The organism is Vibrio sp. 2092 (assembly GCF_033339635.1).
Lineage (GTDB): Bacteria > Pseudomonadota > Gammaproteobacteria > Enterobacterales > Vibrionaceae > Vibrio > Vibrio alginolyticus.
The window spans coordinates 54,696-105,438 of sequence record NZ_JAWOUY010000001.1; the positions used below are offsets into that span (position 1 = coordinate 54,696).

Annotated in this window: 80 protein-coding genes (1 of these 80 running past the window's edge); 36 read left to right on the forward strand and 44 right to left on the reverse strand. The window is 39.0% G+C overall.

All coding sequences use genetic code 11. The features are described 5' to 3' along the window. Positions 1–114: 114 nt before the first annotated feature. The 4 genes from R7P80_RS00355 to R7P80_RS00370 are packed head-to-tail and all read left to right on the forward strand — an operon-like array spanning position 115 to position 1,553. The gene (locus R7P80_RS00355; RefSeq protein WP_020330776.1) at positions 115–474 is read left to right on the forward strand and encodes a hypothetical protein; all 360 of its coding nucleotides are present in this window, start codon (positions 115–117) and stop codon (positions 472–474) included. 49 nt (positions 475–523) lie between these two features. After that, positions 524–817 carry a hypothetical protein gene (locus R7P80_RS00360; RefSeq protein ID WP_020330775.1) on the forward strand — a complete coding sequence of 98 codons (294 nt, stop codon included), beginning with the start codon at positions 524–526 and terminating at the stop codon, positions 815–817. 36 nt (positions 818–853) lie between these two features. Beyond that, the gene (locus R7P80_RS00365; protein ID WP_241619388.1) at positions 854–1,177 is read left to right on the forward strand and encodes a HigA family addiction module antitoxin; all 324 of its coding nucleotides are present in this window, start codon (positions 854–856) and stop codon (positions 1,175–1,177) included. Further along, a complete protein-coding gene (locus R7P80_RS00370; RefSeq protein ID WP_318096340.1) occupies positions 1,164–1,553 on the forward strand; it encodes a hypothetical protein in 390 nt (129 codons plus the stop codon). Before R7P80_RS00365 ends, R7P80_RS00370 begins: the two co-directional genes overlap by 14 nt. Positions 1,554–1,593: 40 nt before the next feature. On the opposite strand, the gene R7P80_RS00375 is transcribed toward R7P80_RS00370, so the two are convergent. From R7P80_RS00375 to R7P80_RS00405, 7 genes are all read right to left on the reverse strand, one after another. Next, positions 1,594–1,992 (reverse strand): hypothetical protein, encoded by a 399-nt coding sequence (locus tag R7P80_RS00375; protein ID WP_318096341.1) that lies wholly within the window; start codon positions 1,990–1,992, stop codon positions 1,594–1,596. A 117-nt stretch (positions 1,993–2,109) separates the two neighbouring features. After that, positions 2,110–3,237, reverse strand: coding sequence for an RNA-guided endonuclease TnpB family protein (locus R7P80_RS00380; protein ID WP_318096343.1), 1,128 nt, complete (start codon positions 3,235–3,237; stop codon positions 2,110–2,112). 193 nt (positions 3,238–3,430) lie between these two features. Beyond that, complete coding sequence (locus R7P80_RS00385) at positions 3,431–3,748, reverse strand: hypothetical protein (protein ID WP_020330773.1); 318 nt, start codon at positions 3,746–3,748, stop codon at positions 3,431–3,433. Further along, positions 3,739–3,981 carry a hypothetical protein gene (locus R7P80_RS00390; RefSeq protein ID WP_318096346.1) on the reverse strand — a complete coding sequence of 81 codons (243 nt, stop codon included), beginning with the start codon at positions 3,979–3,981 and terminating at the stop codon, positions 3,739–3,741. The genes R7P80_RS00385 and R7P80_RS00390 overlap by 10 nt, the downstream gene beginning before the upstream one ends. Positions 3,982–4,006: 25 nt before the next feature. Next, complete coding sequence (locus tag R7P80_RS00395; RefSeq protein WP_020330772.1) at positions 4,007–4,204, reverse strand: hypothetical protein; 198 nt, start codon at positions 4,202–4,204, stop codon at positions 4,007–4,009. A 45-nt stretch (positions 4,205–4,249) separates the two neighbouring features. Continuing rightward, entirely contained in the window at positions 4,250–6,289 is a 2,040-nt protein-coding gene (dinG, locus tag R7P80_RS00400) for an ATP-dependent DNA helicase DinG (RefSeq protein ID WP_318096348.1), read from the reverse strand. Positions 6,290–6,429: 140 nt separating this feature from the next. Beyond that, a complete protein-coding gene (locus R7P80_RS00405; RefSeq protein WP_045592302.1) occupies positions 6,430–6,759 on the reverse strand; it encodes a hypothetical protein in 330 nt (109 codons plus the stop codon). 166 nt (positions 6,760–6,925) lie between these two features. Between R7P80_RS00405 and R7P80_RS00410 the strand changes: the two genes are divergently transcribed. The 11 genes from R7P80_RS00410 to R7P80_RS00460 all read left to right on the forward strand — a co-directional run bounded on the left by R7P80_RS00410 (position 6,926) and on the right by R7P80_RS00460 (position 12,542). Continuing rightward, positions 6,926–7,222 carry a hypothetical protein gene (locus tag R7P80_RS00410; RefSeq protein ID WP_020330769.1) on the forward strand — a complete coding sequence of 99 codons (297 nt, stop codon included), beginning with the start codon at positions 6,926–6,928 and terminating at the stop codon, positions 7,220–7,222. Between the two features lie 150 nt (positions 7,223–7,372). Then, entirely contained in the window at positions 7,373–7,531 is a 159-nt protein-coding gene (locus R7P80_RS00415; RefSeq protein ID WP_155399605.1) for a hypothetical protein, read from the forward strand. Positions 7,532–7,615: 84 nt separating this feature from the next. Beyond that, a complete protein-coding gene (locus tag R7P80_RS00420) occupies positions 7,616–8,137 on the forward strand; it encodes a hypothetical protein (protein ID WP_053317366.1) in 522 nt (173 codons plus the stop codon). 25 nt (positions 8,138–8,162) lie between these two features. Continuing rightward, the gene (locus R7P80_RS00425) at positions 8,163–8,759 is read left to right on the forward strand and encodes a hypothetical protein (RefSeq protein ID WP_318096352.1); all 597 of its coding nucleotides are present in this window, start codon (positions 8,163–8,165) and stop codon (positions 8,757–8,759) included. Between the two features lie 29 nt (positions 8,760–8,788). Beyond that, on the forward strand, positions 8,789–9,016 hold the full coding sequence (locus R7P80_RS00430) for a hypothetical protein (RefSeq protein ID WP_318096354.1): 228 nt from the start codon (positions 8,789–8,791) through the stop codon (positions 9,014–9,016). 131 nt (positions 9,017–9,147) lie between these two features. Then, on the forward strand, positions 9,148–9,963 hold the full coding sequence (locus R7P80_RS00435) for a hypothetical protein (RefSeq protein WP_118895496.1): 816 nt from the start codon (positions 9,148–9,150) through the stop codon (positions 9,961–9,963). A gap of 94 nt (positions 9,964–10,057) precedes the next feature. Beyond that, the gene (locus tag R7P80_RS00440) at positions 10,058–10,402 is read left to right on the forward strand and encodes a hypothetical protein (RefSeq protein WP_256430190.1); all 345 of its coding nucleotides are present in this window, start codon (positions 10,058–10,060) and stop codon (positions 10,400–10,402) included. Between the two features lie 177 nt (positions 10,403–10,579). Next, positions 10,580–11,353, forward strand: a complete 774-nt coding sequence (locus R7P80_RS00445) for a hypothetical protein (RefSeq protein ID WP_318096358.1) — start codon at positions 10,580–10,582, stop codon at positions 11,351–11,353. A gap of 145 nt (positions 11,354–11,498) precedes the next feature. Then, a complete protein-coding gene (locus tag R7P80_RS00450) occupies positions 11,499–11,831 on the forward strand; it encodes a hypothetical protein (RefSeq protein WP_021485883.1) in 333 nt (110 codons plus the stop codon). A 150-nt stretch (positions 11,832–11,981) separates the two neighbouring features. Next, the gene (locus R7P80_RS00455) at positions 11,982–12,221 is read left to right on the forward strand and encodes an acyl carrier protein (RefSeq protein WP_021485435.1); all 240 of its coding nucleotides are present in this window, start codon (positions 11,982–11,984) and stop codon (positions 12,219–12,221) included. Between the two features lie 75 nt (positions 12,222–12,296). Next, a complete protein-coding gene (locus tag R7P80_RS00460) occupies positions 12,297–12,542 on the forward strand; it encodes a hypothetical protein (RefSeq protein WP_021486259.1) in 246 nt (81 codons plus the stop codon). 151 nt (positions 12,543–12,693) lie between these two features. On the opposite strand, the gene R7P80_RS29400 is transcribed toward R7P80_RS00460, so the two are convergent. After that, positions 12,694–12,948 carry a hypothetical protein gene (locus R7P80_RS29400; protein ID WP_155399608.1) on the reverse strand — a complete coding sequence of 85 codons (255 nt, stop codon included), beginning with the start codon at positions 12,946–12,948 and terminating at the stop codon, positions 12,694–12,696. 102 nt (positions 12,949–13,050) lie between these two features. On the opposite strand from R7P80_RS29400, the gene R7P80_RS00470 reads away from it, so the two are divergent. Beyond that, positions 13,051–13,644 carry a hypothetical protein gene (locus R7P80_RS00470; protein WP_118895493.1) on the forward strand — a complete coding sequence of 198 codons (594 nt, stop codon included), beginning with the start codon at positions 13,051–13,053 and terminating at the stop codon, positions 13,642–13,644. A gap of 252 nt (positions 13,645–13,896) precedes the next feature. Here the strand turns inward: R7P80_RS00470 and R7P80_RS00475 are convergent, their stop codons facing one another. From R7P80_RS00475 to R7P80_RS00495, 5 genes are read right to left on the reverse strand one after another with little or no spacing between them, the layout of a single operon-like run. Next, positions 13,897–14,304 (reverse strand): hypothetical protein, encoded by a 408-nt coding sequence (locus tag R7P80_RS00475; RefSeq protein WP_318096361.1) that lies wholly within the window; start codon positions 14,302–14,304, stop codon positions 13,897–13,899. A gap of 19 nt (positions 14,305–14,323) precedes the next feature. Continuing rightward, complete coding sequence (locus R7P80_RS00480; protein WP_038128483.1) at positions 14,324–14,656, reverse strand: hypothetical protein; 333 nt, start codon at positions 14,654–14,656, stop codon at positions 14,324–14,326. 35 nt (positions 14,657–14,691) lie between these two features. Next, entirely contained in the window at positions 14,692–14,973 is a 282-nt protein-coding gene (locus R7P80_RS00485; protein WP_318096363.1) for a hypothetical protein, read from the reverse strand. Between the two features lie 55 nt (positions 14,974–15,028). Continuing rightward, complete coding sequence (locus R7P80_RS00490; RefSeq protein WP_020330754.1) at positions 15,029–15,403, reverse strand: hypothetical protein; 375 nt, start codon at positions 15,401–15,403, stop codon at positions 15,029–15,031. A 22-nt stretch (positions 15,404–15,425) separates the two neighbouring features. After that, a complete protein-coding gene (locus tag R7P80_RS00495; protein ID WP_318096366.1) occupies positions 15,426–15,833 on the reverse strand; it encodes a hypothetical protein in 408 nt (135 codons plus the stop codon). Between the two features lie 154 nt (positions 15,834–15,987). Between R7P80_RS00495 and R7P80_RS00500 the strand changes: the two genes are divergently transcribed. Both R7P80_RS00500 and R7P80_RS00505 read left to right on the forward strand, forming a co-directional pair. Continuing rightward, positions 15,988–16,293, forward strand: coding sequence for a hypothetical protein (locus tag R7P80_RS00500; RefSeq protein WP_020330752.1), 306 nt, complete (start codon positions 15,988–15,990; stop codon positions 16,291–16,293). Between the two features lie 5 nt (positions 16,294–16,298). Further along, complete coding sequence (locus R7P80_RS00505) at positions 16,299–16,571, forward strand: hypothetical protein (protein WP_045592315.1); 273 nt, start codon at positions 16,299–16,301, stop codon at positions 16,569–16,571. Between the two features lie 86 nt (positions 16,572–16,657). Here R7P80_RS00505 and R7P80_RS00510 read toward each other — a convergent pair whose 3' ends face one another. From R7P80_RS00510 to R7P80_RS00545, 8 genes are all read right to left on the reverse strand, one after another. Next, positions 16,658–17,107, reverse strand: a complete 450-nt coding sequence (locus tag R7P80_RS00510) for a hypothetical protein (protein ID WP_045592316.1) — start codon at positions 17,105–17,107, stop codon at positions 16,658–16,660. A gap of 36 nt (positions 17,108–17,143) precedes the next feature. Beyond that, on the reverse strand, positions 17,144–17,350 hold the full coding sequence (locus R7P80_RS00515; RefSeq protein WP_020330748.1) for a hypothetical protein: 207 nt from the start codon (positions 17,348–17,350) through the stop codon (positions 17,144–17,146). 257 nt (positions 17,351–17,607) lie between these two features. Then, on the reverse strand, positions 17,608–18,213 hold the full coding sequence (locus R7P80_RS00520) for a hypothetical protein (protein WP_038128477.1): 606 nt from the start codon (positions 18,211–18,213) through the stop codon (positions 17,608–17,610). An 81-nt stretch (positions 18,214–18,294) separates the two neighbouring features. Next, a complete protein-coding gene (locus tag R7P80_RS00525) occupies positions 18,295–19,209 on the reverse strand; it encodes a hypothetical protein (RefSeq protein WP_318096370.1) in 915 nt (304 codons plus the stop codon). Between the two features lie 420 nt (positions 19,210–19,629). Continuing rightward, positions 19,630–21,186 carry a PAS domain-containing methyl-accepting chemotaxis protein gene (locus R7P80_RS00530; protein WP_318096372.1) on the reverse strand — a complete coding sequence of 519 codons (1,557 nt, stop codon included), beginning with the start codon at positions 21,184–21,186 and terminating at the stop codon, positions 19,630–19,632. A 121-nt stretch (positions 21,187–21,307) separates the two neighbouring features. After that, positions 21,308–21,637, reverse strand: a complete 330-nt coding sequence (locus tag R7P80_RS00535; RefSeq protein WP_048516485.1) for a hypothetical protein — start codon at positions 21,635–21,637, stop codon at positions 21,308–21,310. Between the two features lie 44 nt (positions 21,638–21,681). Further along, complete coding sequence (locus tag R7P80_RS00540; RefSeq protein WP_020330742.1) at positions 21,682–21,966, reverse strand: hypothetical protein; 285 nt, start codon at positions 21,964–21,966, stop codon at positions 21,682–21,684. Positions 21,967–22,016: 50 nt separating this feature from the next. Then, the gene (locus R7P80_RS00545; RefSeq protein WP_020330741.1) at positions 22,017–22,340 is read right to left on the reverse strand and encodes a hypothetical protein; all 324 of its coding nucleotides are present in this window, start codon (positions 22,338–22,340) and stop codon (positions 22,017–22,019) included. Between the two features lie 197 nt (positions 22,341–22,537). Between R7P80_RS00545 and R7P80_RS00550 the strand changes: the two genes are divergently transcribed. The 3 genes from R7P80_RS00550 to R7P80_RS00560 all read left to right on the forward strand — a co-directional run bounded on the left by R7P80_RS00550 (position 22,538) and on the right by R7P80_RS00560 (position 24,467). Then, on the forward strand, positions 22,538–22,831 hold the full coding sequence (locus tag R7P80_RS00550) for a hypothetical protein (RefSeq protein ID WP_318096376.1): 294 nt from the start codon (positions 22,538–22,540) through the stop codon (positions 22,829–22,831). Between the two features lie 158 nt (positions 22,832–22,989). Further along, the gene (locus R7P80_RS00555; RefSeq protein ID WP_318096378.1) at positions 22,990–23,556 is read left to right on the forward strand and encodes a hypothetical protein; all 567 of its coding nucleotides are present in this window, start codon (positions 22,990–22,992) and stop codon (positions 23,554–23,556) included. Positions 23,557–23,615: 59 nt separating this feature from the next. Then, positions 23,616–24,467, forward strand: a complete 852-nt coding sequence (locus tag R7P80_RS00560) for a hypothetical protein (RefSeq protein ID WP_318096379.1) — start codon at positions 23,616–23,618, stop codon at positions 24,465–24,467. 73 nt (positions 24,468–24,540) lie between these two features. Here the strand turns inward: R7P80_RS00560 and R7P80_RS00565 are convergent, their stop codons facing one another. The 4 genes from R7P80_RS00565 to R7P80_RS00580 all read right to left on the reverse strand — a co-directional run bounded on the left by R7P80_RS00565 (position 24,541) and on the right by R7P80_RS00580 (position 26,075). Further along, positions 24,541–24,966 (reverse strand): hypothetical protein, encoded by a 426-nt coding sequence (locus R7P80_RS00565; RefSeq protein WP_229623917.1) that lies wholly within the window; start codon positions 24,964–24,966, stop codon positions 24,541–24,543. A 23-nt stretch (positions 24,967–24,989) separates the two neighbouring features. After that, the gene (locus R7P80_RS00570) at positions 24,990–25,571 is read right to left on the reverse strand and encodes a nucleoside triphosphate pyrophosphohydrolase family protein (RefSeq protein ID WP_053318614.1); all 582 of its coding nucleotides are present in this window, start codon (positions 25,569–25,571) and stop codon (positions 24,990–24,992) included. Positions 25,572–25,644: 73 nt separating this feature from the next. Then, the gene (locus tag R7P80_RS00575; protein ID WP_038128473.1) at positions 25,645–25,857 is read right to left on the reverse strand and encodes a hypothetical protein; all 213 of its coding nucleotides are present in this window, start codon (positions 25,855–25,857) and stop codon (positions 25,645–25,647) included. Between the two features lie 14 nt (positions 25,858–25,871). After that, the gene (locus R7P80_RS00580; RefSeq protein ID WP_118895481.1) at positions 25,872–26,075 is read right to left on the reverse strand and encodes a hypothetical protein; all 204 of its coding nucleotides are present in this window, start codon (positions 26,073–26,075) and stop codon (positions 25,872–25,874) included. 126 nt (positions 26,076–26,201) lie between these two features. Between R7P80_RS00580 and R7P80_RS00585 the strand changes: the two genes are divergently transcribed. Beyond that, positions 26,202–26,990 carry a hypothetical protein gene (locus tag R7P80_RS00585; RefSeq protein WP_318096384.1) on the forward strand — a complete coding sequence of 263 codons (789 nt, stop codon included), beginning with the start codon at positions 26,202–26,204 and terminating at the stop codon, positions 26,988–26,990. A gap of 140 nt (positions 26,991–27,130) precedes the next feature. Here R7P80_RS00585 and R7P80_RS00590 read toward each other — a convergent pair whose 3' ends face one another. Next, on the reverse strand, positions 27,131–27,586 hold the full coding sequence (locus tag R7P80_RS00590) for a hypothetical protein (RefSeq protein WP_038128469.1): 456 nt from the start codon (positions 27,584–27,586) through the stop codon (positions 27,131–27,133). A gap of 125 nt (positions 27,587–27,711) precedes the next feature. Between R7P80_RS00590 and R7P80_RS00595 the strand changes: the two genes are divergently transcribed. Continuing rightward, positions 27,712–28,947, forward strand: a complete 1,236-nt coding sequence (locus R7P80_RS00595; protein WP_318096386.1) for a hypothetical protein — start codon at positions 27,712–27,714, stop codon at positions 28,945–28,947. A gap of 50 nt (positions 28,948–28,997) precedes the next feature. Here R7P80_RS00595 and R7P80_RS00600 read toward each other — a convergent pair whose 3' ends face one another. Further along, a complete protein-coding gene (locus R7P80_RS00600; RefSeq protein WP_241619422.1) occupies positions 28,998–29,630 on the reverse strand; it encodes a hypothetical protein in 633 nt (210 codons plus the stop codon). Positions 29,631–29,923: 293 nt separating this feature from the next. On the opposite strand from R7P80_RS00600, the gene R7P80_RS00605 reads away from it, so the two are divergent. After that, complete coding sequence (locus R7P80_RS00605) at positions 29,924–30,442, forward strand: hypothetical protein (RefSeq protein ID WP_318096389.1); 519 nt, start codon at positions 29,924–29,926, stop codon at positions 30,440–30,442. 102 nt (positions 30,443–30,544) lie between these two features. Then, a complete protein-coding gene (locus tag R7P80_RS00610; protein WP_045592332.1) occupies positions 30,545–30,811 on the forward strand; it encodes a hypothetical protein in 267 nt (88 codons plus the stop codon). 53 nt (positions 30,812–30,864) lie between these two features. On the opposite strand, the gene R7P80_RS00615 is transcribed toward R7P80_RS00610, so the two are convergent. From R7P80_RS00615 to R7P80_RS00625, 3 genes are read right to left on the reverse strand one after another with little or no spacing between them, the layout of a single operon-like run. Continuing rightward, complete coding sequence (locus tag R7P80_RS00615; RefSeq protein WP_229623910.1) at positions 30,865–31,260, reverse strand: hypothetical protein; 396 nt, start codon at positions 31,258–31,260, stop codon at positions 30,865–30,867. A gap of 3 nt (positions 31,261–31,263) precedes the next feature. Continuing rightward, a complete protein-coding gene (locus R7P80_RS00620) occupies positions 31,264–31,572 on the reverse strand; it encodes a hypothetical protein (protein ID WP_198434351.1) in 309 nt (102 codons plus the stop codon). 7 nt (positions 31,573–31,579) lie between these two features. Beyond that, positions 31,580–31,804 carry a hypothetical protein gene (locus tag R7P80_RS00625; protein WP_021485441.1) on the reverse strand — a complete coding sequence of 75 codons (225 nt, stop codon included), beginning with the start codon at positions 31,802–31,804 and terminating at the stop codon, positions 31,580–31,582. A 201-nt stretch (positions 31,805–32,005) separates the two neighbouring features. Here R7P80_RS00625 and R7P80_RS00630 point away from each other — a divergent pair, with 201 nt between their 5' ends. The 6 genes from R7P80_RS00630 to R7P80_RS00655 all read left to right on the forward strand — a co-directional run bounded on the left by R7P80_RS00630 (position 32,006) and on the right by R7P80_RS00655 (position 35,920). Next, the gene (locus tag R7P80_RS00630; RefSeq protein WP_318096393.1) at positions 32,006–32,602 is read left to right on the forward strand and encodes a hypothetical protein; all 597 of its coding nucleotides are present in this window, start codon (positions 32,006–32,008) and stop codon (positions 32,600–32,602) included. 99 nt (positions 32,603–32,701) lie between these two features. Beyond that, positions 32,702–32,986 carry a hypothetical protein gene (locus tag R7P80_RS00635; RefSeq protein ID WP_229623909.1) on the forward strand — a complete coding sequence of 95 codons (285 nt, stop codon included), beginning with the start codon at positions 32,702–32,704 and terminating at the stop codon, positions 32,984–32,986. 54 nt (positions 32,987–33,040) lie between these two features. Then, entirely contained in the window at positions 33,041–33,703 is a 663-nt protein-coding gene (locus tag R7P80_RS00640) for a DUF262 domain-containing protein (protein WP_318096395.1), read from the forward strand. Positions 33,704–33,802: 99 nt separating this feature from the next. Next, positions 33,803–34,207, forward strand: coding sequence for a hypothetical protein (locus tag R7P80_RS00645; RefSeq protein ID WP_020330727.1), 405 nt, complete (start codon positions 33,803–33,805; stop codon positions 34,205–34,207). A gap of 469 nt (positions 34,208–34,676) precedes the next feature. Further along, a complete protein-coding gene (locus R7P80_RS00650) occupies positions 34,677–35,120 on the forward strand; it encodes an EF-hand domain-containing protein (RefSeq protein ID WP_229623908.1) in 444 nt (147 codons plus the stop codon). 113 nt (positions 35,121–35,233) lie between these two features. Beyond that, on the forward strand, positions 35,234–35,920 hold the full coding sequence (locus tag R7P80_RS00655; protein ID WP_229623907.1) for a hypothetical protein: 687 nt from the start codon (positions 35,234–35,236) through the stop codon (positions 35,918–35,920). A gap of 35 nt (positions 35,921–35,955) precedes the next feature. Here the strand turns inward: R7P80_RS00655 and R7P80_RS00660 are convergent, their stop codons facing one another. From R7P80_RS00660 to R7P80_RS00670, 3 genes are all read right to left on the reverse strand, one after another. Further along, positions 35,956–37,281 carry a type II toxin-antitoxin system HipA family toxin gene (locus tag R7P80_RS00660; RefSeq protein ID WP_229623906.1) on the reverse strand — a complete coding sequence of 442 codons (1,326 nt, stop codon included), beginning with the start codon at positions 37,279–37,281 and terminating at the stop codon, positions 35,956–35,958. Next, positions 37,275–37,532, reverse strand: a complete 258-nt coding sequence (locus tag R7P80_RS00665; RefSeq protein WP_020330721.1) for a helix-turn-helix domain-containing protein — start codon at positions 37,530–37,532, stop codon at positions 37,275–37,277. The genes R7P80_RS00660 and R7P80_RS00665 overlap by 7 nt, the downstream gene beginning before the upstream one ends. Before the next feature lie 236 nt (positions 37,533–37,768). Further along, positions 37,769–38,614, reverse strand: coding sequence for a hypothetical protein (locus R7P80_RS00670; RefSeq protein WP_318096400.1), 846 nt, complete (start codon positions 38,612–38,614; stop codon positions 37,769–37,771). A gap of 134 nt (positions 38,615–38,748) precedes the next feature. Here R7P80_RS00670 and R7P80_RS00675 point away from each other — a divergent pair, with 134 nt between their 5' ends. Together R7P80_RS00675 and R7P80_RS00680 are read left to right on the forward strand one after the other, a co-directional pair. Continuing rightward, positions 38,749–39,621: an ATPase, T2SS/T4P/T4SS family gene (locus R7P80_RS00675; RefSeq protein WP_318096402.1), complete on the forward strand. Its 873-nt coding sequence runs from the start codon at positions 38,749–38,751 to the stop codon at positions 39,619–39,621. Then, on the forward strand, positions 39,611–40,063 hold the full coding sequence (locus R7P80_RS00680) for a hypothetical protein (RefSeq protein WP_140294255.1): 453 nt from the start codon (positions 39,611–39,613) through the stop codon (positions 40,061–40,063). The genes R7P80_RS00675 and R7P80_RS00680 overlap by 11 nt, the downstream gene beginning before the upstream one ends. Before the next feature lie 23 nt (positions 40,064–40,086). Here R7P80_RS00680 and R7P80_RS00685 read toward each other — a convergent pair whose 3' ends face one another. The 6 genes from R7P80_RS00685 to R7P80_RS00710 all read right to left on the reverse strand — a co-directional run bounded on the left by R7P80_RS00685 (position 40,087) and on the right by R7P80_RS00710 (position 45,672). Beyond that, positions 40,087–40,491, reverse strand: coding sequence for a hypothetical protein (locus tag R7P80_RS00685; protein ID WP_048516509.1), 405 nt, complete (start codon positions 40,489–40,491; stop codon positions 40,087–40,089). Positions 40,492–40,545: 54 nt separating this feature from the next. Further along, the gene (locus R7P80_RS00690; RefSeq protein WP_318096405.1) at positions 40,546–41,553 is read right to left on the reverse strand and encodes a hypothetical protein; all 1,008 of its coding nucleotides are present in this window, start codon (positions 41,551–41,553) and stop codon (positions 40,546–40,548) included. 484 nt (positions 41,554–42,037) lie between these two features. Continuing rightward, positions 42,038–43,087, reverse strand: a complete 1,050-nt coding sequence (locus R7P80_RS00695; protein WP_229623903.1) for a ParB/RepB/Spo0J family partition protein — start codon at positions 43,085–43,087, stop codon at positions 42,038–42,040. Between the two features lie 205 nt (positions 43,088–43,292). Beyond that, the gene (locus tag R7P80_RS00700; protein ID WP_045592366.1) at positions 43,293–44,342 is read right to left on the reverse strand and encodes a ParB/RepB/Spo0J family partition protein; all 1,050 of its coding nucleotides are present in this window, start codon (positions 44,340–44,342) and stop codon (positions 43,293–43,295) included. Positions 44,343–44,539: 197 nt separating this feature from the next. Further along, entirely contained in the window at positions 44,540–45,127 is a 588-nt protein-coding gene (locus tag R7P80_RS00705; RefSeq protein WP_020330713.1) for a TerD family protein, read from the reverse strand. A 173-nt stretch (positions 45,128–45,300) separates the two neighbouring features. Then, complete coding sequence (locus tag R7P80_RS00710; protein ID WP_038128458.1) at positions 45,301–45,672, reverse strand: hypothetical protein; 372 nt, start codon at positions 45,670–45,672, stop codon at positions 45,301–45,303. A gap of 145 nt (positions 45,673–45,817) precedes the next feature. Between R7P80_RS00710 and R7P80_RS00715 the strand changes: the two genes are divergently transcribed. Both R7P80_RS00715 and R7P80_RS00720 read left to right on the forward strand, forming a co-directional pair. Continuing rightward, entirely contained in the window at positions 45,818–46,333 is a 516-nt protein-coding gene (locus R7P80_RS00715) for a hypothetical protein (RefSeq protein WP_045592368.1), read from the forward strand. Between the two features lie 54 nt (positions 46,334–46,387). Then, complete coding sequence (locus tag R7P80_RS00720; RefSeq protein WP_048516517.1) at positions 46,388–46,591, forward strand: hypothetical protein; 204 nt, start codon at positions 46,388–46,390, stop codon at positions 46,589–46,591. A gap of 133 nt (positions 46,592–46,724) precedes the next feature. Here the strand turns inward: R7P80_RS00720 and R7P80_RS00725 are convergent, their stop codons facing one another. Further along, on the reverse strand, positions 46,725–47,150 hold the full coding sequence (locus R7P80_RS00725; RefSeq protein ID WP_229623899.1) for a hypothetical protein: 426 nt from the start codon (positions 47,148–47,150) through the stop codon (positions 46,725–46,727). A gap of 74 nt (positions 47,151–47,224) precedes the next feature. Next, positions 47,225–48,211, reverse strand: coding sequence for a hypothetical protein (locus R7P80_RS00730; RefSeq protein ID WP_229623898.1), 987 nt, complete (start codon positions 48,209–48,211; stop codon positions 47,225–47,227). Positions 48,212–48,324: 113 nt separating this feature from the next. Between R7P80_RS00730 and R7P80_RS00735 the strand changes: the two genes are divergently transcribed. Continuing rightward, positions 48,325–49,002 carry a hypothetical protein gene (locus R7P80_RS00735; protein ID WP_318096410.1) on the forward strand — a complete coding sequence of 226 codons (678 nt, stop codon included), beginning with the start codon at positions 48,325–48,327 and terminating at the stop codon, positions 49,000–49,002. A 427-nt stretch (positions 49,003–49,429) separates the two neighbouring features. On the opposite strand, the gene R7P80_RS00740 is transcribed toward R7P80_RS00735, so the two are convergent. From R7P80_RS00740 to R7P80_RS00750, 3 genes are all read right to left on the reverse strand, one after another. Next, positions 49,430–49,996: a hypothetical protein gene (locus R7P80_RS00740; protein WP_229623896.1), complete on the reverse strand. Its 567-nt coding sequence runs from the start codon at positions 49,994–49,996 to the stop codon at positions 49,430–49,432. 76 nt (positions 49,997–50,072) lie between these two features. Beyond that, the gene (locus R7P80_RS00745) at positions 50,073–50,441 is read right to left on the reverse strand and encodes a hypothetical protein (RefSeq protein WP_229623895.1); all 369 of its coding nucleotides are present in this window, start codon (positions 50,439–50,441) and stop codon (positions 50,073–50,075) included. A gap of 54 nt (positions 50,442–50,495) precedes the next feature. Further along, positions 50,496–50,743, reverse strand: partial view of a hypothetical protein gene (locus tag R7P80_RS00750; protein ID WP_187027481.1) — the 3' portion only. The gene runs 100 nt beyond the window's last position; only the last 248 of its 348 coding nucleotides appear in the window; the start codon falls outside the window, past its right edge; the stop codon is at positions 50,496–50,498.

Genomic DNA, 50,743 nt, shown 5'->3' on the forward strand with positions numbered 1-50,743 from the left:
AAAGTGAGGTTTTTTAATTATTTAATTATTGACTACGAGCATTAACAATGTATAATTAAATCAAATCTTGGAAATACCAAGTAAAGAATAAACCAATTCAAAAAAGGATTCTGTATGCAATACGTAGCTGTTACCCCTGACTTTGAGAGCATCACTCTTACGGATTTCTCGAATATTGGCAACAAAGCCAACGGTTCAGTGCTAGTTATTACAACTGAGCCAAAAGCAATTCATCATGCTCCAGCATACTCAAATTCTGAGCTTGAAGTTCCAATTTCGAACCAAACACTTGTCTCTATCCAAGAGCTTGAAGATCTACCGAATGTAGAAAAAGTTGTTTCTCTCAAGCTTACAGTAGAGCAACACAAACAGGCTAAGGAATGGTATGTAAAAGGCTTTGGCTTGTCGAACATTGCTGATCATTTCGGCTTGAACAGTGATGAGATGCGTCACGAGCTAAATAACCACTATTGATTATTTCCACCCTCGGTATCGAGGGTGGTTAATCTCGCGAGAGCCTGAAATGAAAATTATCGAAATTAAGCCGAACATGGTGAAGGTTGTTATCGGGGTAGACCTAAAGGATTTTGATGAAATCAAACAGATCCTTATCGCTTCCCCTGGTTGTGACCATGCGTACAGTAATGCAAAAGGTGATTATCTTATTGATGGATGTTTTTTCAGAAAAGATAGTGACCCAATCACTCAAAAAGAAGCCGAGAAAGTGCTTCGCCTCATCGAAGCTGAGAAGCTGGCTTTAACCAAAATGATTGAAGATGGTCACATTAGCATGTTGAAAATTATCCGATTAAGTTAGATAATTGATAAATAAATTATTTATTAAGATATATAAATGTCTGATTCAAAATTAACTTCAAGAAGTGTAGGGGAGACTCTGTTAAAAAACTTCTTGGAACCAATGAACATAAAAATCTCTGACCTATCTAAAGCTATTAATGTTCACAGAAATACTGTGAGCAACCTCATTAATGGTAAAACCTCATTAACTGTTGAGTTAGCTAGTAGGCTCGCTATAGCTCTTAACACTACTCCTGAGTATTGGCTTAACATCCAGCATCAAATAGATCTGGAATCTTCCAGAAAGCTAATGGCAGAGATGGCAGATAGCGTTATCACAATTGACAACCTTTACGGAGTTTCTTGTGAAAAGAATTAACCCTTTTACTTTAATCGTTATTTCAATTACTTTCGTCGCGTACTTAATGTTTTGTGGTGAGTCCGTTCGTTTCAGCCAAGATATTGGAGCCTCTTACTATTGGTGGCTGGTGGCGCTCGGTATAGGCAGTATTTTTTTGATCTCAAAAATCAGAAAAAGGCTAGGGTACAAATATGAATTTAATGAGTTAGTGCTATCTCTAACCATTGGATTGTTTATGCCAATCGCATTACCATTTACGTTCTTATTCCTGGATTTAAGCGTTTCACAGGTTAAGCACCAGAATCTAGGTCACATCATTTCAGGTCTTATTTTCATAGGTATTTCTTCCCTTGGTTTTATCGGAAGTAAAGATGCAAATAACGCCCTTCACTGAGGGCGTTATTTTTATCTGCTTAAAATGATTTCGGTTTGCGCTATTTAGAATTCTGCTTTTCTTGCTTTAGCTTTTCTTCAAGCGCATTTACCAATTGAATAGGGATCGCATAGATACAGACAAAGATATTATCCTCATAGTACCCATTAATGTGCGTAAACGGCACATGCTCATCGCCAGTCTTTAGCCTCAACTTAAACAGTTCAGGTTTTGAGGTAACAACCTTAATTGGATAGCAAAGACTCATAAACTCCTTTAGCTTGTCGATATCCTCATTCAGATAAAAGCCAAACTCATAGTAACTTTGGACTTCATTATGGGAAATATGGCAAGTGATTGATTCTAGATACTCTTTAGGTAAATGAGATAGGTTAACGCCAGCATGTTCTAAAAGCCGCTGAGCCTTCTTTTTGGGGTGTTTTCTTTTAATGGTTGTCATGAACTGATTGACCCTAAATTTATCAAATTACTATGTGATTCTCCCCGCCCTATCGGGCGAGGCTTCTTGAATCGTTTGCCGCAACCTAATTCTTGATTAGGATTCACGCAGGCATCATCAAGCAGAAACGGTTAATCCAGCCGCTTTTAATTCAATTACCCCTGCATTACGCAGGTTTTTGCCTGAGTTAGTATCTCGACAATGTACTTCATTGCAACTCGGGCAAGTCCATACTCTGATCTGGAGTGGCATTTTATCCATCTTGTAGCCGCAACAAGAGCAGGTCTTTGAAGAGGGCAACCACTGATCACACTTAATCAGCCACTTACCGTACATTTCAGCTTTATATGCCAGCTTAGAGACAAATGCTCCCCAAGCCGCATCAGCAATATGTTTCGCAAGTCGTTTGTTTTTTAGCATGTTGGATGATTTTAGCGTTTCAACAATTATCGCTTGGTTTTCGTCAATAATTCGTTTTGAAAGCTGGTGCTGAAAATCATTCCGAGCGTTAGCCACACGCTCATGAGCTTTGGCAAGTAATAGTCTTGCTTTCGCTCTATTTTTAGAGCCTTTTTTACATCGACTCAGGGCTTTTTGTTTCCGTCTTAGGTTTTTATATGCATTAATTAAAAACCGAGGATTGGCAATCTTTTCACCTTTATCACTAATAAGGAAATCTGCCAGCCCTAAATCGAAACCTGATAGTTTTGTGATATGTTTTGGTTTGGCAGGTGCCTCATTACCGCAATCGACCAGAATTGAAGCATAAAATTTACCAGTGCTAGATTTAGAGATGGTTATGCTTTTTAGCGTTCCATTTATCTCACGGTGGATCTTAGCTTTGATAGGTTTGCATTTCGGGATTTTGATTGCGTTTTCAAGGATTTTTAGACCAGTACAATGGTAACTGCTCTGATAACCATGTTTAAGCTTAAACTTAGGAAACTTAGCTTTTAGCTTTGGATTGAAAAAGTTTGAGAAAGCCTTATCAAGATTGATGATCGATTGCTGCAAAGAAATGGAATCGAACTGACTTAACCAGGAATACTTTCTGGATTTCTTACCCTGAGATAACAATGGTTTTATCTCTTTTTTAAGGCTTAATGAAATGTTTTTCTTTTTGTAAAAGTGAGTTTTTATGTGTAGAGCTTTATTATACGCGAACCGAACCGCGCCAAACTGAGCTTCAAGAAACTCAGCCTGTTCTCGTGTTGGGTAAATGCGTATCTTCGTGGCTCGTAACATTTCAATAAAACACTATGAATTCATTGAGGAATATCTAATAAATGATTCGAAATGTCAATATTTATCTCTGTCGAGATAACCGCCTTATATCCCCGCCCTGATCGGGCGAGGGTTTACGGCGGAGTTGCTAAAACATAATCTTTTTGTTCTTCATCTAGGGAATGAAAGCTCAATGCAGCTTGCTTAATATTTTTCAAGGCTTAATCCACCCCAAGTTAATTGCTTCACAGCTTAAAACAAAGAGAGATTTTAGGTTAACTGGATTGTTTTTGTTTTTGGAGTTGTAAAGCTTCACATCGAATTCACTTAGATGTAAGCAACCCAAACCGCGAACACCACCATTAATGACCCCTTCCTTCATCTCTAGCTGACAAACGTCACGATGAACGTATTCGCTCGCTGTGAACTGCTTATCGTAAAAACCCGCGATAGTTTCACCAGCTTCTAGCCGATCAAACAGCTCATCGAAATCCACACTTAACTGATAGGGAATGTTTTTCTCTACTCGCATGAACCCTCATCCTTTTTGAGATAATACATTCGCTCTTGAGTACAGGAAAATACAAAAGAGCCTACCTTCTTACTGTTTTCACCAACTCTTCGTAGGTGAGCAATTCGAGCACCGTTACCAGGTTGGGACTTAGTCATGCAGTTATCCCAAATCTTGTTTGCCATATCCCAAGCGCCAACGTTACTGCCATTCGCTTCATTGAGAACTGCAATCATTTTCTGTTCGAGCGTCATAATCACCTCAATACCGAAAGACCCCTTAAGGGGTCATTCGCTGTGTCCAGTTTCCAGTTTCAAGCGCTGCTTCCGCCTTGCTCTGATTATCGAAATATTCAGCCGACTCGCGACTAAACGGCATTCCATCTTCACTTGTTCCAATGTAATAGCCAGCAGCAGAACGCATTACTTCAAGAGGAAGTCTTTCGCCACAATCTTGAGCCAGTTTACCATATTTCATAATCATAATTCCTTATTTGTTTTTAATTATTATACATAGGCAAGATTAAAGGTCAATAAGCGACTTGTAATCTGTATTAAGTTTGAATGGAGGCAAGTCTTTCAAAATACTTTTACCATAATTCTTCGTAGCAATTCGATCATCAAGGATAATGCATCGACCTGTATCTCGCTTGGTTCGAATTAAACGACCAACTGACTGAATCATCTTTCTTGATGCCTCTGGGACTGAGATCTCCATAAACGGATTACCACCGCGTGTAGATACCAATTCCGCATAAGCTTCATCAATTGGCTCAGTAGGAACAGAAAAAGGAATTTTAGTCACTACAAGTTGAGTAAGATACTTACCCTTTAAATCAAGACCCTCTGAGAATCCTTGTGTACCAAAAAGGATAGAGCGACCACCTTTATCAATGGCTTCTTTATGTTTACTAATGATACGATTACGAGCGCCTTTGCCCTGAATACCAAATGTGATTTTGCTAGCCTCAATCTTTTCCTTTAATTGATCAGCAACTTCGTTCATCTGCTTGTACGACGAGAAAAGAACCAAGTGAGAGTCGTAATTTTCGTCAAATAAGTACTCATTTAACTTTTCAATCAATTCATTAGTGAATTCTCTTGAGCTTGGATTAACGTTCATTTGCGGAATGAGTAGTTCAGCGTTATTAGGGTAATCAAAAGGACTACTTAAACGAATAAACTTACTCTCATCTGGCACACCAGAAAGCAATTTAAAGTATTCAAAATTACCAAGAGTAGATAAGGTTGCCGATGTCATTACAACGGCATGAGCAGCATCAAGAAGCGACGATTTAATGGTTTCACTTGCATCCAACAGGGATGAGTGAACGCTAACACGGTTATCCTCGGTAATCGTCAACCATTTCGCAAGCGGTGTCTCATCATTATTGAGAAATTGATTTGTTACATCATGGATGTTTTCTAATCGATAATAATGAAAATTGATATCGCTATTAAACTGATCGTAGTCTGCTGACGAAAAGCTTTCCTCGTTTTCTTCAAGGTAAGTCCTTACGCGTCCAATACGTTTTCTTAGCTTTTTCAATGCGCTTTTTAGGTCATTGAATTTTTCGTAATCACTGCTTGAGATCTCACCGTTTTTAAAGCGGAATACCTTATCAGTAAAGGGGCATTGCTTAAAGACATTCTCCATCTCATCGAGCGTAATAGAGAAGTCATCACGCACAATAGCCAATTCTTGAAGTTCCTCGGAGCTAACGTTTAGCACCGATGCATGTCGTTCAATGTACGTGTACAAATTCATGACCCAAGTCGTTGAACCTGACAAGCTAAATGAACCTGCATGAGCATCACGAATAATGTTTGGAAGATGATGAGCCTCATCAAAGACGTAGATAGTGTTATCTTGCTCAGGAAGGATAATGCCACCGCCAAGTGATAAATCCGCTGCTACAAGCGCATGGTTAGCAACAATTACATTTGCCTTAGAAAGCTCACGTCTAGCGATATGAAATGGACACATTACATGACGTTTACCTTTACAAGTATGTGCGCCACTTGCAATCACGTTCCACAATTTATCTTCAATAGGTTTTTTTAGAGAGTCGCGATCACCTTTCCATTCACCAGACTTCAAATCCGCAAACAGGTTCTTGTAAACCTCTCTATCTTCATGCGTTGGTTTGAAATCAAAGGTAACATCACCGTTACCAGTGACAATGCCTTGTAGTCTCTCTACACAACAATAGCGCCCCTTACCTTTAGCGATATCGAAATCAATATGTTCGATATGATCTCGGTAAAATGGTAGGTCTTTATCGATTAACTGCTCTTGTAACGCTACGGTTGCTGTAGATACAACAACATGCTTGCCTAAGTGCTTAGCAACAGGAATCGCAGCCATGAGATACCCCAGAGACTTACCCGTCCCTGTACCTGCCTCGGCAACGATAATATTGTTTTCATTATCGCCAGAAATCGCCTTAGTTACTTCGCCTACCAGATAATTTTGGTGCGAACGAGGCTCGAAGTCAGGTAGTGATTCTCTTAGCGATTTGTACGCTTGCTGTACTGACTTCACAATGGCTTCTGATGGCATGTTTTTATTCCTGTTATTAAGCTATTCATTACTACGGAAGCATGATCAAGGCTATCATCGTTCCGTGTTTTATTACTTTTACCCCATAAATGGGGAATATCCAATTCTTTCTTTTCACTATGGGAGAAGGGGCTAAACCCCTAATCCTGGCATTCTGTTGCTGTGTATTGAACCGTAACCAGCTTATCCAGCTCTTTCAAGGTTAGTGGATTCATCATTTCACGGTCAGCTACGTAGAAATTAAGACCTGCTTTAAGCTCAATACCGCTGCATTCAATCGCCTTTTTAACAGCCATTGATACATCTTCGTTAGATGGCTTTTTCTTGCTTTCTAACGGGATCATAAACCATTTTAGAGAAGCATGTTCCATAACATTGATGTTTGCATTTTCAGAGATATGAACCCAAAGAGCATTAACTTTGCGGAACTTGCTTAAGTCTTGATTGAATTTAATATCTACGTTTTTCATGGCGGTGTCCTTTATTAACTTTATGTACTCATTATACATTTAATGGTTTAAAAGTCAATTCAAATACCTTTAATTTTTAATAATTAAATTATTGACCTAATGGCTTATTGGTGTATACTTGTAAACAAGAAAGACCACTAGGTCTTGTAACTAAAGAGGACGCACCATGACTACTAATCAAGCATTCAAAAACAACATCGCTCGTTTCAATAAACTTCAAGCAGCTCTTTCTGAGCATGGCTTAAGCATTTCTGGCGGTGTGGTAGTTGATGACACATTACCAGTAGCTATGCACAAGGTAGTTTGTTCAGTTGAGTACCGCAACATTGATCTTGATAGCGAAATTAATCTTGAGGATTTCGAAGAAATTCACGCTTACATCAATGGTGGTCGCGCCAAGCGCATTGAAAAACACGAAAACGAACAAGTGAAAATTCGCGAGTTTTTCGAGCAACGCAACTAAATTTAATGGCTGGTGAGTGTTAAGCTCGCCAGCCATATAGCCTTATATTACATTGTTTTTTAATAATTAAAATATTGACCTTGAAAATTATTTATGTATAATTTAACTCAAGCATGAAAAAGAAGATGACGACAAGAGAGGGGTCAATTCATGAAATTCTTAGTTATTGATAGCGCAGGTCGTTTCTTATCAAGAAATCAACGTTTTGACACTTATCATCATAATGCCGCTTTCGACTTTAAATCGTTCGATGAAGCTGAGAACTTTGTTAAGAGCCAAGTAGTTTATTGCGAAGTATCTACGCTGTAACTCGCATAACGGGACAATTAACCCTTAATTGACCTCGACTCTTATATATCTGTAATTATAAATAATAATTTTTTCGGAGGCTCTATGGCTAACATTAAGTTCGAAAAATCAGGCAGTAAAGCTAACAGAATGTACGTTCCAGCACTAACTAAAGTTGTAAACCTGGTCGTTGGAAAATTACTTCCTGAACATGAAAAACTTACGTTAACCATTGGCTTTAAAAAGCTTCCTAAAAATCAAAACGCGGTTTTGAAGGTTAAAAATGGTAACACCAAAAATTTTGCCATTCATCTTAACAAAGAATCAAGCTTCACCATCTGGGTCATCTACCTTTGCCATGAATTAGTTCATGCCAAGCAGGTTTATACAGGTCAATTGTCTTTTGGAACCAATAACGATCAATTTATTTGGAATAACGGGTCTGAAAGAGTAGAGCTAAGCGTTGCGTCCTCAATTCAACGTGAATCTGACTTTGATTTATACAAAGATCAACCTTGGGAACGGGAAGCTTATTCTCTACAGGATGAGCTATATGATTTTTGTAAAAAAGAGCTTGCCAGTGAAAAGCTTGATTTGGGCGCTGGCTTCCTGATCCCTCTATTTTAATTTAACACATAAAAGAGCACACACCATGACAACCACAGTATTTACGCTTACTCAAGCATATGCATCAGAGCAAAACGGCAATATCCCTCACATTCCGCCAGTGCGTGTATTCTCAACCGAATCTGGCGCATACGATTATCTAGTTGTATTTGCTAAGAATCGCATTCTTGATGCATTTCAAGACTGTTTACGAGAGACTTTAGAAGGTGAAGGTTACGACATTGAAGACCTGAATACCGATGAAGGGCTAATCGAACAATTTGATCATTTCATTGACCATAAGAGCAATGTTGATATCGTTAACTTGCTGGTTGAATTCGAAGGCGGTGATTTTAACTTCGACATTAGTGAGCACCCAACTCAAAGCCTGGTTGAAATGCTTGAAAATGCTGATTTGGTTGAGATTAACGGTATCAAATTCTCATCGTTTACAATCGATCTTAATGACGAAGAATGCGCGATTTCTTGTGAAACCATTCTGCCAAACCATACGGTTAAAGAATGCAATATTGGCTATACAGCCTTGACTGATGCTGTTTGGAACTCATCAACAAAATATTGGTTTGTTACTGACGGTCATGAATCCTATCATGTTCGAACATTCAACTTAGTTCAGCAATAAGTCACGCCGATCCTACAGGAGATTTGTCAATGCCGAATACCGTAGAAAGTCACCATGACTTGTATCTAAAAGGTAAGCATCACAAGGGTTATCAACCTACGGAAGATGTTTTTCCTGATAACCTCCATTCATGGGAGGTGTACGGATCATTAACTAATGGGATGGAAGCCCACCCTGAAATCCCTCGCGAAAAGTGGCTAGAATTTGACTTTTCTGATGATAATGAACCCATCGAAGATCCTCAGTTTATCGATTAACTGGTAATTGAACTTTTTATTAAGCCCCGTTATGGGGCTTTTTTAGTGTTTAACCTTATTTTTTAATAATTAAATAATTGACCGAGCCTGTTATTTATGTATAATAGAAACATAAACAAAAGGAGCACACCATGAAACCTTCAATTGAAAACAAACTTTGCTTAGACTACATCTCACTGCCATTTACTGTGCCTGCATCTAAGCTATCACTACCATTTGGAAATTTCACAAGTGATGTAGTTGTTCCCGTTGCGGTAAATAAAAAGTTTGTCATTCTTGATGGCAATACTGCTATCGAGCTTCCAGATTACACACCTGTCCAGCAGTTATTTGAAACTATTCGAACAACTGAACGCGGATATTGGTTTAGTGTTCCTGGTGTGTTTTATGTAGAAGTTTACACAACGGACGAAGGTATTGTTTGTGACATCTGGAACAAAAACCAGACCGTTGTTACTGACTCATCCTACATTTACTTTAGCGAACTGATCGAAGTTAATGAAGACTTTGTAATCAATGAAGGCGACAAGCTAAAGTTAAGCGAAACTTTTGTAAAGCTTTCTGAAATGAAAGGGTTTAATTTCGCTTCTCAATTTCACACTATTGCTAGCATTGCAAACGTCGATATCGATGTAGAAAATGATGGCGTTCAAGCATTACTAGTCGATCAAAGCACAAATGAACGCTTTATTGGCATGGATAAAATTAAAGCACACATCGAGAAAAAGGGTGTGTCAATGCTTGAAGTAATTGAAGCCAGTCGTAGCGAAAAGGCTGAACTGCCTCAAAACCTTCTTTTTGACCCTGTACTAAACTTCACTTTGACCACTAACGATCAGGATTATGACACAGTATTCCACCGACTCTACCAAGAAGAACTAGTGATCGAACCTAACGCATTACTATCTGAAGCATATGCGGTTCTAGCAAGCGAGCTGTTCGTTTAAGACCATTAAAGCCCCTAACACCCCAAATAGAGGTTTTTCGTACACGTAAGGCACTTAGATTAAGTGCCTTATTATTTGGAGCAAAGGATCACTTATGATCACTAAAAAAATCAAAGAATCAATCGAGAACTGTAAGCGTATTCATGGAACGCTTAAGAAAAAGGTTTTCCCATGTTATGAGCGAGTTTGGCGGAAAGATGAGTTTGTTTATGTTTGGTCATTAAGGATTGCAAGCCAACCCTTTAGCAATATGGGAGTTCACGCTGGTTCATATCGAACCACGTCAGCATATCAAACAACCAATAAAGAAAAATTTTGCAAAATGGTCGAAGCTCTTAACGCAGAACACGAACCAGACATTTTTGATTTTGGGAATTGGGATGATTTCGACTGTAAGAGTGCAGATCCCACCATGTTCAACCTTTCAACCAATAAATAGACGCTTTAAAGACCGTGTATATTAAAGACTGCAAGCAGTCAAAACCAATGGTTTTCTTTTCTCCTTTTTATTTGTTTAAATATTTTGTTGACCGACAATCCTTACTATGTATAATTACTGAACATCTTAGGGATTCCTAAGTAATTAAAAAATAAAGACTCACCAAGGAACATACCAATGAAATTTAAGACTTACGCGCTAATCGCAACAATCGCAGCTACAGCATCAATGGTAAGCACCACTGCTAGCGCTAAATTCCGTTCAAGCCCGATCAGAATCAGCGCACCTGCTTTTAAGCCTGCTCCAGCGCCTAAGCCTGTTAAAATCAGTAAAGCGGCTACACCAGGGAATAAAGTCAAACCTGAAAAAACAGTTACGAACACTTCAGGTTCTAGTGTTACTAAAAATGCAATGTACGGAGCAACTGGTCTAGCGACTGGTTTAATGTTAGGCAATGCAATGGCATCAAGTCGCATTGAACAGATTGAGTCAACTCAATTAACGGAAGCTGAATCGGCGTCAAAATCATCACAAACGACTATGCCGTACACCACAGAGACAGATGCGGTTGCATACCCGAAGCTAACACTTGCAGATCTTGCAGAGATTGAATACAAAATGACCCGTTATAAGGTCACAGGTCAACGCTTTACAGATCTTGAAAATCCAACTCTACTAGATAAGATTGCGTTTATTAACATTATTCTTTCTGATACTACCGATAACCTTGTTGATCAATATACCAATTTGACTAAAGGTTCAGATTTTTCGGAAGACACAGTTGAAAAAGAAAAATCAAACCTGAAAATGCTTGTAGCTCAAGCGTTTATCAATAGCGTCACAGAGTCTTACTCATATCAGATTGCGTCTGAAAACGCCGTGAAGCGTCAACAAGAACTGCTTGATGGCGCTATGCAGTATGAAAAAGCCAAAGACAGCGCAAGCCAATAAGCGGTAAAAGGAAACATCAAGCCCTTCATTCGTGAAGGGCTTTTTTTATTTCCATCTTCATTTTTAATAATTAAATATATTGACTCTCTGATTTGAGTGTGTATAATTAAAAACATCAAGATAACTTGTAATTAAGGACACCACCATGACTAGCAACTTTGTTAAACTGCACGACGAAACAATCTCTGTTATCCACCCAGAACTAGCGGCTGTAATGAACGGCGAAACGCTTCCTAGCAGCGTGTACGATGCTGTAAGCAACATTAATGAATACGTCCTGGTTGATACAGTAAACCAAAAATCGTTTATTGATAACAAAGAGCACATGCCTCAAGTGGTATCAGTGGCATTACACCGAATTCGCACCTCAACTCCTGCCAAGTTCATGCTAAAGCTTATTGAACTTTATCATCTTGACCAATGTTTTGAACTAGATGAAACAATCAAAGAGCTTCAAACTGAAATTGAAGCCGCATAGGAAATGAAATAAATGGTCGTCTTAGCTAAGGCGACCATTTATTCTTCAAATGATATCTGACCAGCTATTTTTTACTTGCTTAACCTGAATTTATTCAATATTATTTCTCTCGTACATTATTTAATTGAATAAAAAACAAAGGATTAAGAAATGGCTAATTTAAAAGAACGTGCTATCAAGATTGTTGTTGAGCAACTTGGCGTTGACGAAAGCGAAGTTACTGAAACAGCACATATCAATGACGATCTAGGCGCGGATTCTTTAGATCAAGTGGAACTTATCATGGCTCTTGAAGAAGAGTTTGACGTAGAAATCCCTGATGAAGATGCTGAGAAGCTAGTGACAATTGGCTCTCTACTGAGCTACTTCGAAGGCAAAGTCGAAGAATAATCCTGCGATTATTAGAGGAAAGGAGCGTTAGCTCCTTTTTTCGATCATAACAACGTACTAAATTGAGAGTTCAAAATGAAGTATCACCAACCAACCAAAAGCTTCGTCATTAGCCCTGAATCTATCGAGCAAGTTGCAGATGCTCTTATGCACTCTTTAAAGTGTGTCAGATTGGCTGGTGGCAAGCCGCTAACGCCATATGAGGTTCTTGGTATGGATGACATCGACCATGCACAGGCAGGCATTGTAGAAGCCGCTACAGCGCTTAATATCGATTTGGGTCATAAGCGCTATAACAAAATCGACCTATCGAAAGTTTAATAGAGATCTTAAATCAAGCTACGCTAGATAGGGCAATCAAGTCTTTTTTCCAAGATTTAACAATCTGCCCATTTGTATGCGCTTTGCAAGATTGATCTGCGCCAGGATTGAGAATAATATCGTGGCGCTTAATCATGCATCCCCATTGCAATTACCAGCCTCGAATCCGCTTTCTTGCTTTCTTTCCACCTTTTCCAGAGCTTTGTAGTGCAAGCTGCTCAAAGTACGAGGATGGACGATATGAGCCTTTGTAGTAGGCTTTCACAGCCAATGTAACGAACGTCTGCTTACCATAATCTATATGTCCAATCGTACCTACATTAACATGCGGTTTACGCGTCATATGCTTAGCACCAGAAATTGGGGCTGAAATACCTACTGAATGTCCAATTAAACCTACTCGCACAGAAAAGACCTCACATTGAAGATTGCATACGAAGTATGCTGTTATTAATTAATTTATTCAACGAATTGCTCATGGTATGATTTAAAAAAATAGGATCACAACATGCTTAAACTCATACCAATTCTTAGTGTTGGCGCACTATTATCAGGGTGCATTTACTATCAGGGACCTAATTATCGTAGTTTAGATTACAGCAAGCCCGATGCCACACTTTCATGGGATAGCTTCAGAACAAATGAGCATCCTCAAAGATACAAGCTTCACCTAAGCCGACTGTACGACATTCGTAATGACCGAAAAGTCAGAAACACAAGGTTTGACGATTTCAGTATCACCCTAGAAGCCCACAATCCCAGAGACGGGGAAAATAGCATTCCTGATTTTGATCCCAATCGCAGTTATCAGTGGCGAGAGGATAAGAATTTCAAAATCGAAGGTCATCACAAGTTTGACCCTGAAACATGCACCCTTACATTAGAAAACAAATGGAAGGATTTCTCAATAAGGCTGAAAGGTCGAATGCTTGATGCAAAGTATAATCGCTACCTGAATTACCCGATGGAGTTTCAGGTAATTGAGACGACTGATAACCAATTCAAAGATGCAAAGTTCTACGGCGACACAAGCGAATACACATGCGCTGTGTTATCGAGTATGGATGCTACTACTTTTGAAAGGCAACCGCCTTTGTGGTGATTTCCTTAAAGCCTTCAATGATTCTGATTTGGATTGTTTTGAGGGCTTTACCCTTTGAGTGATGTACTCAAAGGTTTCGAAATCTCTGTTTTTAGCCGCTTTAACTGCCAGCTTAATCTCGTCCTGGTTTAAAAACCGACTCAGTACGATGGATAATGATCGCTCAAATCCAAATCTTGTATTGCATAATCGACCAATCATTTCAGATTTGTCGTTCAGTTGTTGTTCAGTCAATCTAGGCATAGCAAACCACTAAACCCTTTCCAAGTCATCTGAATGCATTCCAAAAAGCGTGAATGTTTTTACAAGATCCGTTAGCTGGATAAATGCGCTCAGGTCTGCTCTAAGCGAACGGTCTTTCGATACCATGCTTAAGTATTTTTCGTTCAACCGTTCATCTTCTGTTGCGGTTAACGGAACAAAAGACACTGCGTAAAGGGGAGTGCCATCACAATCACGAATATGCTGAACGACATAAAAAGGAAGTCCCGCATTTACTGCATTTTGAATAACCTCACTTTCACGCGATAACCATGAATCATAAGAGACAACTTTAACTTGAGACATGATCGGATACTCATGTTTTAGTGAAAAGTTGTTTTCTTTGATTGTTTTACCGTTAGATTCAACAATGTCACCGATAAAAACTGCATCTGCCATCTTGTTACCCTTATTTAAATTAGTAGTTAGGAAGCATGTACTTAGAAGAGCCAGGCTTCATTTTTGTTCTAAATGAAACAGCGTAAGTATTCTTTAGCGATCCATCCTCATAGGTCTTTTGACCACAAACCCCTGTAAAAACACTTCCGTATTTTTCATTAGGAACTTGATGCTTCCCCATTTTGAGTGAGACAATTTTACCATTAACCAAAAATTTGGCTGTACCGTACTTGTGTGGCTTGTCGTATCCAATCAGCTTGAATTCACATGAGCTAGAAACTTCTTTAACCACTTCTTTTCCGCAACCACTAATAAACAGTGCAGAAATCAATAATAATGCATACTTAAGCATAGAAACATTCCATTTACTTTCAGTAAACCTCCAAATCAGATACTGGCTTTATAGTCACTTTGCAGCATTGATAGTGTAACATCACGCTTACACACCTTGTCTAAATCAATGTAAACAGTGACTACATACCAAGGCTCACCTTCAATATCGCCACCATCAGACATATCGGCTCGAAAGAAGTGACTCTTTTCCAGTGTCGCAATGAGTGATTTTGCATCATCCTCATTATCAAAGTCGAAAGATTTTTCAACAGATAAATCTTTATTAATAAAAAATCCGTTTTCAACTGCAAATTTATTTAATAATAGATTAGTCACTTATCACCTTTGACTTCTAACCAGTAGTTAATTGAAAGCCAGTAACTGTAAGAACTTAATCTTCTACCTTGAGGCTGATTAACTTTTCTTCTCCAGCATCATCACTAAGGAGAAGCTTAGCATCCCCATAATGGAAATCACTTGATGCTGAATCATCAAACGCTGCGAACACTTCAAATGACAGCTTATTTAGGTCATCTAGATCACCACTAAGCAGTGTTGACTCTTCAAGCTCATTCGACATAGGGCAAACAACGCTGCGAGTTTCTAAGTCAAGCATGTAAGTTTGCGTGTCTACTAGCGCCTGTCTTCCGCTTTCGTGCTTAATCGTGACATAACCGATATCAAGCTTACCTTTTAAATCAAGGAACTGATCGTTTGACGCTTGAGGGTAAGATGGGATTTCAATTGATACAGATAAAAATTTCATGGTGATGTCCTTTTTTAGGCGCTTAAGCGCCACTCTCAATCTTGTGTTTGAATAGATGGTTCTCGATATCATCTTTAACCTGGGATGAAAGAATCTCAAGAGCGCTTTCCTGACCTTCTAGGCAAGACTTGGCAAAGCCGATTAGCTCACCTTCACATGCAGAGATATCCATCTTTTGCAGATAATCGTTAATGACCGCGAATGAAATGAAAATGCATTGTTCAAACTCTTCATAAACACAGCCAAACACCGTTTTATGGATGTGATCTAGATAGCTGTATTCACTAGTTGCATTAAATAACGCATAGAAATTCTTGTTGCCATTATCATCAAACTTAAGCGGTTCGGATTGGCGTTTATACCCATTAAGCGATGCAAATAGCTCACTGATTTTATTAGCGTTATCTTTTGTAAACTTAGCCACGTACATATGATTACATCCATAATTTATCGTGTTTTTAATTATACGCGCACAATCACCAAAGTCAAGTAATTTAATTATTAAAAATAGGTTTGATTAAATTGACTTTTAGCGTGATAAATATATAATTAATACACTAATTAAGAACAAGTAAAGGTTTAAGATGAACACTACAGATACTAAAGCAAAAATTCTTTGGATCGAACTAATCAAGTGCGGTCATGGTTACTCTTTACCACGCGATGACAATGACGAACCATATGCTTTTGAAAGTCACGCGGAAGCTCTTGAAAATCATCTTACAGACAAAAAGCACCATGAAGAAGAAGTTAAAATGGGTGAGCGAGATAGCGATGATGAGTACGAATGGGAGCTAACACCTGTACACATCAAAGGCGATATGATGGAAATCCTAGACCCTGATAACGACTTTAGCGTAATCACTTCATTTAATTGGAAATTGAGCTAAGAAATATGAACAAAGTAATGATTGAAACAAAGCACTTTGCTCACATTTCAATCATCACTTCAGATATGAAGCATTATGACGAAGCCAAAGATGAAATCGAAGGCTTCGTCAAAACAATCTTAGCTAAATATCCTGATGTGATGGAAGATCCTGAATTCCGATGTAATTGCTTAACCGAAGTAGGGTTAATCAGTGAAAATCTAGAACAAATTCAAAGTGCGGCAAACGAAATCGCAACGTGGGCTGACGAGAACCCACTAACGAAATTTGTCGGTTAGAACTCATAAAATTAAAGGCTGATTCAAATCAGCCTTTTTTATTGTGAAAATAAAATAAGGAGGCAATTATATCGCCCCCTAACAAATCAGTAATTCACTTCTTCTTTGTCTGTGTCAAAGATTTTAACGGCATAGAATTTAGCTAAATTTTCTTCCTTAATCTTTTTCGCTAAATCATAGTAGCCTTCCCCGCCTAAGAATGTTCCTTTTCGCTCGGCAACTTCTTCTTCGTTTTCGTAACCCATAACCATGAACCGCTCATCTTCGCTGATTAGGCTGTATACCTCACAATCGCGGTATTCATGATTTGTGTGAACCACTTTACGGCATTTTTCGATAACGCTTAATGCTTCCTGATCCAGTACTAACGAGTCACCCTGAAACTGAACTTTCATTGGGATTTCTTTGATCAGTTGGACACAGTATCCATTATCCAGAAAACGGTCACGCTTAGTGATTGCGTGTACATTCTTATTTGAGCCTAGCGTGATTTCGGTTAGGGTAGGGTATTTTGAAGGTAAAATGTATTTGCTCATGATGCTTATCTCTCTATGGTGGCGTTAGGTGAGGTCTTATTTGATTAAACCTTTTGAAGTAAGAAATTCAATCTGATCTTCTTTGTTATTGAAGATCCAGGCTACGTGCTTTCCATCAACAAACACATCGTAATCACCATGAAGTCGAGAAGGCTTTACTGTAGCGCCTTGCGCTTCAAAGAACGCTTTCGTTGCTTTACCGTCATTCGTCCATGTATTGTTTCTTGCTACTGAAAATGCCATCTTAACCTCACTTAAACCAAGCTGTTTCCTTATTTTTCAATTATACATAATTAAGCCTAATAGTCAATAATTTAATAATTAAAAAGTGAAATTTGATTTCGATAACACTTTTTCGCGCATAAAAGTGCGTAATACCAACACTTTTTGGCGCATAAAAGTGCGTAATGCCAACACTTTTTGGCGCATAAAAGCGTTCACCATCTAACAAAAAGCCCTACAGCGGCGCTAGTAGGGCATTAAATTGATTATCAGTGAGACTATATTTTCTGTTTATACCAAACATGGTCAGCATATTTTATGTACGAACCGCATTTTCCACTTAGATTGCAGGCAAAATTCCTGATGTATTTTCCATCATTAGATTGCGCCTTTTTCACTCTAATGTACTCATCATTCTCACCGATATGCCTACCTGAAACTAAATATTCCGTACCGTCGATAGTAATCAACTGACGAGGATTTCTTCCCTTTGAAGCATCTTTGACATCACTAATCTTTACAAGCGATCCAACACCACTTTCTTTGGTCGGCTCAAGTGAATCAGTTACGAATAAAAGCCCAAGAGGGATAACAATCCACGAATAAAAAAGCAAAATACCGAATTGAAGACCCTCTTCGTTTATCATATCTCTCGGTTTTGCTTTTTCATCCCGAACGAAAAACAGATCCCCTAGACCAATAAAATCTGCGAATATAAACACAAAGACAATCAGTACATGGATTAAAGCCGTATCAAAGGCTAAATAAACAACGCTGTCATTACCTAAAGCCCATTGCCCACCTAGATATAGTGAGTATAAAACAGATGCATAAAGTGCTATGTATGAAGGGCATCTTAATAATTTTTTAACTATATTTATCATTTATCAATCCTGTTATTTTTTAAAAATGATAAATAACAATCAATACATATTCAAATTAAAAAGAGGGCTTTAGCCCTCCTATTAAAAAATCATTAGTTTTGTATCATTAATTTCTAGATTCATTTCCATTAATGAAAAACACAGAGTCATATTCATTCTATCTGAGGCGATTTCAGCAAACTCTAAATCGTGAATATTATCCTCAAAAGCGTTTACTTGAAGATTGATTCGACCAAATCTTTCATGTAATGCTGCATAGTTGTTTTTATTGCTATCAAACGCACCATTTAGCATGGAGCGAATACCCAATCCTAGCAGTTTGCTTACTTCCACATCTTCATATTCTGGCAACACAAATGAGCATACAAGGTTCAATGATAGTTTTGGAAGGTTAGCATCGCTTTTCTTTTTGTTCTTGTTGAAGGTGCTGCAACCTTCTGAAATTTGCAGATGAACTTCTGCAAAAGAAATAGGCTTTCCTGTTTCGCAATCATGCAAAAACAGCATAAACACTTTCTGATCTACAGGGGTGTTACCAGAAATTGCTTGCGACCAATCATATTCAACACACGGCAGTTCTTTGCCTAGCGTTTTTGCTTGTTCTTTTAATTGACTCATCGCAATATCAGCAGTCTGACTAAAAGCGGGGGCTACAGTTACTTTATAGACACCCGTTTCACCATGACTAAAATCAGCAGTCACAGTATCTACGGTATCTTCGAATTTAATGAGCTTTACCAGATCAACGGATTCGGAATCTAACAGTCGAAAAGGAGTTAACGCTACAGAGTCTTCAACCAACTCACCTTTATTGAATTGAAACGCCTTGGTGTATACGCCGTTAGTCATTTCCATTAGCGCACAGCTCTGTTTTTTACTTACCAGAGTGTTGTCAGAATTTTGCTCAAGTGATTCCTTAGCTGATTCGAAATCGGAAAAGATAGTCTCACCTGAAACTGAACCGATTAATTGGTATTGGCGCGTGATGTAGTTCATTTTGTAACTCATTAATTTATTATGGATTTTTCCAGTTCTTGTTTCTCATTATATCCATATTGATTTGTGAGTCAACTTTTTTAATTATTAAATTTAATGTATTTATAATGGTAATTTCTTCAGGATTTAAATTGTTTACTGCTATGTGATCATTGTCATGATAGAGCATTTTTTGCTTTATTTTATTATCTCTATCAACCATTGACAGATGTAATGATAAAGACTTATTATGCCTTTGATTTATTAAGAGGAATAAAAAATGGAACAAGGTTTTTTTGAAAAGCTTGAGCAGTCGCTAGAGGAAGCAGTATCGATTTCTCGCGGTGAAATGGAGCCTTCACGAGTATCTGTGGCTGAATCGGATATTGAAGAATAATCCAGATTTAAAAAACTAAGGGCTTTTAACAAGCCCTTACTTTTTTATCGGTCAGAAAAGCTGTCTATGACAGATTCAAGTTCTACCGCTTTTGCCTGAACATTGTTAATCTTGGCATTTGTTTGCGTCATCAACTCAAACGATTCGGAACATTGTTCATTGATCATTTGAATGTTCTGGTTTATTTCTTTGGTTACAACTGACTGTTCTTCAATTGCGACAGCCATTTGCTCCCCAGCCTCAAGAACATCGCTAATCAAATTGCCGATTTGAGCTATCTTCTCAGATGTAGAGGTAATCCTTTCAACGCAATTATCAGAATGGGACTTGCCATTATTTAAGCTCATCACCAGATTACTTATATTCGATTGTAGGGCATCAACAACAGTCTGAATCTCAGTAGTCGATAACTGTGTTCGCTCCGCGAGCACTTTAACTTCACTTGCAACTACCGCAAATCCTCGACCTGCTTCACCAGCTCTAGCCGCTTCAATGGCAGCATTAAGCGCAAGTAGGTTGGTTTGATCGGCTACACTATGAATCACATCAACAACTGTACCAATTTGAGCGCTTTGCTGACTTAGTGTCTCAAGCATTCCAGCAATCTCATTTAACTTATTCGACAGATTCACAATTGCATTGGTAGAGTCTTCAACTGATTTGTGACCAGATTCCATTGCCGTTTTTGCCTCACTATTTGAGAGTGAAGTTTTTTGAGCACTACTTGAAATTTCTAGGGAGGAAGCCTGCATTTGACTCATCGCTGTAGCCACTTGCTCTAGCTCGCCCTTTTGGTCATTCAGGTTCTTTGTAACTGCATCCCCATACTTACTCAAATCACCCATGCTAGAAACGGTGTCCTTGCAGTTTTCCATTACAGTAACACTCATTCGACCCAGAATAGATTCTGTATGAGAGCTTTGCATTTTCATTGCTAGCTCTATTTCTGAAAAGTCAGAAACATCGCCTGTATATATGTATTCCATCAATGGATTATTAAACACCTCTTTAGAGCGCTTACACAGTTTCTCAAGAGGTCTCGTGAGAATATAGACTGATAGGACACATAAACCGAAAAAGCCAAGCAGAGCGGCTTCTGGACTCATCAATGTGAGTAACTGATATGCTGCAAGCAAATTGACAGCAAAAACCATTAAGCAACGTTGCCAAAGCCTAGTCTTAGGGAGTTTAAGCTTTAATGGTTTACTGTTATTCCTGATTTTCTTGTAGGCTTTCTCAGCGCGATCAACATATTCACGCTTTGGACTCAATCGAACAGATTGATACTCAACAACCTTGCCGTTCTTCATAATAGGGGAGGTGAACGCGTCTACCCAGTAATATCCGCCATCACGCTTTTTGTTTTTCACCATTCCCATCCAATGGCGACCTGATTGAATGTGAGTCCATAAGTCCTTAAACGCTGCTTTTGGCATGTCTGGATGCCTAATCACATTATGAGGCTGGCCTAGCAATTCTCCCTCATCATAACCAGCAACTTCGTTGAAGTGAGGGCTTGAGTATTTGATTATGCTGCTTGGGTCAGTTATCGACACTATTTTGTAGTCACTTGGGTAGGTAAATTCTTGTTCGCTTGCCAACTTCTTTCTCCAATACTTTCATTATTTAAACGATATTTTTCGCTTTTAAATAAACTAAATCACCCAAAAGAGTGACCTTAAGGGTGATTGTTGAGCTGTATTTTTAATATTGAAATAAAGGTTAAGAATGATCAATTCGCCAAGATGGGGCGCTTCCATTAATCTTATCCGTTACATAAGCCCAGATAGTCTCATTACCTTTGCAATGACCACCAGGGATTTTATATGAAACGGTAACTTGAGCATCATTAAACACTTTAATCATTTCATTAAATTGTTCTGCACTGTAACCTTTTTGTAGCATTTTTTCCTTGATCTTCGCCACATACTCAGCTTTAGGCTCGGCATGTTCATTACTAACCAACAAATAGTCGTGCAGAAGAGGGAAGTCATTAAGCGGGATTTGCTTGGTTACAAATCGTTTAACATTGAATGGGGTCAGGGTTTTCATCAGCAATATTCCTTTTTAAAGTTCAGCATAAATGCTGAACAATCTCAATCTTCGTCTTTCAATGTCGATGGGTATGGCAAGTACAGTTTTGGCTTTGCGTTTCCGTTTGGAACTTCTACCAACAAAGTGACTTTTCTAGAGTCCAGATGACCGTCGAACATCTTTGCATGATTAGGGAAATATGCTTTAGCGTAAGCGCTTGATGAAATACCCACAGGCTTGATCGCCACTACCTTACCTGACTTTTTAGTAACGGCACCGCGAGCTTGGGAAGTCCAAGACACTTTCTGATCCACCTTGAAGTCTTCTGCTTTTCTTTTTGTTTTCATTTGAAAATCCTTCTACTTAGGGCGGATTTTCCGCCCTAATATGTAATTGGTTATACTGACAAAATTCCTGACTTAGACCATTTTGCACCCATATCTAGAAGTTTTTCAACCTTTTCTAGGAAAGTCGGGCTGTTTTGTTTTGACCATGTATTGTATTCAATCTTATCACGGAATGAAGCAATTTGAGCTAAGAGAGCTTTCATCACTTCTTTTTGAACATGCTCACCAGGCTCTTTGTATTTAGCCTCGTGCGCCATAAACTGTTTAAAGGTTAGAGTGGTTACAAAACCCTCTTCATCTTCAACGCCAAATAGGTATTTAGCTTTGCGTTCACCCATACGTTTCTTTTGGGTTTCAGTGTAGATAGTTTTCATGGTGGTTTCCTTTATTTGCTTACTTTATGTTTTTAATTATATAGTAATTAATCCAATAGTCAATTTTTTTAATTAATAAAAAGTAGAAATTCTGAAAATTTAACTATTAAATTTTATTTACTTTAAAGTCAATTCGTGTATAATAAGGATATAGATTAAAGATACGCCTTTATGCATTATTGTAAGGAGAGAACCGTATGAACAAATTAACAAAAAAACAAGAAGACATTGTAGATATCATCAATGGTCGAACTTGCATTGGAACTTACGAGATTGAAGTTCTTTATCCCGATCAATCAGATACTCCGATGAGCATTATTGTATCAGAAGAGGAAGAAGACCTAGAAGATGAAGATGCTCAAGAATCGATGTATTACGATATGCCAGTACGTAAGGCAGTCGAGTCATGCATTTCAGGGGAAGAAACAGAACACGGATTTATTATTATCGGCGTAGAAGGGTACAGTCGTGACGATCTGATTCAGAGCTAAACCAATAGCAAGCCCTACTAAAAATGGGCTTTCTGCTCATTCAATATGTATTGAATATTAAACTCCAAATAAGATAATTAAATATTGTATTTTCACCTTATTTATGTATAATGCTTGTATCCGATAAATATTTAAAGCTTATCATAAAGGGATTCGCCATGCGAAAACAGAAGACGGGAAAGTCAGTTCTTACAGCCGAAAAAGTTCATGAGCTTTTTTTGGTAAAAAGTGTAAAAACTGGATTTTTAAACGACCCGACAACCGCACAGTGCAGTGTCTACTACAAAGGTAAGATTCTGGCATCATTTTACGATCCAGGTTGCGGTGGCGGTGTGGCGGAAGTTAACTTTAAGACGGATAAAGCAGAGCAAGAATTCAACAATTTCTGCAATGAATATGATGCTCAGAGCTTCTTTAACCGTGAAGACATGAACAGCCATGATGTGTTCATTTACATTGTTAATGACCTGATTAATAAGGCGAACGAACAAAAGAACCTTATTAAGATCGAGAAGCGTTGCAAGAAATCGATTGTTTACGGAACCCCTTTACGCTTCCATGAGGTAAGCTTTACAGGGATTAAAGACCTTACTGAAATGCTGGAGTATGAAGATGGTCTTAAATCATTGCAGGAAGTTTACGACCAAGCAAAAGCGAAGTTAGGCGAGGGCGAGAAGATTTATAACCCTATCGAGCAGCTAACGAAATTAGGTATTAAGCCTTAATCCTTATGCTGACTCCTTACTTGGAGTCAGTATTTTTTGCACCTAATATGGAAAGAGTTATGGTTAAGCATCAGCAAACTGAAAAACTTCTAGGGCTATGTGAGCGCATTTTCAAAGAAACCAAGCAACCTCACTGGCTCATCTACGCGACATTTCGACCTGAACTGACTGACCCTTTAGGGGATTCTGTCCAAGCACAGTTACTTAACTCTATGGATATGGTTAAGGAATACCTGAATAAACGTGTAGAACATTATGATCCCGAACACGGAATCTTTGTCGATATTGCCTGCCAGCATACTGGAAGCCGCGAAACAGAAGGGATTGAATGGGTTCATGTGGGATTTGAACATGATTCAACTGATTTAGTTATTCAAAATGAAGATCACTTTACAGATGATACGTATCGCATCATCGACTACACCCCAGAGAAGTTCCATGAGGTCGCTGCATTATTGACGAACAAATGCTTTCCGTACAAAGAGAACTTCTCTTCCTGGCATGAGGGCGGTTTTCATTACAAACCAACAAACATCATCTTAAGCCTCTTTTCCAAACCAGAAGAAGTAGAGCCAAACTTCCTAGCCTTTTTGTTACACATGCTGGAATTTTGTGAAAGCAATCAGCCTATTGATGCGAAACATAATGGCGACTACAACTTATGGAGCAGTGCTATCATTGGTGAAACTTTGAATGTGCTGACAAAAAATGGATTTAAAACTGGTGATAAGTCGTCTATCGATGGCAATGCACTCTTGACTGCCGTTTGGAATATCCAAGACATTTCGTCTGAAATACTAATGAGAGAAACAGAAAGGCGAAACAAAACAGGTCATATTGCTCACCCTAATGATCTTAACAATGAATTTCTTGGTCAGTTGCGGCTAATTTACAACCATCTTGTCAGTTAACCGCGCTTAAAAGATAAGGGGTTCGATCAGAACCCCTTAATGTAACCTTGAATGAGTGTTGTTTGTGAGCTTCTTAGCTTTCTTGAAGGTGAGTGTTTAAAAGCTTAATTAGCTCCCTGATGATTGAAAGTGAATTCGACTGAATATAAATCGAGACTTGCAACGGCTCATTATCACCGACCCCCGATTTTACAATAAAATCAACACTTTCTTCTCTTGAGTATTTGGCTTCAAACATCCACTTCATGATGTTTTTGCAGTCCACTTCTTTTGGCTTTATGTCCAAATTTAACTCAAAACCAACGCAATGTATCAATGATTGCATTTGTATTCTTAAGTTTTTATTTCCAGCCAAAAGACTGTGTCTGTGAGTACTTCCAGAAATGTATCCATCTAGAGTTTTTTGAAACGCTACTCTTTTTCCAAAACAACTAAGACTATTCGCAAAATGTGACAAACACATATAATGTTCAGTCAGTTTGCTAATATTCTTCTTCACAGGTGAACCTATCAATGAAAGAGTTATTTACTATCAAGAACGAATGTTAGATCCGCAGGCTTGTAGTAAATAGATTTCATTACCTTACCTTTTTTCAGTGGCGATCCCTTGTAGTCGTCACAGTCTTCTGCACACTTGATGATGAATAGACCGTCTTTCTCTTCGGCTTCCACCTTCACGCCTTGTTCTGCATAGTAGCGTTCGTTTTCAAGGTACTCTTCCATGCTCTTAGCAGCTTTTGACATGTTAGATGCGTGTACTTCATCCCATAGACGCACAAAATCAAGTTGGTAGCTTTTCGCAACGTGCAGCAATACTTCAACGCTGTATTCTACAGCTTCCGTCCACTTGCCAAGCTGAACAGCGCGACCAGTTAGCACATAAACTTGATCAGTTACACTGTCACTGATTTCAACAAGGTCTTTTGCCTCAGCCAACTCTTTCAACTCTTCAACGTGAAGTGAGGTATGCAGAGAATCATGATCCTTTTGAAGCTCATCTTTGATTTCAATAGGCAGACCATTCATGTTACGAAATTCTTTGATGTCCGCGTAAAGTTTATCTTTAAGCTCTTGAGTTAAAAGTGTTAGACGTGGTTTAGTCATTATCTTTATTTCCGTTTTGTTTATTTAATTTATCGATTATAAAATAAGGTGTTGAATAAAACAACCTATCGTACTATAGGCTTGCGTAAACAGTTACGTTATCAGGAATTTCTTCAAAATCTCGCTTGGGTTTTGAGCTGTCTTTAGGTCGGTTAGGGGACGTAAAAACTCCCGCCTCACATGCAGCCATCATAGCTTTTAATCTTGTAGTCGCGTCACTGTCTTTAGAGCTAGAACCCTGTACATCAGGGGTGATTAAATCTTGCTTACTTGTATCTTTCATCATCGACTTTTTCTTTTTTAATTAGGCTCTCTATCGTACACCGTAGTGTACTCTGCCTCATTTGTAATCCATTCAATCAACTCTTCTAGAGTCTTCACCTGTTCACTGCTTAGGGATTTGGTGATCGAATCCATTTTTGCCTGTGCGTCTTCCACATCCTTCTCAGGGGTATCCCAAAAAGCTAGCGATTTCATACTGATTTGCTGATTGCACTCTGGCATGTATTAAGACCTATATTTAGTTATTTTTGATTGACTTTACGAGTTTACTTAAATCATTGAGTTGACGCAATATTATGATAGAATCAATCAATTAATAAATATTAATCAATAAAAAGCGGAACGGTAATGAATATCAAAAAACCATACTTCTTTGGTGCAATTATATCCTCGATAATCGCTTCTTCTGCGTTTACAGCAGTAGTTGTTAGCAAAGGAATGACAAACCCAGAACTTGAAATTCAATCTGATACGATAATTCAATCTAGCGCAAACCAAGAAAGTTTTGAATCAGCATTAAAAAACGAACCACCACTAGAAATCGATCCTCAGGTTCACTTGGTCTCATCTGAACCAAATCAGATTACCAAAGCTCGAATGCTTTTCACTGGCATCGATCACTCACAGCAGAGTTATAGCTTTGATGAAAAGATTGAGTTGAAGTCTCAGTGCGACTCTATACAGGTTCGACGCGCTCAACTGGACGGAACTTACTCACTTGAACAATACCCGATTGACGTTATTTGCAAATTTAATGATAATTACGTCACGGTTACAGTTCTTGATAAAAGCGAAACACATCCTGGTAATGGATCAGCAGGATATTACGCAAATAATGAATCAATTATTGATCAAGACAAGTTTTTTGATTATGCAATGACGCTTGACTCATTAAACGTGAATCGATGCGGTGATAATAAATATTGTGTTGACGCATATTTTCCTGGTGATAGCGAAATTCTGACCTCAGTTACGCCAGAAGAATTTATTCAAGAATCAAAATCTTTCTTGATGAAAGCAGACAATATTATTATCAACCGCGCCCAAAAAATTAAAGAAGAAAATCGTATCAGAGATGCATGGGAAGATATCCGCATTAAAGACGAAATAAGCAAAGAAGAAAGTGAAAATGAATAACCCAGACCAACCATCAAAGAAAACCCAAGTTGTAATTGGCGCAATGATTGTCTTAATGCTTCTCTCAGCATTTGCACCTGTCTTGCAAAACATGATGTGAAAAGTCAGCCCTGAGATTAAATGTCTCAGGGCTTGTTATTTTATTGATAGCAACATGGCACTTTCTCAATACCTTCCTTATTGCAATAGGGGATTGCCTTTGAAGCATCACTTATCAAAGGTTTTACATTATCTTCTGACGCATCAAACTCAAATCCAGCATTCTTATTGACTTCATAACAAACTGATTGCTTCAAATCCTCGCTACCACTTATCTTTGTTCCAAGCAGTCCAGGGTATATATCCCATCCAATGGGGATTTCCTTCAAATACCCTTGCTCTTTTAGCTCTGACGTTTCGAAGCTTGGAGTTATTACCTTACCATCAGCTTTATAAGCAATGTAAGCAGCGTTGACCTGTTGAGCTTGATTTATGTATTTTGCACTTTCCGCAGATATCTTTTGTTCCTTGTATATGTCTCCGCCGTAAAAATACATAGCGCCACTAACGAGAGCTAGAATTGCTATAGATATCACGACTATAACTAAGTTACTCATGATGTTACCTAACCTTTTATTATTATTTATTTATTGATATTAGTGTGATCGATGTCATAATAATATTTATAACATAAATAAAAATTAATTAAATTAAAAATAATACGTATTGGTTGGGAAATAATATGATTACGAATATGCCAGCCCAAAAAAGGCTACTCGCAATTGCGATCCTAGCAACTCTTAATTCTCATGCGATTGCCAGTGAGGAAAGCGGGGTAGGGGATGGTGATTACTTCATAAAGATTCACGTAGCTGAGACCCTTAGCTATTGGGATGACGGTGGCACTCGGGCTACAACTTGGAAAAAGTATGGCGAGCCATACAATTGCAATGATTGGTCTTCCTTTGATTCTTCTGCTGAACCTGGCACCTCTTATTTACAGCAAGCGACTTGTTCTCAAGATGAAACGCGCACAGTTACTTACATATCTCAAGATAGGTTTTCTGACGCTGTAATGGAGCAGGAAGAGATCGAAAGAAGAACGGTTGACCTGACACTATCAAGAAGCGTTAACGTTGTTTCTGATGGCTTTGAGGACGTTTCAGCTCCGTATGACTGCTCAGACTGGAAAGCCGACTCATCAAAATCATTTAGCAAAACGGAATACCACAGAATCCAGCAATGCAGCGTGAATCAGTCTGCAACATTAAAACATATGATTGATGGTCTAGAGGCGTTCTCTGTCGCTCAGGAGCAGGTAGCGATTAAAGACATGCAAGAGACACTAGCAAGAGATAATCGCTCATGCTTGACCCTGTTAGAGCAGGATTCCAGCCTTAAAAACGATGTGTATCCGCTTAAGGGTTCAAATTACCAGTGTGATATGGCTGGTGGAGGATGGACTCTTGTTAATTACACGGATCTAAGTAGCGGCAATTACGGAGATTTCAGCAAAACCTCTCTTGGTGGTAAGACTGCACTTTGGGCTATCTTCCACAGTCACGCCAATGGCTCATACCAAGATCGCAAGTTCTTTACCAACACCGATAATTTACCGTGGAGCCAAGCGAAAATCACTTTCAAAGCTGAACTATTCAGCTCAGTAGACAGCTACAGCAATACGCATGGTGGCGCGGTAAATCGAGACGATGTTATAAACGGGATGTTCTTTGACGGTTTAAGCATTACCACAGACAGCGGCAAGCTTGTTCATGCTGTCACAAGGTACGATAACGCCGCAAGACGTAGCCAGCTTGGGATTCCTGATAGCAAGTCATTTATAGGCTCGGGAACTCATTCATTCACCTTTGATAATGGCTCGATTACAACGGATAGGTTGAAGCTTAGAGGCATTGCCGATCAATACTACAGTGATGAGGCAGTAGGATTTAGTCAATACGTAGTATGGCTAAAATAGAAAACACAGAATGCCTAGCAGCCCCGCTAGGCATTTATTTTATGCGCTTTTTAAATTGCTTTTCGGGTCACTTGAAACTCTAAGTGCTCGTACAAACAAGCGTTAAAGAAATTCCCATCTGCAATATCCTCGATAGAAAATGTCTCAAACACCCAATTCATCGCTTGCTCGAAAGTGAATTGGTAAACCTTTTTTTCTAACTCGCCAACCGCGAAATATGCTGCGGAACCTTGTTCTTCTTGAAAGCGAAGAAACTGAAAGTAATCTTGAATAGCCTCAACATGGTGAAAACTTTGGCTAAAAAGGTTCGATTTATATTTCTCTTGGAAGTATCGAAGAACAACCTTCTTAAGCTCTTCCTTTGCCTCTTTTTCGTTACCATGCACAGTTGCAAAGCTATCATCATAAAAGACAAAGTCCTCGCCTGACAGAGATGTACTACCAATTACATTCACTTGCAGGAGGATGACCTCACGCTGTAGTGAATTCTCATCAGTGATGAAGAATTTATCCAGAGTATGATCATTATGACCTGAAGCTTCGTCGCCATGAAGCATAATGACAGCCATGCGATTAACGACATTCTGCCCCTTTCTTCCCAGCTTGGAGCCAGAAACCGCTTCATAAGCAGTCTTAATTCGGTTTAGAAAGTCATTTTTTGAAATGTTGGTGATCTGTAGCATTGCGATTCCCTCTTTGCTGAACCCATATTCATGTCTACTCAATTCCATAAAATTCAGCATTAAAGAAAAAGCTAAATCTATGATTTATTTATATGCAGAATTCCGCCACACCTTATTACTAGGCTGAGTAGTGCGAGGCTCTGAAACCTCAGCGAGCAACCTTCACTGCTTAGGTGATAACCACTCGTTAAAGTCAATATACCAAAATCACAGGAAATACACAAGAATTATTGACTTAAAAAGCGCACAAACATATAATTAATTATAATTTAAGCCATTGAGATTTAGACACCATGCAGACTTCACCATTAATGAAATCATTCGGACTCGTTCAATTGGCTGTGAGTCAACTCGATAGGAACACCTTTGACGAAGAGGAACTGAAAGATCTTCCAAGCGTAAAAGAGCAGCTTATCGCGCTTACAATGCAGTATTCATCAGACAAGACAATTGAAAATCAGATCCGTGATTGTTTAACTGGTAACTATTTGTTCGCAATTAACAACAAGCTGTCAGAAATTCTTGAGGTCGATAACCCCCTTGATGTCGAAGGGTTTGCGCCTGTATTTGCCGTAGCATCACACACTGGCGACAACTACTTTGAGCCTCGCGAGTTCATGAAATTCTCAACCGATTATTTCATGGAGGGGGATGGTATTAACTTTGATGAGTTCATCTTTAATCACTTCGAGAGCAAGCTTCTAAAACATGCCTCTTCATCTGATTCCGATACCGTAATTGGGCTTGTGGAGTACTCATCATCTGGCGCTAGAGTCATTGGCGAACCGATGAATGGCTATCTCGAATCGTAGTGTACATAAATACCAAGGACTAGATCCTGATGATGCCTCTACCAAATGGCTGGAAGAACGCCCAGCCTTAAAACGCCTCTACGAATAGGACGGAAAATAAAAATGAAAGCGAGTACAGATACGTTGGAGTTAGGTGATAAAGTTATATTCCGCTGTGACGAATATGGCGATGGTAATATCATGGACTTTGACGGTTCGGTTCAAGATATAAATGATAAGGGCGTTGATGTGCTTTATCTCAGTGGTTACAAGTCTAGAAATGACTTCATCCCCTTTAAAGATGTAATCGCAAAAGTGGATTTAAAAGCCCCTAGAATCAAGTTAAAAAGCGGCTCTTTCAGTGGTCACTTAATTGAGTTTGAACAATAACGGGAAAATAAAAAAGATTGCTGCGTTTCATCGCAGCAATCTTTAAAACCCTCTCACCTATTAAAATTCTTATTCAAACACTCTTTTGAGATCTGATCGGTAGGGCAAAGCCATTCATTATTGATAACAAATACGTCTTGTTTCATGTTTGGCACTTTCTTTAGACCAATTTCGAAACGATACACACCTTGCTTTGCAATTACATTTAGTACTGGTTTTTCGTTGTGAGGACTGGCTTGTCTATGCTCAATCTCTTTATCAATATCAATCCTGAAGCTATAGACATCAAGCTTTTGCACCTTCTTGTTAGGATCGTTATTCATGTCATCATAGCTAGTAAGATCCACTGACGACAGAGCAAACAAAAGAAGCAACATCCCTAATAACATCAAGTCACTCAATATACCTAGATCTTCTTTTTTCTTAGAGCCGTTCTTTTTCTTTTTCATAATCTATTTCAAAATCAATTGAGTTTGATTTTGTCCCGCTTTGTTTTTCATTACCGTTTTCTTCGCTTTTTCATTACTGACTTCTACTAGTGGGTAGTCTTTCAAATCATAGCCAGTAAATGGGATTGTGTTCGTATATTGACTATAAGGAACTAAGCCAGTTAAACGCACAATCTGATCTTCAATCGCTTTTGATAAAAGCATCGCCCCCTTAAGAGAGTCCACTTTAATTCGGTAGGTGAAATGAATTACCGTGCCTGGCTCAGACTTATCTCGCATCATGCACGTTATAAAATATTGTTGCTTCTTCATACCAAAACTATTCCAGCCCACCAGTGATTTTATGCATAAAAACAGTAAAGGCAAAAACGGCTGCATTCTTCTGTTCAACATTATCAGTGCTTGTAAAAGACCTCTCCCATAAAGCATCTAAATCCTTCATGAAGCCATCAAACATTGCTTTACCTTCTGGCGACAATTTTTCGATTTCTTTTTCGAAAAAAGCCTTTTGTTGAGCCAGCTCTATTTCTAAAGGGTCATTCATATTTATTCCTCATTATTTTTAGACCTGATTATACCTAACTTTCTGTGAAATATAAGATACTTTATTTGATTTTAATAAAAAAAGAACACTGTCGTGTTCACGTATCAATTTTGGTCTTCTTTTCTTTTGCTATACGTTAATTATCTTTACTTTTTAATAAATAAATATATAATGGTGAACAACAAATAAAAGGAACACACCATGAAAAATCTAGTCATCCAAATCGCAAAAGAATCTATTGCTTTTAACGCCTTAAACGTTTCCGTTGATCTTCTGATCAGTCCATTTCGTGAAGAGTATGAGCACGGAGACGACACTTATGATTTACCCTCTGAAACCATGCCTAACTTTGTTCATAGTTTTAAATATCGAGACTACACAGAACAAGAGCTATCTCTTGCCCTGGCTGAAGCTAAAGGAGATCTGTTTGCATCCTTATGTAATGCAGTTAAGGACTCGCCTTACAAAGCCCCAGAGAAAGTAAAACCTCTACAGCGTGTACGCGCTCACGGTCTCATGCATGGCGCACTTACCTTAATTTCTGACTGGCTTGTTACTGTAGAGAAAGATGAATCACTAAAGGCGCTGGTGACGAACATCTTAAAGCAAGAGCCAGCTTCAAAGTATATGTCTTCACGAGGTGCGCTAGTCCATTGCTCATTAAGCAGCCGAGATATCACTATGATTTACGATGATATCGATGCGCTTTACGAAGATAAGGCGTTTCTTGAGGCGAAAGAGATGGTTGAATCCCTATACGTATCGCACTTTGAAGAGTTCGTTAAGAGTTACTATTAATTCTCTATTTAATAATTAAAGTTATTTTGTTGACTTTAACCATTAAAAATGTATAATCATAAACATAGAGTTGAGTCATCGAACGATTAAGGGAATCACATGGAAAACATCATCTCACTAAAATCACTGGTTAGCGCATCAACTGCAATGTCTAAAAATCAACGCGGTCAAAAATCAGGATCTACTGATAAGATTCAACCTGTGACAATCCCTGTTCATGCCATCAATGAAGATGAAGTCGCTATTCTTAATGGTGTTCATCGTGCAGTTGCATTGCTACGTCTAGGCACCGTGTTAAAAGGTTATTGCAAAGAAACAGGCAAGACGTATCTAATCACAGAAGATGAAGCACAGTGTAAACTCATCTATACAGAGATTAAATAAAACTAATCGGTATTGGCTCTAGCTTGTCTAGAGCCTATCTTAATAGGCAGCAATATGACCAACGAAGAAAAATTGAAATTGTTTGAGCACCAGTGCCGACATAGTACCTACACCTTATTTGCTCATGAAACCAGCATTGAGCTGCATGATGCTTTTGACCGACTAGGCTTTTACCTTTTCAGATCAGAATACCGTCAGTTGCTAAAGGAAAAGGGCATCAGTAGCGTATCCGAGGCAAATTCACCTGAGTTACTAAAGGAGCTTGCCGAAAAAGTTCTATCGTGCGTACCTGAATTCCAGCGTGATAACGACAAATGGACTTCGGATATGCAAGAATCCTTTATCCATAACCTATTAAAAGGCTTTAAGGCTCCTGACATCATCTTATATTCACTGGATGGTAGTAACAGCAACTGCTTTATCTTGGACGGGCTACAGCGTCTTACAGCGGTCATGCGGTTTTTAGTCTTGAGCGATATGAAATTCCCTATTGGTAATGGTGAATTCATCGAAAGCAAACTGGTTACGGACGCAGGCTTTAGTTTCTTTGGTATGCGAAGCTCAGCTCTGAGAATCAAAGTATTCCATTTTAAAAATGAGCTGGCTGCTGTTGACCACTACATTGAAATCAATGAGAACATTACTCACTCAACCGACGATATCCAGAGAGCAAAAGAATATCGAGCGAAGCTCACTGAGTCGGCTAACGCACAGTAAAAAATCAACCTAAAACGCTCTATTTAATAGGGCGTTTATTTACGTTGACCAGCGCCCTTATTTATGTATAATTAAAAATATAAATTGAGGATACAAACAATGAAATCACTTATTGAAACCAAAGATTTGTGCGCATCAATCCGAGAGCGTAAAGATGTCTTATATACATCCGTTCACCGTGATTTCCTTGAGTTCTTACAGTTGGTGGACTCATCAAATCCAAGCACTCAAACGCACTACACTGGTTTAGATGAGTGGTCAAAGCCGATTTATGAGCGTATCCGAGGCGAGATGTATAAGCATGGCTTTATCAGTGGCGATGTAGAGGGCAATAAGCAAAAACCCTTAGGTCAATTTTGGTTTGGCGTGTATAGCATTTTGTCAAAAATCACCTATTCACCAAATCTAAATAGTGAAGTTGCAGATCATCATTCGAGCGCGAAAGAGCGTAATGATGCATTGATGATTGAGCTTAATTACATTAAAACCGCATTAGGTATTTAACCTAGTGAAATAATCGATTCAGAGGGCATATACGTTAGCGAAAATAAAGAAAAGGTCTATCCTGAGTGTGAGAAGCTTGCTTCTCACGAACAAGAACTCAACACTATTCGAAATTTTTTAGATTGGTGTGACTCGAAACGATTTGAGCTTCGCGATTGGAATCACCTTAATTACGGCGAACCTCAAAAAATTAACAAGAGCCGCGAACAACTTCTAGCTGAATATTTAGGTATTGACCTAAAAGTTGTTGAGAAAGAGCGACAAGAAATGCTCGAAGACTTCGTCTCAGGCAAATAAGCCATTTATATAAAGGCAGTATCTTTGATTACTGCCTTTTTTATTTTCAAAAAAAACCACTTATTTATTTCACTGCCTTTTGTACTTTACCTATATTTACGAATTGCTGTATTTAACTTTACATTTAATTCGATAATATTAATCTGTAAATTAAATAAATAAAGGCAATATTATGAAATCACTTAAATTACTAGCAATTACCACCATTCTTTCTTTGTCACCTCTTGCTAATGCTGCTGATGATTCTCGAATGGATTTTGAATGCCCCAAAGATATGGTGTGCAAATCAATCCATAAGCACCCGAGCGATTTAAATGAAATGAGTAGGGAAGACATGCAAAAGCGCATGTTTGATCGAATTGATGCTAATGGCGATGGCGCTATTACATTTGATGAGTTTAAAGATGCCAAACCACCGAAAGGAAAGCACCACAAACGTCACGAGGCGAATTCTGAACGCCCTGGCAAGCACGAGAGGGCTGATAGTCAGGACAAGCGCATGAGACCGAATCCTGATAAGTTTTTTGATATGATTGATGCAAATGGTGATGGTCAAGTTTCAAAGGATGAATTTAAGAGCTTCGCTGAGAATCATAAAAGACCACCTCGCGATTAATCATTTCCATTCTTAAAACCATGTTACGGCGATGTAGTTCGCCGTTTATTTATCTTTGAAAAATCATGTTTTTATTGTATTCTTTCGTAAATTAACAAATAAATGTGAACCTTATGATTTACGAAGAAATAAAAGAGCATTACATAAACCATGATCTAGTCAGAGGAAATATGTCAATTCTTTTGAATTTTGCTCATATAAAGATGCTGTTTGACTCTCAGCCACCCCATTTAGATAAGTACGCTTTATTATCACCTCTTTTTAGAAGAGCAATTAAAGGTTCTTTAGCCCCTAATTTTGCTGAAGCAGGTATTAAACGAAACCGACCAACTCTAGACGAAAAAAAATCTATATTGAGCCTCTGTGCTAAGGAAAATATTTTCGAACTAGAAATCGAATTTACCTATCAAGGTGAAAAACTAATGATTAATAATACTGATAAATCAGATCAGTATTTTGAACATAATTACACTATGCTTTTCCGATTTTTAGAGTTGGAAGAACAGCTTGATTGGGAAAAAATTACTTGCGAGCAAGCTCATGATCTTATTAGTAAAGACGCAAAAGAACCGATTTTTTTACTTAGCGATGAAATCAAGGGTAATCTGTTTTTTTGCGACATTACAGCAATTAAGCTCAACGCATTGTGGAAAAAACCGACAGAACTAGATAAGCGCCTAATCGAGTCCTCACCAGAAAGCGTCATACAAGCAATGCGTGAAATTTGTAATGTGGAAACCTTGAAACGCATTATTGCGCGAGCTGAATCCATTGAGTGCGAAAGCAGACTTAAGCGTTAAATGAAAAAGAGAAGCCAACGCTTCTCTTTATCAAACTAATCATTCAGACCAAGACTCAGTTTTTTCACTGATTTTGTTAATCCCTCAAAGATTTTATCCCGAACATTCTCATTGATATCATCTGGAAGATTGTTCCCCACTAGATCGATAACCTGTCCACAATCAGCAATAAACTCATCCAGAATATCTCTCATAGAGTCCGATGAATACTTCACTAGCCTCGCTGTACCGATAAAATGTCTAGGCTGTATCTGATGCCACTTACGTTTGTATCCGCTACTTGCCTTTAGTCCCATTGCCAGCTTGATTTTTCTTTCATGAAGCCCTCTACCACCCATAAGAGGGTAGGCTGACATAATGTCGTACAAAGGCGTTAAACGGTACTTACCATGAGGCTCTATGAATAGCGAAAAGTTTTTTGAGTGACCATCTATTGCAGCAAGTAAATAGAACAGAACTTGAGAACGCATAAAGGTTCTCCTGTCTTCCTGAGGAACCTCTGATCCAAGAAGATGATCCATTATTCCTTCAATACCGATACCACCATCTGATTCATATTTGCTTGCTGATGGCATACCAGACACCTGGCAAAAGTCTTCTTGAGGCAAGCGTACAATCCAATCTTTTAGTTGTGAGAATCGTCTATCGAAACGCTCAACGGCAAGCGCCCTTACTCCACCAGCCCTAATAACGTCACAAGAGGCTGTAGGCAGTCCAAACGCTTCAGAAATCCTCATACACACGAGTTCATTATCAACACTGGTTGTTAGGTCTAAAACGCTGTCCTGCGTCCGTATTTCACCAATCGGAAGTTTTATAATGTGTGTGGTTGGAGTTGCACCTTGCGGTATAAACCAACGCTCATCCAACTTCAACAAGGCAGTTTTCTCTTGAGCGCCAGCAATTGAGATCCTGAAATCATCATTTCCATCAACCATGCCTAAAGGGATATTGTCTGCATAGGAATTAAGAACTTGTTCAAGCTTTATAAGGGAAAGCTCAGTAGCTCTTATCCCCTTAAACTCTGGAATCGGTTCGCCTTCAGGAATAAGGGTTATTGCCCCAACACTATCGCGCCCTATCTTTTCCAAAAGATCGAATGGCTGTTTTGTTTTGGCACCGTATCGAGCAACGATTCGGTCTCGAACCTGAGGGTTATCTGGAAGCAGGTTGTCGAAAAAGTTAATCACTATATCACCCCTGTACGGCTCACGGCGAAGGGGGATTGATAATGATATCGGGCGAGATTTACTAGAGTTTAACCATTCTTCGCAGTATTGAAAGCTATGAGCACCACTAGGTTCTTTAGTGAACACCCCTACCGACTCACCATTCATTAACACGCGTAATTGCTTTACCATTTCTCATCACTCTCAGTATCAGTTTTTGGGTCGATGCTTTGACCTTTCGGCACAATATGCATTTCCAAATTTAACGATGATAAGATTCGAAATAGCGTCTGAATGCTGGTGGTTTCAGGATTAACCTCAAACTTAGAAACCGTGTCTTGTTTTATCCCTACTGGATCGGCAACTTTTGCTTGAGATAGCTTCCTGCTTTTTCTTTCATCACGAAGATGTATTGCTAACTGCCTGGATGATGTTATCAACATAACAATTCCTCATTTTACCCTCGATAAAGGGTAGTTTTAGTTTTACCCGCAGTCAAGGGTAAAACGTATTTTACCCCCATTAGAGGGTAAATTTATCTCTACCCCCTGTAGAGGGTAAAACACAGCAAGCTGTGAACTTCAATTGGCTTTTCTTCGCTCTCCTTATAAGTGCAGCATATGTGACTTTTAGAGAAAAAAGTCACACTCAACCACTAAAAGGTTATTATTATGCACTTTTAACCGTGCATCTCTTCAATGATTGCTTTAGTGTGTTCATCAATTAGCTTTGATTCTTCAGGCGTAAGAATGCGGTCAAAGGCATCAAGATAAAACGGACATCGCTTCATCATATCTGATAAGAATGCACGGTACGACTCATCTTTGTTTAACTTAAGCCAGCGACTCTTAGCCGTAACAGCTTCCTCGGTTTCCCTTGTTAGTTCACCGAATTGCGCAATCTCGCTAATTTGAAGTTTGTATAGAGCATCGATTTCACGGTGGTTTACCGTCTTAAGTCGGTACTTTTCGCCATTATCGCGAGTCCAGAATGGTTTTGAATAGAAGCTATTAAGGCTATCGCCCATTAAGGTTCCCAGAAGCTCTAACGTGTCATCACTGGTGTCTTTCTTCAGAATGAATACGTACATATCTTCGACTTCCTCAACCTGCACTGAGCGGAATGCGCAGTGATGCTCAAAATCGAATGTTAACTCATTTAAGTCAATAACTGAGATGATTGCTGTACGTGATACTTGCTCAGAACTCTCATCAGCAAAAAGCAGGTTATCTCGACCAATAGCCACTCCGCCAAATTCATTAGGTTCAGGAGACTTGAACTTTTGCCAAATATCGTTCATTGGCAATTCTGTTAAGGACGAGTCTTTAAATTGTTGGTTGTACGGATCTCGGATTTCAATTTCCTGCTTGTCGATGAACACCGCGATAGTATTTTCATCCAGCTTGTTACCGATTAGTTTGAAGCCCATAAAGTCACCCGCTTTAAAGCTATCAGTGACCATCACACCTGTAATGATCAGGTTGTTATGAATTTTACGGATAACAAGTTCAAGTTTAGGAGTCATGATGATTTCCGATTTAATTATTTAATTTATGTTTTTATTATACATGAATGTTGTTTGCAGTCAATGTTTTTGCGATATTTTATTTATTTAATTAATCTGTATAATGCTTGTTATCAACAATAAAGGAAAAAAATATGAAAGTTTTAGGAAAAATATCTGATACAGGCATAAGACCAGAACAAGAAAAGCTGATCCGTGAAGTTCTTAACGAATGCGTTGGTATTTTCATCGTTGCTAGTCCTGGTCACGCTCAAGGTACAGCTCAAGAAACAATTCAATTTCTACTTAATAACTGTTTCTCAGGTGAAAATATCAACATCGAGAAGGTTCAAGGAAGAGACCAAGATGAGTTTGACCGCTCATTCCTAAACTCATTGCGCAATGACCCTGATATTTTCGTGCTTGATGAAATTAAAGGAAATCAGGAGTTAAAAGCGATGACTGATTCTGCCCTAAGTGGTCATCAAGTATTAACCACTGTTTCGTCAGCTAGTGCATTTTCAGTATTTAAGCGATTAGAAACGCTAGGGGTTGATCGAGAGCTGCTTGGCAATCCACATTTTATCAATGGCATTTTATACCAAATCCCCGTTGACAAGTTGACTCAAGAAAACTCCATTACATTTGATGAATATCAGAAACTTCCTGAAGCAAAGCAAAAGGTTATTGATTGCGTCAATGAGATTTTCATGCCTGATGAAATCGCAAACATTCGCTTTAGAAAGTCTGACGAAAACCGCTTCAGCAACGAAACATTTTTGATTGCAGAGTATCTTAAGGTAACTCCGAAATTACGTGAAATGATTGCTAACAACAAATTCGATGAAGCTTTAGAACACCATATACAAAACGGCGCTGTATCGATTGATATTGATGGCAAAATGATTTACTCAGGTCTGGAAAACATACATATCAGTGCGCTTGAAGCAATTAAAAACGGCTTCTGTGATATTCGAGAAATCAATAAGAAACTATCCATTTTTGGTGATCTGGAAAATGAAGATTAAAAACGGTTTTAATACTGGCGTTTTTGAAGGGGCGCTCTTGTGCATTGGCATTATGCTGTCCTGCACTGTGGGCGCGACAACATTCATAAAATCAGATAATGAAGCTCAGAATAAAAATGAAATCATTCAATCTGTTTCGAATCCAATTGAGTTTGGTTATACGCAAATAGCTCATTCTGATGGATGGGATGAGCAAAACAAGTGGATCGGCGTTAATGTGTATCGAATTGTTCTCAAGCAGGGCGATAAGGTAGCTGTTGGTGATTTTGGCATTCAAGGTATGCCAAACGTACCGAAAGGCTCTGAGGGCATTGTATGGCGTAGCAAAAGCGATGGATTCCTGGATGATGTATCCAAACTTTCAGACTTGCCAGAAGCATTCAACATGCTTTCCAAAGGTGAACGGTTCTACAATCTTGATTTCTTAAAATCGAGCAAATAAAAGTCAAAATGAGAGCGGGGTAGTTAACCCCGTTTCTCCATCAAGTTTTCGATTGAGAAATTCGGCTTAATGGCATAACACATTGACTCAATATGATTGCAGCCTAAATTGTACGCAGCGGCATATCTTGCGCATCTATTCACATCCTGAAAAACAACCGCTTTGCTTTTTTCGTTAGCCAATTCCTGGAATGAACTCATATCAATACCATCGTATGAGACCTTACCCATGATGGTACACATTCCGCCCTTAACCATACCACCAGAACGCTTTCCCTGACCGCGACTCAATCCCCAATCAATCGTTTTTCTGATAATCGGCAACTGCCCTTGGTTTTTTAGAATGTAGTCAGAATGCTTATCCACAAATTGCATGGCTTCTTGTCTATTTTTCGATAAACCTAGCACTGGAATTTCATCTGTTTTCATAATGATACCGTTACTTCAATCAATAATAAGCCCCACGAGGGGCTTACTAATCAGTTAGATTTGCTCTTGTTTGTACTCAACCGTGATTTCGTACATTCCGTATGTAAGATCAGGGATCATGTCAACCAACATATTTGGTCGTCCATTCTCACATAGCCATTCAACAATATGATCGAAGTCTTTATCTTCAAGCTCTTCATCGTCAATACCTGCATCACTCATAACGTCCTGAGTAACGCTATGCGCAATCAGATCATCTTTATCAAATGACGCATTCTCTTCCGCATACTGACGGAAGAACTCAAGCAACTGACGGTCATGCTCATCTGCGCTTAATGTGTTGTAAACAGAGATATTATCAATACCTTCATCTTGACCTTCAGCCTTGTCAGTCTTGATGATGGTGTGAATCGTCACAAAGCGTTTCTCTGGCTCTTGAACTGGCTCTGGCAGAGCCTTAGGCGCGGTTTTGCATTCAACTTCAGTGATGGTGTGATTACCCTCAACACAGCTTAACGACACCACATGCTCAAAAATTGCTTCTTGAACCTCAAGCTCTGCGTTAGAAGAATACTCCAAAAGCTCTGCAACATCTTCATCAGTCAATTCATCAACTGATTTACCTGCCTCATCCAAGAATCGTTCTGCGTAATCAGAGCCTGTCTCATCAATCGCTTCGATAAGCATAGATGCATTAATTGCAAGCGACACGGTATCAGCAAGGTAGCTCAATACGTTAGAGTAAAGTTGTCTCTTAACCTCATCTTCGCTTGATCCTGTTACGGTTGAGCTATCGTCTTCATAAGTGTTCTCATGGCGATAGTTTTCAGTGCCAACCCACATGAACGAAGCGGTTTCAGATTGAGACTCTTCTTTCCAGAACTGCTCTAAATTGTGTTCGTGCTGACCATCAGCTCTACCGCCGTGTAAGATCTGTACCATTGCCGCATTTAAGATTTGAGTTCGCTTCTTTTTCAGCGGTGATTGCATTGCGCCTTCAATAGCTGACGCTAGGCGGTTTTCGAATTCTTCTTTAGAAACGTTTAAGATTAGCTTTGACATAATATTAATCCTTATATCGTGACCAGATTTTTATTTCGTGTCTATCTCGTTCCACTTTCAATCCAGTCACTTTAAGAGACTAATATTAAGATTGAATTTGGTAATCAATCGAATTCGCCATTACAGACAATCTGTATGAGATAAAACCAGGCTCGATAAACCTCGACTTCCAACCAGTCAGTGTACAAGCACTGCCAACCAGAAGATGTATATAGTTATACATGGATTAAGCTTGAGAGTCAATATTTATTTTAGTTGAGAGGCGATAAATCGCCTCAGAAACAATGTTTCTTTTCTTCTTGGCTTTTTTCTTTATCTGAAACGCAAAAACCCCGCCGAAGCAGGGTCGATTTTTTAACTTCACACTTATGGTAGTGACTCTCCAATACCAATATTTTATTGATTCATAAGCATCTCTGTCAATGATATTTATCAAATAAAAAAAGAGACGGGGGTTAACCGTCTCTCTTTAATTTCTGGTGTCTTATGCTGCGATTTCTAGCTGTTCTTCTGATTTTTCTTCAAGAACAACACCTTCTTTTTCGTCTTGCTTCGCTTTCACTGCAAGCTCTTTCATCATCTGGTCAGCTTTAGCGTTGTGAGTTTCAATCTCGTCAAGCTCAGCAGCCAGCGACAGCAGTTTTTTAGCCATTTCAGCAGTCATGGTTAGTTTAACTTCTTGCTCTTCTTCAAGAGCTTCTAGCGTTACCTGTGAAGCCAGAGAAGACACGATATCACCCATGCTGTTTACTTTCTTTGGTGCCAGCTTGATTTTTTTCAGAGCTGATGTACCAGTTGATTTAGCAGGCTTTTCACCTTTCTCTTTTGCCGCTTTCTTTTCAGATTTAGCGCGAACTTCTTCTTTAGCCATTGCCAGGGCAATATCAGCACCGTGCTTACGAATATTGTTCCAAGCGTTAGTCGCTGAGTAGTCGCCAGCCTGAATCATTGCTTTCAGCTCCTGAGGGGCTTTTAGCAGTAACAGGTAGTTGTTTACTTGCGCAGGGGTAGTGCCTAGCTCTTCCGCTACTTGAGTTTGGTTTAGACCCATACCCATCATGCGGTTGTAAGCGTTAGCAAGCTCAATTGCTGTTAGAGGGCGACCTTCCGCAGACTTAATCATGCGAGCAAGCTGGTCTACTTCGTTGCCTGTTACTTCGATAACAGATACCGCTTTCAGATCCACGCCACTTTCAATAGCTTTGTAGATTGCAACAGTACGGTGATGACCTTCTACAACTTTCAAGCGTTGAACGCCATCCACTTCCACAACTACTACTTCGATTGGCGGAACGTACTTACCGTCAGTGTAAGAGCGTACAAAGCCTTCTACGTGTTCAGCGTCGATATCACGAACGTTGAAACCTTCTTCAATCCAAAGCAGGCGAGGATCAGCATTGAAGCCGTTTACGCGCTTAACTTCGATATCCTTGTTGCCACTTAGCTTACGCAGACCGTCTTTAGAAGCCAGTGCTACACCAGTAGCGGTTGCAGTTGCAGTTGCGATTGCTTTTTGAATGTTAGTAGTAGTCATGGTGTGTTCCTTCTTTACTATTCTTTAATTTAACGCCCTGTGCGTCTTGATGTGTTTAATAATACATTAGTTGGCGGCAGAGTCAAGCATATTTTTTAATTATTTAATTAATTTATTCAATAAAAAATAAAAAGTGCCTACACCAGGAATTAATCATAAAAAAAGAGGCAGTGAAATCACTACCTCTTGTCTTTGTTGTAACCGCTTATGCTGCGATTTCTAGCTGTTCTTCTGATTTTTCTTCAAGAACAACACCGCCTTTTTCTTCTTGCTTCGCTTTCACCGCAAGCTCTTTCATCATCTGATCAGCTTTAGCGTTGTGAGTCTCAATTTCGTCAAGCTCAGCAGCCAGAGACAGCAGCTTTTTAGCCATTTCAGCAGTCATGGTTAGCTTAACTTCTTTCTCTTCTTCAAGAGACTCTAGCGATACCTGCGTAGCTAGAGAGGTTACGATTGCACCCATACCCGTTACTTTTTTAGGTGCCAGCTTGATTTTTTTCAGAGCTGATGTGCCAGTTGATTTAGCAGGCTTTTCACCATTAGCTTTAGCCGCTTTCTTTTCAGATTTGGCGCGAACTTCTTCTTTAGCCATTGCCATTGCAATATCAGCACCGTGCTTACGAATGTTGTTCCAAGCGTTAGTCGCTGAGTATTCACCAGACTGAATCATCGCTTTCAGCTCCTGAGGCGCTTTAAGCAGCAGTAGGTAGTTGTTTACTTGAGCAGGGGTAGTGCCTAGCTCTTCCGCTACTTGAGTTTGGTTCAGTCCCATACCCATCATACGGTTGTAAGCGTTAGCAAGCTCAATCGCTGTTAGGGGGCGACCTTCCGCAGACTTAATCATGCGAGCAAGCTGGTCTACTTCGTTGCCTGTTACTTCGATAACAGATACCGCTTTCAGATCTACGCCGTTTTCAATTGCTTGGTAAATAGCAACAGTACGGTGATGGCCTTCTACTACTTTCAGGCGTTGAACTCCGTCAACTTCCACAACTACTACTTCGATTGGCGGAACGTATTTACCGTCTGTGTATGAGCGTACAAAGCCTTCTACATGTTCTGCGTCGATATCACGAACGTTGAAACCTTCTTCAATCCAAAGCATACGAGGATCGGCGTTGAAGCCGTTTACGCGCTTAACTTCGATATCCTTATTGCCGCTTAGCTTACGCAGACCGTCTTTAGACGCCAGTGCTACACCAGTAGCGGTTGCAGTTGCAGTTGCGATTGCTTTTTGAATGTTAGTAGTAGTCATGGTGCGTTCCTTCTATGAGATTCTTTTATTTAACGCCTTGTGCGTCTTGATGTGTTTAATAATACATTAGTTGGCGGCAGAGTCAATATTTATTTTTTAATTATTTAATGTTTTTTTGCATCACTTTTATTTGCAAAGAAAAAAAGACGGAAAATCCGTCTTTTAAGATAAGTGTGCATTTAAGTTTTGAAAGGGGGTTACTTTCTTCCTGGTGTCCAGTTCATGTTCCAGCCATGCGCTCTATCCATAGCCTCATGACCTTTAAAATACTCTTCTAATCTTGTAACCTTGATTGAGCCATTATCATTTTCAAGCATTGCAATTGCGCACATTGTTTTACCATTCTGAGCATTTTCCATATTGACCACAATGTCTTCGTGACCTGCAACCTTAACAGTAACCACCCCATCAATGCCATTCCAATTGCTGACCCCATTGTAAATGTAAGCGAATACAAGAACCCGTTGGATATGATTCCACTTACTTGCATTCACATCCATATTTTCACCTGAATCACTCTCACCTGTACGGTCGTCATGATCAAGCTTGATATACGGCTCGCTTTGTAAAGAACCAAAAGCGTTACCAAGAGCCTGTACGCAACCTTTACGCCCATTCTTTAGTTCATATAAACAACCCAAATCCAGATCTGCATTAGTGCCTAAAACTGAAGCAAAAAAGCCTTTTTTTTGACTCCAATTAAGATTAATGCCTATCTTTCCTACAACAGACTCTTTTTTAAGTGAAATAACGGGATTTTTTTTGGTTAAAATAATGGTATTCATTATAGCGCCTTTTATTGATTCATTTTGATAAGCATCGTATCAAAGACACGTTTGAGGAGCAATAAATAACCATTAAGCACCCAAAGCCAGATGAATCTAGCTTGAACCCAAAAGAAAACCCCGCCAGGTTGTTCCTTAGCGGGGTTTTAGCATTAACTGAGATGACTAAGAGCTTAGCTCTTTTTGTTGCCGTAGAAGCTGAAAAACGGCTCCAATGTTTCACTCAGAAGGGATGCTAGTTGAGACTCAAGAACCTCTTGAGCCACTTCAAATGTTGTTAAATTCATCTCAATCGGAGACGCATCTTTTGAAGGGTTAAATTCAAGGTATTTCATGCTGTAATCGGACACTTTGATAACCTGAATCTTAGCATTGTGTTGGATAAGCACTTCAACACACTTACTTTGATTTAGATCTCGGATGATTTCGCGAGCCAGCAGGTTTAACTCATCAGAATAGATGCCTTTGCGGTTCGCAGACTCAACCGCGCCATCTTCATCGTAGTTGATAAATCCGATTTTCATGCTCATAACTGATTCTTTCATGGAGACCTCATTCTCAATACATGGTTGTTTTCTACTATACAACTCAATGCACCAAAGTCAATTTATTTAATAAAAAATATTGACCGCACTACTGAGAGTTGTATAATTAAATCAATTAAGGGGTTTCCCATAAAAGGTGTAATTTATGACATTAAGCAAGAGAAGTGTTGCCAGCAAAATTCTAATCGCAATTACTTTTTCGGCTGGAATTATGGCTGGAGACTATGTAAGAGCGGCATATTCAGCAATGACCACTAACGATGAGGAATCACGCTACCAAATCTCTCAGGTTGTGGTAGATGAAAGCCTGGCTGATGCCTGTTACTCATTAGAAATCCACTATTCAAGCGCATCTAACGATCTTCACGATATTTCAGCAGAATGCGACACTGGCGATGGTGTTTATCGCGCACGAGAGACAGCGATTTCCAACATCGATTACTCATTAATTGAAGAAATTCCTGCGTTTTATAAAGGAATTGAAATCTTGAGTAAGATTAAGGCAATGCACATTGCTGACTGCTACGGTTCCGAGCGATGCCTTACTGCTCGTGTTGATACTCATGATGAAAAAATGATGGCGTTGATGAATTCTGGCGAACTGGCTGAAAAACTCAATCCGCTACTTGTTCGAATGCAGCTAAGTACAGAACAGCTTTAAATCCTGATTGGATTAGAACTATAATGCTCAAAATGAAAAAATTGAGAAATCATTATGAGCATTAAACCCAATCCAGAACGAGTTCAGGCTCGCGATAAGATCGTTACTGAAATTGCAGCGATAGAAAAAGAGATTGATGACAAAAAAAGAGAACTAACGCTTAAAAAATCCGAGCTGAGAGCGATCTGCCCACACGAACAAGGTGTTTGCGGGGCAGGCGTTTTTGTTTGTTCTATTTGCGGCTACGATGATGCTTGAAGCATCAAGCAGGATGCCGCAATACTGAGTATTAACGGATACCTCATTTAACTTCATATTTATTACTCTATTTTATTCCGACCCTAATACAAAACAATGGCAAAACCCCCTTGATTAATCAAGGGGGCTTCTATTAGTCGTATAGGAAGTCGCCTGGATCTTTATCGTTTAGCAGCGTGTTCAAGCTTACCTGATCTGGGGCTGGCAGACTACTTTCAAACTCAAATGAGTTATCGTAAGCCTTAATCATGGCGAGCATTACCCCAACCATGTCATATTTAGTAACTGGCTGACCACCATCCTTGTTTTCAATATATTCTACACTTGCGATGTCAGCAAAATCAGGTAAACGCTCCTTGATTTTATCAAGAATGTTTTTAGGAATTGAAAACTCGTAATCTTTTTCACATTGCTCAAGGGTTAGTGAAACATGTTTATTGGAGTACAAACTGAAATCAAAAAACTTTTCAGTTTCTGTTAGAAGCTCCATGAAACGACCAGCATCTACGTTCATGCTGTAGTAGGAAAGTTCACCTTTAATTGAAGTTATAGTATTCATTTCATTCTCTTTTGTTATTTAATAAATCAAGCAAATTATACATTAATTATATAAAGTTGCAATTTAAATGCAGGTTATAAAGTAAGAGATAAACCATCTATATTTCGACTCTTTTCAACGTGAATGCTATTAATGCCAGGCTCAACCATTAGCAAGTAATTATCAATCATCTTATGCGCGTCTCGAATCGCTTTCTCTCCCGAATCTGCCGTAAATTCAGGGTAGATTTTAGACCTAAGCATTAGATTAAAAATCTGCTCTTTGGTCACATTTTCGTAATAGCTTCCGCTAGGTGACATTTCCCATGCGTAGTTTTCCGCAATGCCGTTTGCGTCCACAGTGATATTTCCAGATCCCGCCCAAGCGTGTTCAATTATCCAATCCTCGTACTTATCAATACACATTCTCACATCAAGCCCGAACCTTTCTTGCAGCGCAAGAGCAAGGAACATGCACTTTCCAGAGGTGTAGTTTTCAACAACCTGCTTGAGATCGTAACCCGTATAAGTGTTCTCAGCGGTATCGTGATTCGCTGGTGGAAGAGGGTAGTCATCTTCAATAAATATGGTCACGGCACTATTCAGAACATCCTCTCTAACGGTCTGTGAATCACTCAGAGCGCGTTTAACGCTATCCTCCATATCATCACTCAAATGAACGGAAACTCGATTATGAATCCATCCAGGACAAGGAATAGAATAAGAACATCGAATACTCGCCTGATAAGGCGTAACCTCTGAGATTTCATCTAGCGCATTAGCTTGGAATTTCTCAGAGTTTTTAAACATGTAATTCCACATTTGCATTTCAGCCTCATGCCTTCTCTTATTCCTCTTTATGGCTCTATGAGGCGTGATTTGATACCCCTTATTACTGGCATAGGCACCCATCATTTGAAACAGCATGGTTTCAGAGTCGATTCTTGAAACCATGTCTCTTATCTGGATAAGCTTGGATTCTGGGTTAATTTCAAAGTCACAGGATGAAATGAATTGTCCATCTGGCGTGTGTATAAGCGCCATACACTGGCTACTGCCTTCAATAACAGAAAATTTAATCATTAATGATTCCTTTTTCTTTTATTGTACCAAAATACATAGCCAAACCCTCTCTATTTTAATTATTTACTTTTGGGTTGTCGAGATATATAATCGAGAAATAATAAGGAGACACCATGAATACAGATTCAATGAACAGCCTAGAGAAGTCCATCACTCGCCACGTAAAAGAGCTATTGAATGATGATGAGCACATCATGACGATTGGACGTGTATTGATCATTCTAAATCATCCATCCCTGGCGCTTCAAAAGTTAGAAAATATCTTTAATGAGATTGATGAAAATGGTGAGGTTGAAGATTTCTTTGAGAACCGAATCAATCTGGATTCATACTATGACTTCCACCAGCAGCTTATCCAGCCTGAATACTCTAAAATGCTCAATGACGCGGTATTGGAAAAAGAGCCTAGCCTTACTCATAGCCTGAACGAAAAGCAAATTAGTGTTGGCGATTTCATTCGAAGAAGCTGCAATCTCGCCTATCTGGAAATCTCAAAAGAGACACTTCATGAATGGCTTCTGAGCATTCAAAAGGATGTGGAAGGTAAGCGAGAAGAACTATTCTCTCAAATGCCTACTGACATTAGCTTCTTTGAGCTTTGCATGATGGAAAAACAAATGCAGAGCCTTCAGTACGAAGTGGATTCAGTGAACGACAAGAAGCTTATCGAACTAAAATCAAGCATTGAAAATTTAAAAAATTCTGATGTGATGAAGCGTAACATTGCGTTGCTACGCCTTATTCTAATGACCCAAGTAGACAAAAACCTTTTACGCCACTTGAGTAAATAGAAACAGAAGAAAGCCAAACGCGCCGATAACTTAGGCGCGTTTTACCGTCTATCTCGTTACCGATGAAAACCTTTGGTACACCTTTAAATTTTTCAGAAAAGCTCGAAATTGGATTTCGTGTATTTCGCAAGTCTCTTCGAACGAAAACCCCTCGTAAACGCCATTAGTATTCATTGCTTTTTCAATGCTGCGCATGTTGTGAGCCGCTTCAGAAGCAAAGCGATCACATAAGCTTTTCGATGGAACTTGAGAACAAAAAACTAAATAAACCATAAGACCTCCCGCGTCACTTTTATTTAAGCTAGCAGCGAAAAACAAAGTTTGCAAGAGGTCTTTTAGTTGATTAACTAATTGATTTTAGGATTGAAAATTGATTTTTTTGATTTCTTTTTGATGAGTATTTTGATTTTATTGATTAATCAAAAAATCAATAAAGTTGATTTAGGTAACTTACCGAATATTCCTTTCCTGAAATTACTGCACTAAAGTTACCTGCAAGCAACCTGCATTTTTCAAAATCTGAACTCTCCACAGCATCACCTTTCTCCATTTTGCAGGGTTTGGTGATCTTGTTATAGGAGGATGAATGTTTTGGCACCAAATCATAGTACAAGACAACTTCTTTGTACTTAGAACCCTTTAAAACATCAGAGGGAATCTTAATACAAACTAACGGATCACCAGATACCTGACCAATCATTGGTTTTTCACTATGACGCTTTTCATTCAAAGATAAAATTGGGAATGGAAATCCAGAACAAGAATTGCTGTATCTCAGATATCTTACCGTTGTGATTGTTTTGAAAGAGCCTTGCTTTTCATAGTAATCGAAAGAAGCCTTATCAAAGCTCTCCTGGCTACTGTAATCTTTTCGTACAGGCGCGTTATGAGCAATTTTCGATAATAGCGCAAGATTCATCTCCCTTGCGCTATCAGTAGAGACATTACATCCAGTAATTAATAAGGCTAAAGTGCAAAGTAAAAGTCTCTTCATGTTTATCTTAGCGCGATATAAGCGTCCTCAAATGGGTTTACACCTTAAGCCATTGCCAGCAATGGCAAAACCGATTCTAGTATTCTGATGTGCCTACCCATTCACCTTTTTGGGTAAATGCGTTCCATGTATCACCTGCCACATCGTGACCCGAGAACTCCATTGCCTCAAGATCAGATGCTTTTCCAATCCAATTTGCCTCATTATCTTTTGGCATTTCAGTTTCTAGCAGATCGGCAAAAACATGAATGACCTCATCTTTAGGAACTGGACGCATAAACTTGAATGGCTGAGCAACACTGGTCTCATTAACAAACACAATCTCTTGACTGTCATTCACAACCCAGACTTTTTCTGAGTAATACTCAAGATGCTCCTTAGAGCCAATGCGTTGCTGCAATACCTCTTTTGTGTTTTTGTTAATCAGTTGAACAAACCCAAACATAACGCCTCCTAAAAGATGTGCGCCCGACCTTTTCAGGCGCGTAGTAAATCCGTGTTATTCGTCTTCTTCTTTACAGAATGGACAAGCCTTACATGAAAAGCAGCCAGGACAACCGCAACCATTACCACCACAATCACAGCAGTTGTAATGTTCATGGCAGCAATCTCCATTACCATCCATCTCTTCACACATGTTTTCTAGGATTTCACTGATACCTGCCTCTACACGGCTTAGAGCGTCTTGAGTTTTAAATTCAGGTGAAACCATAAGAGTTCCATCAGCGACAGCGCAACTGTAAATAG

What these genes read in the sequence shown, in the direction of transcription:
- R7P80_RS00355 (WP_020330776.1), top strand. Translation starts at nt 115, where the DNA reads ATGCAATACGTAGCTGTTACCCCTGACTTTGAGAGCATCACTCTTACG.
- R7P80_RS00360 (WP_020330775.1), top strand. Translation starts at nt 524, where the DNA reads ATGAAAATTATCGAAATTAAGCCGAACATGGTGAAGGTTGTTATCGGG.
- R7P80_RS00365 (WP_241619388.1), top strand. Translation starts at nt 854, where the DNA reads ATGTCTGATTCAAAATTAACTTCAAGAAGTGTAGGGGAGACTCTGTTA.
- R7P80_RS00375 (WP_318096341.1), bottom strand. Translation starts at nt 1,992, where the DNA reads ATGACAACCATTAAAAGAAAACACCCCAAAAAGAAGGCTCAGCGGCTT.
- R7P80_RS00380 (WP_318096343.1), bottom strand. Translation starts at nt 3,237, where the DNA reads ATGTTACGAGCCACGAAGATACGCATTTACCCAACACGAGAACAGGCT.
- R7P80_RS00385 (WP_020330773.1), bottom strand. Translation starts at nt 3,748, where the DNA reads ATGCGAGTAGAGAAAAACATTCCCTATCAGTTAAGTGTGGATTTCGAT.
- R7P80_RS00390 (WP_318096346.1), bottom strand. Translation starts at nt 3,981, where the DNA reads ATGACGCTCGAACAGAAAATGATTGCAGTTCTCAATGAAGCGAATGGC.
- R7P80_RS00395 (WP_020330772.1), bottom strand. Translation starts at nt 4,204, where the DNA reads ATGAAATATGGTAAACTGGCTCAAGATTGTGGCGAAAGACTTCCTCTT.
- dinG (WP_318096348.1), bottom strand. Translation starts at nt 6,289, where the DNA reads ATGCCATCAGAAGCCATTGTGAAGTCAGTACAGCAAGCGTACAAATCG.
- R7P80_RS00405 (WP_045592302.1), bottom strand. Translation starts at nt 6,759, where the DNA reads ATGAAAAACGTAGATATTAAATTCAATCAAGACTTAAGCAAGTTCCGC.
- R7P80_RS00410 (WP_020330769.1), top strand. Translation starts at nt 6,926, where the DNA reads ATGACTACTAATCAAGCATTCAAAAACAACATCGCTCGTTTCAATAAA.
- R7P80_RS00415 (WP_155399605.1), top strand. Translation starts at nt 7,373, where the DNA reads ATGAAATTCTTAGTTATTGATAGCGCAGGTCGTTTCTTATCAAGAAAT.
- R7P80_RS00420 (WP_053317366.1), top strand. Translation starts at nt 7,616, where the DNA reads ATGGCTAACATTAAGTTCGAAAAATCAGGCAGTAAAGCTAACAGAATG.
- R7P80_RS00425 (WP_318096352.1), top strand. Translation starts at nt 8,163, where the DNA reads ATGACAACCACAGTATTTACGCTTACTCAAGCATATGCATCAGAGCAA.
- R7P80_RS00430 (WP_318096354.1), top strand. Translation starts at nt 8,789, where the DNA reads ATGCCGAATACCGTAGAAAGTCACCATGACTTGTATCTAAAAGGTAAG.
- R7P80_RS00435 (WP_118895496.1), top strand. Translation starts at nt 9,148, where the DNA reads ATGAAACCTTCAATTGAAAACAAACTTTGCTTAGACTACATCTCACTG.
- R7P80_RS00440 (WP_256430190.1), top strand. Translation starts at nt 10,058, where the DNA reads ATGATCACTAAAAAAATCAAAGAATCAATCGAGAACTGTAAGCGTATT.
- R7P80_RS00445 (WP_318096358.1), top strand. Translation starts at nt 10,580, where the DNA reads ATGAAATTTAAGACTTACGCGCTAATCGCAACAATCGCAGCTACAGCA.
- R7P80_RS00450 (WP_021485883.1), top strand. Translation starts at nt 11,499, where the DNA reads ATGACTAGCAACTTTGTTAAACTGCACGACGAAACAATCTCTGTTATC.
- R7P80_RS00455 (WP_021485435.1), top strand. Translation starts at nt 11,982, where the DNA reads ATGGCTAATTTAAAAGAACGTGCTATCAAGATTGTTGTTGAGCAACTT.
- R7P80_RS00460 (WP_021486259.1), top strand. Translation starts at nt 12,297, where the DNA reads ATGAAGTATCACCAACCAACCAAAAGCTTCGTCATTAGCCCTGAATCT.
- R7P80_RS00470 (WP_118895493.1), top strand. Translation starts at nt 13,051, where the DNA reads ATGCTTAAACTCATACCAATTCTTAGTGTTGGCGCACTATTATCAGGG.
- R7P80_RS00475 (WP_318096361.1), bottom strand. Translation starts at nt 14,304, where the DNA reads ATGGCAGATGCAGTTTTTATCGGTGACATTGTTGAATCTAACGGTAAA.
- R7P80_RS00480 (WP_038128483.1), bottom strand. Translation starts at nt 14,656, where the DNA reads ATGCTTAAGTATGCATTATTATTGATTTCTGCACTGTTTATTAGTGGT.
- R7P80_RS00490 (WP_020330754.1), bottom strand. Translation starts at nt 15,403, where the DNA reads ATGAAATTTTTATCTGTATCAATTGAAATCCCATCTTACCCTCAAGCG.
- R7P80_RS00495 (WP_318096366.1), bottom strand. Translation starts at nt 15,833, where the DNA reads ATGTACGTGGCTAAGTTTACAAAAGATAACGCTAATAAAATCAGTGAG.
- R7P80_RS00500 (WP_020330752.1), top strand. Translation starts at nt 15,988, where the DNA reads ATGAACACTACAGATACTAAAGCAAAAATTCTTTGGATCGAACTAATC.
- R7P80_RS00505 (WP_045592315.1), top strand. Translation starts at nt 16,299, where the DNA reads ATGAACAAAGTAATGATTGAAACAAAGCACTTTGCTCACATTTCAATC.
- R7P80_RS00510 (WP_045592316.1), bottom strand. Translation starts at nt 17,107, where the DNA reads ATGAGCAAATACATTTTACCTTCAAAATACCCTACCCTAACCGAAATC.
- R7P80_RS00515 (WP_020330748.1), bottom strand. Translation starts at nt 17,350, where the DNA reads ATGGCATTTTCAGTAGCAAGAAACAATACATGGACGAATGACGGTAAA.
- R7P80_RS00520 (WP_038128477.1), bottom strand. Translation starts at nt 18,213, where the DNA reads ATGATAAATATAGTTAAAAAATTATTAAGATGCCCTTCATACATAGCA.
- R7P80_RS00525 (WP_318096370.1), bottom strand. Translation starts at nt 19,209, where the DNA reads ATGAACTACATCACGCGCCAATACCAATTAATCGGTTCAGTTTCAGGT.
- R7P80_RS00535 (WP_048516485.1), bottom strand. Translation starts at nt 21,637, where the DNA reads ATGAAAACCCTGACCCCATTCAATGTTAAACGATTTGTAACCAAGCAA.
- R7P80_RS00540 (WP_020330742.1), bottom strand. Translation starts at nt 21,966, where the DNA reads ATGAAAACAAAAAGAAAAGCAGAAGACTTCAAGGTGGATCAGAAAGTG.
- R7P80_RS00545 (WP_020330741.1), bottom strand. Translation starts at nt 22,340, where the DNA reads ATGAAAACTATCTACACTGAAACCCAAAAGAAACGTATGGGTGAACGC.
- R7P80_RS00550 (WP_318096376.1), top strand. Translation starts at nt 22,538, where the DNA reads ATGAACAAATTAACAAAAAAACAAGAAGACATTGTAGATATCATCAAT.
- R7P80_RS00555 (WP_318096378.1), top strand. Translation starts at nt 22,990, where the DNA reads ATGCGAAAACAGAAGACGGGAAAGTCAGTTCTTACAGCCGAAAAAGTT.
- R7P80_RS00560 (WP_318096379.1), top strand. Translation starts at nt 23,616, where the DNA reads ATGGTTAAGCATCAGCAAACTGAAAAACTTCTAGGGCTATGTGAGCGC.
- R7P80_RS00570 (WP_053318614.1), bottom strand. Translation starts at nt 25,571, where the DNA reads ATGACTAAACCACGTCTAACACTTTTAACTCAAGAGCTTAAAGATAAA.
- R7P80_RS00575 (WP_038128473.1), bottom strand. Translation starts at nt 25,857, where the DNA reads ATGATGAAAGATACAAGTAAGCAAGATTTAATCACCCCTGATGTACAG.
- R7P80_RS00580 (WP_118895481.1), bottom strand. Translation starts at nt 26,075, where the DNA reads ATGCCAGAGTGCAATCAGCAAATCAGTATGAAATCGCTAGCTTTTTGG.
- R7P80_RS00585 (WP_318096384.1), top strand. Translation starts at nt 26,202, where the DNA reads ATGAATATCAAAAAACCATACTTCTTTGGTGCAATTATATCCTCGATA.
- R7P80_RS00590 (WP_038128469.1), bottom strand. Translation starts at nt 27,586, where the DNA reads ATGAGTAACTTAGTTATAGTCGTGATATCTATAGCAATTCTAGCTCTC.
- R7P80_RS00595 (WP_318096386.1), top strand. Translation starts at nt 27,712, where the DNA reads ATGATTACGAATATGCCAGCCCAAAAAAGGCTACTCGCAATTGCGATC.
- R7P80_RS00600 (WP_241619422.1), bottom strand. Translation starts at nt 29,630, where the DNA reads ATGCTACAGATCACCAACATTTCAAAAAATGACTTTCTAAACCGAATT.
- R7P80_RS00605 (WP_318096389.1), top strand. Translation starts at nt 29,924, where the DNA reads ATGCAGACTTCACCATTAATGAAATCATTCGGACTCGTTCAATTGGCT.
- R7P80_RS00610 (WP_045592332.1), top strand. Translation starts at nt 30,545, where the DNA reads ATGAAAGCGAGTACAGATACGTTGGAGTTAGGTGATAAAGTTATATTC.
- R7P80_RS00615 (WP_229623910.1), bottom strand. Translation starts at nt 31,260, where the DNA reads ATGAAAAAGAAAAAGAACGGCTCTAAGAAAAAAGAAGATCTAGGTATA.
- R7P80_RS00620 (WP_198434351.1), bottom strand. Translation starts at nt 31,572, where the DNA reads ATGAAGAAGCAACAATATTTTATAACGTGCATGATGCGAGATAAGTCT.
- R7P80_RS00625 (WP_021485441.1), bottom strand. Translation starts at nt 31,804, where the DNA reads ATGAATGACCCTTTAGAAATAGAGCTGGCTCAACAAAAGGCTTTTTTC.
- R7P80_RS00630 (WP_318096393.1), top strand. Translation starts at nt 32,006, where the DNA reads ATGAAAAATCTAGTCATCCAAATCGCAAAAGAATCTATTGCTTTTAAC.
- R7P80_RS00635 (WP_229623909.1), top strand. Translation starts at nt 32,702, where the DNA reads ATGGAAAACATCATCTCACTAAAATCACTGGTTAGCGCATCAACTGCA.
- R7P80_RS00640 (WP_318096395.1), top strand. Translation starts at nt 33,041, where the DNA reads ATGACCAACGAAGAAAAATTGAAATTGTTTGAGCACCAGTGCCGACAT.
- R7P80_RS00645 (WP_020330727.1), top strand. Translation starts at nt 33,803, where the DNA reads ATGAAATCACTTATTGAAACCAAAGATTTGTGCGCATCAATCCGAGAG.
- R7P80_RS00650 (WP_229623908.1), top strand. Translation starts at nt 34,677, where the DNA reads ATGAAATCACTTAAATTACTAGCAATTACCACCATTCTTTCTTTGTCA.
- R7P80_RS00655 (WP_229623907.1), top strand. Translation starts at nt 35,234, where the DNA reads ATGATTTACGAAGAAATAAAAGAGCATTACATAAACCATGATCTAGTC.
- R7P80_RS00660 (WP_229623906.1), bottom strand. Translation starts at nt 37,281, where the DNA reads ATGGTAAAGCAATTACGCGTGTTAATGAATGGTGAGTCGGTAGGGGTG.
- R7P80_RS00665 (WP_020330721.1), bottom strand. Translation starts at nt 37,532, where the DNA reads ATGTTGATAACATCATCCAGGCAGTTAGCAATACATCTTCGTGATGAA.
- R7P80_RS00670 (WP_318096400.1), bottom strand. Translation starts at nt 38,614, where the DNA reads ATGACTCCTAAACTTGAACTTGTTATCCGTAAAATTCATAACAACCTG.
- R7P80_RS00675 (WP_318096402.1), top strand. Translation starts at nt 38,749, where the DNA reads ATGAAAGTTTTAGGAAAAATATCTGATACAGGCATAAGACCAGAACAA.
- R7P80_RS00680 (WP_140294255.1), top strand. Translation starts at nt 39,611, where the DNA reads ATGAAGATTAAAAACGGTTTTAATACTGGCGTTTTTGAAGGGGCGCTC.
- R7P80_RS00685 (WP_048516509.1), bottom strand. Translation starts at nt 40,491, where the DNA reads ATGAAAACAGATGAAATTCCAGTGCTAGGTTTATCGAAAAATAGACAA.
- R7P80_RS00690 (WP_318096405.1), bottom strand. Translation starts at nt 41,553, where the DNA reads ATGTCAAAGCTAATCTTAAACGTTTCTAAAGAAGAATTCGAAAACCGC.
- R7P80_RS00695 (WP_229623903.1), bottom strand. Translation starts at nt 43,087, where the DNA reads ATGACTACTACTAACATTCAAAAAGCAATCGCAACTGCAACTGCAACC.
- R7P80_RS00700 (WP_045592366.1), bottom strand. Translation starts at nt 44,342, where the DNA reads ATGACTACTACTAACATTCAAAAAGCAATCGCAACTGCAACTGCAACC.
- R7P80_RS00705 (WP_020330713.1), bottom strand. Translation starts at nt 45,127, where the DNA reads ATGAATACCATTATTTTAACCAAAAAAAATCCCGTTATTTCACTTAAA.
- R7P80_RS00710 (WP_038128458.1), bottom strand. Translation starts at nt 45,672, where the DNA reads ATGAAAGAATCAGTTATGAGCATGAAAATCGGATTTATCAACTACGAT.
- R7P80_RS00715 (WP_045592368.1), top strand. Translation starts at nt 45,818, where the DNA reads ATGACATTAAGCAAGAGAAGTGTTGCCAGCAAAATTCTAATCGCAATT.
- R7P80_RS00720 (WP_048516517.1), top strand. Translation starts at nt 46,388, where the DNA reads ATGAGCATTAAACCCAATCCAGAACGAGTTCAGGCTCGCGATAAGATC.
- R7P80_RS00725 (WP_229623899.1), bottom strand. Translation starts at nt 47,150, where the DNA reads ATGAATACTATAACTTCAATTAAAGGTGAACTTTCCTACTACAGCATG.
- R7P80_RS00730 (WP_229623898.1), bottom strand. Translation starts at nt 48,211, where the DNA reads ATGATTAAATTTTCTGTTATTGAAGGCAGTAGCCAGTGTATGGCGCTT.
- R7P80_RS00735 (WP_318096410.1), top strand. Translation starts at nt 48,325, where the DNA reads ATGAATACAGATTCAATGAACAGCCTAGAGAAGTCCATCACTCGCCAC.
- R7P80_RS00740 (WP_229623896.1), bottom strand. Translation starts at nt 49,996, where the DNA reads ATGAAGAGACTTTTACTTTGCACTTTAGCCTTATTAATTACTGGATGT.
- R7P80_RS00745 (WP_229623895.1), bottom strand. Translation starts at nt 50,441, where the DNA reads ATGTTTGGGTTTGTTCAACTGATTAACAAAAACACAAAAGAGGTATTG.